This window comes from Ruegeria sp. C6 (assembly GCF_056537625.1).
In genome coordinates, this window is record NZ_JBQFRW010000001.1 from 1 (window position 1) to 57,671 (window position 57,671).

49 protein-coding genes and 1 tRNA gene (1 of these 50 running past the window's edge) are annotated in these 57,671 nt (G+C 57.8%); 24 read left to right on the forward strand and 26 right to left on the reverse strand.

Going from position 1 to position 57,671, the window contains the following annotated elements; genetic code table 11:
- Window positions 1-840: 840 nt before the first annotated feature.
- Genes pcaF through ACR0MJ_RS00035 form a run of 7 tightly spaced genes read left to right on the forward strand, consistent with a single transcriptional unit; the run spans window position 841 to window position 6,450 of the window.
- Window positions 841-2,043 carry a 3-oxoadipyl-CoA thiolase gene (gene pcaF / locus ACR0MJ_RS00005; protein WP_480758248.1) on the forward strand — a complete coding sequence of 401 codons (1,203 nt, stop codon included), beginning with the start codon at window positions 841-843 and terminating at the stop codon, window positions 2,041-2,043.
- Window positions 2,044-2,058: 15 nt separating this feature from the next.
- Complete coding sequence (gene paaA, locus ACR0MJ_RS00010; RefSeq protein ID WP_170397736.1) at window positions 2,059-3,051, forward strand: 1,2-phenylacetyl-CoA epoxidase subunit PaaA; 993 nt, start codon at window positions 2,059-2,061, stop codon at window positions 3,049-3,051.
- Window positions 3,052-3,074: 23 nt separating this feature from the next.
- The gene (gene paaB / locus ACR0MJ_RS00015) at window positions 3,075-3,359 is read left to right on the forward strand and encodes a 1,2-phenylacetyl-CoA epoxidase subunit PaaB (RefSeq protein ID WP_170404692.1); all 285 of its coding nucleotides are present in this window, start codon (window positions 3,075-3,077) and stop codon (window positions 3,357-3,359) included.
- Window positions 3,359-4,126: a 1,2-phenylacetyl-CoA epoxidase subunit PaaC gene (paaC, locus tag ACR0MJ_RS00020; protein WP_170397730.1), complete on the forward strand. Its 768-nt coding sequence runs from the start codon at window positions 3,359-3,361 to the stop codon at window positions 4,124-4,126. Before paaB ends, paaC begins: the two co-directional genes overlap by 1 nt.
- A gap of 6 nt (window positions 4,127-4,132) precedes the next feature.
- Window positions 4,133-4,591: a 1,2-phenylacetyl-CoA epoxidase subunit PaaD gene (gene paaD / locus ACR0MJ_RS00025; RefSeq protein WP_480758250.1), complete on the forward strand. Its 459-nt coding sequence runs from the start codon at window positions 4,133-4,135 to the stop codon at window positions 4,589-4,591.
- A gap of 14 nt (window positions 4,592-4,605) precedes the next feature.
- Window positions 4,606-5,679 carry a 2Fe-2S iron-sulfur cluster-binding protein gene (locus ACR0MJ_RS00030; RefSeq protein WP_170397725.1) on the forward strand — a complete coding sequence of 358 codons (1,074 nt, stop codon included), beginning with the start codon at window positions 4,606-4,608 and terminating at the stop codon, window positions 5,677-5,679.
- Between the two features lie 12 nt (window positions 5,680-5,691).
- Window positions 5,692-6,450 (forward strand): Phenylacetic acid catabolic protein, encoded by a 759-nt coding sequence (locus ACR0MJ_RS00035; RefSeq protein ID WP_170511232.1) that lies wholly within the window; start codon window positions 5,692-5,694, stop codon window positions 6,448-6,450.
- A gap of 3 nt (window positions 6,451-6,453) precedes the next feature.
- Here the strand turns inward: ACR0MJ_RS00035 and ACR0MJ_RS00040 are convergent, their stop codons facing one another.
- The 5 genes from ACR0MJ_RS00040 to paaG all read right to left on the reverse strand — a co-directional run bounded on the left by ACR0MJ_RS00040 (window position 6,454) and on the right by paaG (window position 9,896).
- Window positions 6,454-6,669, reverse strand: a complete 216-nt coding sequence (locus ACR0MJ_RS00040) for a hypothetical protein (RefSeq protein WP_170404676.1) — start codon at window positions 6,667-6,669, stop codon at window positions 6,454-6,456.
- Window positions 6,670-6,738: 69 nt separating this feature from the next.
- Entirely contained in the window at window positions 6,739-7,335 is a 597-nt protein-coding gene (locus ACR0MJ_RS00045) for a TetR/AcrR family transcriptional regulator (protein WP_170404673.1), read from the reverse strand.
- A gap of 22 nt (window positions 7,336-7,357) precedes the next feature.
- Window positions 7,358-8,665: a phenylacetate--CoA ligase PaaK gene (gene paaK, locus ACR0MJ_RS00050; protein WP_480758257.1), complete on the reverse strand. Its 1,308-nt coding sequence runs from the start codon at window positions 8,663-8,665 to the stop codon at window positions 7,358-7,360.
- Window positions 8,666-8,680: 15 nt separating this feature from the next.
- On the reverse strand, window positions 8,681-9,109 hold the full coding sequence (paaI, locus tag ACR0MJ_RS00055; protein WP_480758261.1) for a hydroxyphenylacetyl-CoA thioesterase PaaI: 429 nt from the start codon (window positions 9,107-9,109) through the stop codon (window positions 8,681-8,683).
- Between the two features lies 1 nt (window position 9,110).
- The gene (gene paaG, locus ACR0MJ_RS00060; RefSeq protein WP_480758264.1) at window positions 9,111-9,896 is read right to left on the reverse strand and encodes a 2-(1,2-epoxy-1,2-dihydrophenyl)acetyl-CoA isomerase PaaG; all 786 of its coding nucleotides are present in this window, start codon (window positions 9,894-9,896) and stop codon (window positions 9,111-9,113) included.
- Window positions 9,897-10,096: 200 nt separating this feature from the next.
- Between paaG and ACR0MJ_RS00065 the strand changes: the two genes are divergently transcribed.
- The 8 genes from ACR0MJ_RS00065 (at window position 10,097) to ACR0MJ_RS00100 (ending at window position 19,693) form a co-directional block, all read left to right on the forward strand.
- Window positions 10,097-11,116 carry a TRAP transporter substrate-binding protein gene (locus tag ACR0MJ_RS00065; RefSeq protein WP_480758268.1) on the forward strand — a complete coding sequence of 340 codons (1,020 nt, stop codon included), beginning with the start codon at window positions 10,097-10,099 and terminating at the stop codon, window positions 11,114-11,116.
- A 54-nt stretch (window positions 11,117-11,170) separates the two neighbouring features.
- Window positions 11,171-11,674: a TRAP transporter small permease gene (locus tag ACR0MJ_RS00070; protein ID WP_170397701.1), complete on the forward strand. Its 504-nt coding sequence runs from the start codon at window positions 11,171-11,173 to the stop codon at window positions 11,672-11,674.
- Complete coding sequence (locus ACR0MJ_RS00075) at window positions 11,674-13,026, forward strand: TRAP transporter large permease (protein ID WP_170397698.1); 1,353 nt, start codon at window positions 11,674-11,676, stop codon at window positions 13,024-13,026. Before ACR0MJ_RS00070 ends, ACR0MJ_RS00075 begins: the two co-directional genes overlap by 1 nt.
- Window positions 13,027-13,053: 27 nt before the next feature.
- Window positions 13,054-15,078: a phenylacetic acid degradation bifunctional protein PaaZ gene (gene paaZ / locus ACR0MJ_RS00080; RefSeq protein ID WP_480758272.1), complete on the forward strand. Its 2,025-nt coding sequence runs from the start codon at window positions 13,054-13,056 to the stop codon at window positions 15,076-15,078.
- Window positions 15,079-15,130: 52 nt separating this feature from the next.
- Entirely contained in the window at window positions 15,131-15,934 is an 804-nt protein-coding gene (locus tag ACR0MJ_RS00085) for a PaaX family transcriptional regulator C-terminal domain-containing protein (protein WP_480758274.1), read from the forward strand.
- A 202-nt stretch (window positions 15,935-16,136) separates the two neighbouring features.
- Window positions 16,137-17,108: an alpha/beta fold hydrolase gene (locus ACR0MJ_RS00090; protein ID WP_480758277.1), complete on the forward strand. Its 972-nt coding sequence runs from the start codon at window positions 16,137-16,139 to the stop codon at window positions 17,106-17,108.
- Between the two features lie 82 nt (window positions 17,109-17,190).
- Window positions 17,191-17,267, forward strand: a tRNA-Met gene (locus tag ACR0MJ_RS00095).
- A 332-nt stretch (window positions 17,268-17,599) separates the two neighbouring features.
- Window positions 17,600-19,693 carry a 3-hydroxyacyl-CoA dehydrogenase NAD-binding domain-containing protein gene (locus tag ACR0MJ_RS00100; protein ID WP_480758280.1) on the forward strand — a complete coding sequence of 698 codons (2,094 nt, stop codon included), beginning with the start codon at window positions 17,600-17,602 and terminating at the stop codon, window positions 19,691-19,693.
- Between the two features lie 153 nt (window positions 19,694-19,846).
- Here the strand turns inward: ACR0MJ_RS00100 and rpe are convergent, their stop codons facing one another.
- From rpe to ACR0MJ_RS00140, 8 genes are all read right to left on the reverse strand, one after another.
- Complete coding sequence (gene rpe / locus ACR0MJ_RS00105) at window positions 19,847-20,536, reverse strand: ribulose-phosphate 3-epimerase (protein WP_480758285.1); 690 nt, start codon at window positions 20,534-20,536, stop codon at window positions 19,847-19,849.
- A gap of 125 nt (window positions 20,537-20,661) precedes the next feature.
- Complete coding sequence (locus ACR0MJ_RS00110; protein ID WP_170397683.1) at window positions 20,662-21,138, reverse strand: class I SAM-dependent methyltransferase; 477 nt, start codon at window positions 21,136-21,138, stop codon at window positions 20,662-20,664.
- An 18-nt stretch (window positions 21,139-21,156) separates the two neighbouring features.
- On the reverse strand, window positions 21,157-21,909 hold the full coding sequence (locus ACR0MJ_RS00115; protein ID WP_170596921.1) for a polysaccharide deacetylase family protein: 753 nt from the start codon (window positions 21,907-21,909) through the stop codon (window positions 21,157-21,159).
- Window positions 21,906-23,048 carry a glycosyltransferase family protein gene (locus ACR0MJ_RS00120; protein ID WP_480758289.1) on the reverse strand — a complete coding sequence of 381 codons (1,143 nt, stop codon included), beginning with the start codon at window positions 23,046-23,048 and terminating at the stop codon, window positions 21,906-21,908. The genes ACR0MJ_RS00115 and ACR0MJ_RS00120 overlap by 4 nt, the downstream gene beginning before the upstream one ends.
- A 2-nt stretch (window positions 23,049-23,050) precedes the next feature.
- Window positions 23,051-23,629, reverse strand: a complete 579-nt coding sequence (locus ACR0MJ_RS00125) for a histidine phosphatase family protein (RefSeq protein ID WP_480737149.1) — start codon at window positions 23,627-23,629, stop codon at window positions 23,051-23,053.
- Entirely contained in the window at window positions 23,629-24,702 is a 1,074-nt protein-coding gene (locus ACR0MJ_RS00130; RefSeq protein ID WP_480758292.1) for a glycosyltransferase family 4 protein, read from the reverse strand. The genes ACR0MJ_RS00125 and ACR0MJ_RS00130 overlap by 1 nt, the downstream gene beginning before the upstream one ends.
- Complete coding sequence (locus tag ACR0MJ_RS00135) at window positions 24,702-25,949, reverse strand: glycosyltransferase family 4 protein (RefSeq protein ID WP_480758295.1); 1,248 nt, start codon at window positions 25,947-25,949, stop codon at window positions 24,702-24,704. The genes ACR0MJ_RS00130 and ACR0MJ_RS00135 overlap by 1 nt, the downstream gene beginning before the upstream one ends.
- Window positions 25,946-27,160, reverse strand: coding sequence for a hypothetical protein (locus ACR0MJ_RS00140; protein WP_170424455.1), 1,215 nt, complete (start codon window positions 27,158-27,160; stop codon window positions 25,946-25,948). Before ACR0MJ_RS00140 ends, ACR0MJ_RS00135 begins: the two co-directional genes overlap by 4 nt.
- A gap of 382 nt (window positions 27,161-27,542) precedes the next feature.
- Between ACR0MJ_RS00140 and ACR0MJ_RS00145 the strand changes: the two genes are divergently transcribed.
- Entirely contained in the window at window positions 27,543-29,939 is a 2,397-nt protein-coding gene (locus ACR0MJ_RS00145; RefSeq protein ID WP_170424453.1) for a mechanosensitive ion channel family protein, read from the forward strand.
- Window positions 29,940-30,026: 87 nt separating this feature from the next.
- Here ACR0MJ_RS00145 and ACR0MJ_RS00150 read toward each other — a convergent pair whose 3' ends face one another.
- From ACR0MJ_RS00150 to ACR0MJ_RS00170, 5 genes are read right to left on the reverse strand one after another with little or no spacing between them, the layout of a single operon-like run.
- Window positions 30,027-31,382, reverse strand: a complete 1,356-nt coding sequence (locus ACR0MJ_RS00150) for a CoA transferase (protein ID WP_480758300.1) — start codon at window positions 31,380-31,382, stop codon at window positions 30,027-30,029.
- The gene (locus tag ACR0MJ_RS00155; protein WP_170424449.1) at window positions 31,379-32,533 is read right to left on the reverse strand and encodes an ABC transporter permease; all 1,155 of its coding nucleotides are present in this window, start codon (window positions 32,531-32,533) and stop codon (window positions 31,379-31,381) included. Before ACR0MJ_RS00155 ends, ACR0MJ_RS00150 begins: the two co-directional genes overlap by 4 nt.
- A complete protein-coding gene (locus ACR0MJ_RS00160; RefSeq protein WP_170397654.1) occupies window positions 32,530-33,558 on the reverse strand; it encodes an ABC transporter permease in 1,029 nt (342 codons plus the stop codon). The genes ACR0MJ_RS00155 and ACR0MJ_RS00160 overlap by 4 nt, the downstream gene beginning before the upstream one ends.
- A gap of 15 nt (window positions 33,559-33,573) precedes the next feature.
- Window positions 33,574-35,487, reverse strand: coding sequence for an ABC transporter substrate-binding protein (locus ACR0MJ_RS00165; RefSeq protein ID WP_170647404.1), 1,914 nt, complete (start codon window positions 35,485-35,487; stop codon window positions 33,574-33,576).
- Window positions 35,480-37,252, reverse strand: coding sequence for an ABC transporter ATP-binding protein (locus ACR0MJ_RS00170; RefSeq protein ID WP_170404616.1), 1,773 nt, complete (start codon window positions 37,250-37,252; stop codon window positions 35,480-35,482). The genes ACR0MJ_RS00165 and ACR0MJ_RS00170 overlap by 8 nt, the downstream gene beginning before the upstream one ends.
- Before the next feature lie 228 nt (window positions 37,253-37,480).
- Here ACR0MJ_RS00170 and ACR0MJ_RS00175 point away from each other — a divergent pair, with 228 nt between their 5' ends.
- The 6 genes from ACR0MJ_RS00175 (at window position 37,481) to ACR0MJ_RS00200 (ending at window position 44,724) form a co-directional block, all read left to right on the forward strand.
- Window positions 37,481-37,978, forward strand: coding sequence for a class I SAM-dependent methyltransferase (locus ACR0MJ_RS00175; protein WP_170397645.1), 498 nt, complete (start codon window positions 37,481-37,483; stop codon window positions 37,976-37,978).
- 93 nt (window positions 37,979-38,071) lie between these two features.
- Window positions 38,072-38,701: a glutathione S-transferase family protein gene (locus ACR0MJ_RS00180; protein ID WP_480758306.1), complete on the forward strand. Its 630-nt coding sequence runs from the start codon at window positions 38,072-38,074 to the stop codon at window positions 38,699-38,701.
- Window positions 38,702-38,799: 98 nt separating this feature from the next.
- Window positions 38,800-41,202: a GcvT family protein gene (locus tag ACR0MJ_RS00185; protein ID WP_480758309.1), complete on the forward strand. Its 2,403-nt coding sequence runs from the start codon at window positions 38,800-38,802 to the stop codon at window positions 41,200-41,202.
- Between the two features lie 2 nt (window positions 41,203-41,204).
- Window positions 41,205-42,749 (forward strand): trimethylamine methyltransferase family protein, encoded by a 1,545-nt coding sequence (locus ACR0MJ_RS00190; RefSeq protein ID WP_480758312.1) that lies wholly within the window; start codon window positions 41,205-41,207, stop codon window positions 42,747-42,749.
- On the forward strand, window positions 42,750-43,433 hold the full coding sequence (locus ACR0MJ_RS00195; protein WP_170397633.1) for a TetR/AcrR family transcriptional regulator: 684 nt from the start codon (window positions 42,750-42,752) through the stop codon (window positions 43,431-43,433).
- Complete coding sequence (locus ACR0MJ_RS00200) at window positions 43,420-44,724, forward strand: NAD(P)/FAD-dependent oxidoreductase (protein WP_480758316.1); 1,305 nt, start codon at window positions 43,420-43,422, stop codon at window positions 44,722-44,724. The genes ACR0MJ_RS00195 and ACR0MJ_RS00200 overlap by 14 nt, the downstream gene beginning before the upstream one ends.
- Here ACR0MJ_RS00200 and ACR0MJ_RS00205 read toward each other — a convergent pair.
- Window positions 44,721-48,116 carry an indolepyruvate ferredoxin oxidoreductase family protein gene (locus ACR0MJ_RS00205; RefSeq protein WP_480758320.1) on the reverse strand — a complete coding sequence of 1,132 codons (3,396 nt, stop codon included), beginning with the start codon at window positions 48,114-48,116 and terminating at the stop codon, window positions 44,721-44,723. The genes ACR0MJ_RS00200 and ACR0MJ_RS00205 overlap by 4 nt on opposite strands.
- A gap of 146 nt (window positions 48,117-48,262) precedes the next feature.
- Between ACR0MJ_RS00205 and ACR0MJ_RS00210 the strand changes: the two genes are divergently transcribed.
- Window positions 48,263-48,724: an Lrp/AsnC family transcriptional regulator gene (locus tag ACR0MJ_RS00210; protein WP_170564520.1), complete on the forward strand. Its 462-nt coding sequence runs from the start codon at window positions 48,263-48,265 to the stop codon at window positions 48,722-48,724.
- Window positions 48,725-48,727: 3 nt separating this feature from the next.
- On the opposite strand, the gene ACR0MJ_RS00215 is transcribed toward ACR0MJ_RS00210, so the two are convergent.
- Complete coding sequence (locus ACR0MJ_RS00215; protein WP_170397621.1) at window positions 48,728-49,117, reverse strand: DUF3307 domain-containing protein; 390 nt, start codon at window positions 49,115-49,117, stop codon at window positions 48,728-48,730.
- 169 nt (window positions 49,118-49,286) lie between these two features.
- On the opposite strand from ACR0MJ_RS00215, the gene ACR0MJ_RS00220 reads away from it, so the two are divergent.
- The gene (locus ACR0MJ_RS00220; protein WP_170511501.1) at window positions 49,287-52,328 is read left to right on the forward strand and encodes an ABC transporter transmembrane domain-containing protein; all 3,042 of its coding nucleotides are present in this window, start codon (window positions 49,287-49,289) and stop codon (window positions 52,326-52,328) included.
- A 23-nt stretch (window positions 52,329-52,351) separates the two neighbouring features.
- On the opposite strand, the gene ACR0MJ_RS00225 is transcribed toward ACR0MJ_RS00220, so the two are convergent.
- The 6 genes from ACR0MJ_RS00225 to ACR0MJ_RS00250 form a co-directional block, all read right to left on the reverse strand.
- Window positions 52,352-53,584: a mandelate racemase/muconate lactonizing enzyme family protein gene (locus tag ACR0MJ_RS00225; RefSeq protein ID WP_480758323.1), complete on the reverse strand. Its 1,233-nt coding sequence runs from the start codon at window positions 53,582-53,584 to the stop codon at window positions 52,352-52,354.
- A 21-nt stretch (window positions 53,585-53,605) separates the two neighbouring features.
- Window positions 53,606-54,700: a Zn-dependent alcohol dehydrogenase gene (locus ACR0MJ_RS00230; protein ID WP_170733305.1), complete on the reverse strand. Its 1,095-nt coding sequence runs from the start codon at window positions 54,698-54,700 to the stop codon at window positions 53,606-53,608.
- Between the two features lie 214 nt (window positions 54,701-54,914).
- Entirely contained in the window at window positions 54,915-55,628 is a 714-nt protein-coding gene (locus ACR0MJ_RS00235; RefSeq protein WP_480758326.1) for an alpha/beta fold hydrolase, read from the reverse strand.
- 11 nt (window positions 55,629-55,639) lie between these two features.
- The gene (gene pcaD, locus ACR0MJ_RS00240; protein WP_480758328.1) at window positions 55,640-56,428 is read right to left on the reverse strand and encodes a 3-oxoadipate enol-lactonase; all 789 of its coding nucleotides are present in this window, start codon (window positions 56,426-56,428) and stop codon (window positions 55,640-55,642) included.
- Window positions 56,429-56,503: 75 nt separating this feature from the next.
- Entirely contained in the window at window positions 56,504-57,478 is a 975-nt protein-coding gene (locus ACR0MJ_RS00245) for a threonine ammonia-lyase (protein ID WP_480758330.1), read from the reverse strand.
- On the reverse strand, window positions 57,475-57,671 hold the 3' end of the coding sequence (locus ACR0MJ_RS00250) for an alpha/beta fold hydrolase (protein ID WP_480758333.1). 631 nt of this gene lie beyond the right edge of the window; the window shows 197 of its 828 coding nt (coding positions 632-828); its start codon lies beyond the right edge, outside the window; the stop codon is at window positions 57,475-57,477. The genes ACR0MJ_RS00245 and ACR0MJ_RS00250 overlap by 4 nt, the downstream gene beginning before the upstream one ends.

A 57,671-nucleotide genomic window follows, 5' to 3' on the forward strand; every position in this document is an offset into this window, starting at 1 on the left:
AGCCCGGTAGCTCGTCAGGCTCATAACCTGAAGGTCGCAGGTTCAAATCCTGCTCCCGCAACCAACTTTAGAAAATCTCAGAGCAGCCCGTGCAGACTACAATTGATCACCCCGATCAATTGCTTAACGTCTTCAGCTCGTCAGGCTCATAACATGAAGGCAGTAGGTTCAATTCCTAATGCTGAAAAAAACACCGTGCAACATCAGATATTTACGCGCCGCCCTAGGGCGGTTTTGTTCATTCTGGGACGCCCCCAAAGTAAGCAAATCCGCAAGTTCCCCAACAAGTTTAATCGCATACTTCCGTTCTTTGGGGACCTACTGGGTCTCCGACAGAAGGCAGCGGATGATCGCCATCACCTCGGCTTTTGTGTATAGATCATTCAACGCTTCTTTTCAAAGTTAACTTGATGATTGGCGATGACTGGAGGCAGCTGTTGGGACGAAAGCGGTTAAGTGTCATTCATTAAACGCTATAGGTCAAAACCAGCCAATCCGGTGCGATGTCTGCCTCAGATACAAACGTTTACCGGAACTCCAATCTCAGAATGGCAACATTTCAAACTGCCTATTCGAAGCGGTCTAAGTACGTTTTCGATTTGTCAAATTTTGTGTTGAAGGAACCCTTGTCAAAGGTCTGAGACGGCATCGGCGCAGATGGAAAGCCGGCAAAGACTACGTTTCACACGACCAAGTTACTCGCAGCAAGCCAAAGCGTTACGGAAAAAGCAAGAAAACGTAGATGAAGTAACATAAAGCTTGCTGCGAATCGATGAGAGGCTTATTAACCGACCTACCGGTCACTTAATGATGTGAATTCAAATTCGGAGTAATCGACCTATGGACGCCTTTATCTGCGACGCCCAGCGCACCCCGATCGGACGATATGGTGGTGGACTAAGCCAGGTGCGCACAGATGATCTTGCCGCCCTGCCAATCGCTTCGCTTGTCGCGCGTAACCCACAGGTGGATTGGTCCAGTCTGGACGACGTGATTTATGGCGATGCGAACCAAGCCGGTGAAAGCAACCGCAATGTGGCGCGGATGGCGGCATTGCTGGCAGGGCTGCCGGTGGATGTACCGGGAACGACAATCAATCGGCTCTGCGCGTCTGGCATGGATGCGGTGGGCATGGCTGCGCGCGCCATCAAGGCTGGGGATTATGACATGGCGATCGCGGGTGGGGTCGAAAGCATGTCGCGTGCGCCATTTGTGATGCCCAAGGCAACATCCGCCTTTACTCGTACCAATGCCGTTTACGACACCACGATCGGCTGGCGTTTTGTGAACCCGAAAATGGAAAAGGAATTTGGTATCGACTCGATGCCCGAAACAGCGGATAACGTAGCGGAAGCTTATGGTATCAGTCGCTCCGATCAGGACGCGTTTGCCGAACGCAGCCAGGCCCGCTGGGCCGCGGCGCACCAGACCGGGGTGTTTCAGGAGGAGATCACCCCGGTCACAATCCCCCAGCGCAAAGGTGACCCGGTAGTGGTCGACACCGACGAGCATCCACGTCCGGGGACTACAGCAGAGAAACTGTCTGGCCTAAAGGGCATCAACGGGGTGGACAAGACTGTGACCGCTGGAAACGCCTCGGGTGTTAACGACGGCGCGGCGGCGATCCTGATGGCAAATGAATCTGCTGCGGCAAAGAACGACCTGACCCCGATTGCCCGTGTGGTTGGCATGTCCGTTGCTGGAGTGGAGCCGCGCGTGATGGGCATCGGCCCGGTTCCAGCCAGCCGTAAGGTGCTTGCACGGACTGGGCTCAGCATCGATCAGATGGATGTGATAGAATTGAACGAGGCGTTTGCCTCGCAGGGCCTAGCCACGCTGCGCGAACTCGGGGTGCCTGATGATGCGCCGCATGTGAACCCAAATGGCGGGGCAATCGCAATTGGCCACCCGCTTGGAATGAGCGGTGCGCGGCTAGTGATGACTGCTGCCTATCAACTGCGCCGCACCGGAGGCCGCTACGCGCTCTGTACCATGTGTGTCGGGGTAGGGCAGGGTGCCGCACTTATTCTTGAACGTGTGTAAGGGAGGAGACCTCACATGTACGCTCAGATGATTAAAACAGCCGGATCCGGCGTGAAATCCCGCGAGGAGATGACCGAGCAGGAGCGCGCGTTTCAGGACAAGATCGACGCCGATATCAAGATCGAGCCCAAGGATTGGATGCCCGACGACTATCGCGCGACACTGATCCGTCAAATTGGCCAGCACGCACATTCTGAAATCGTAGGCCAGCTGCCCGAAGGAAACTGGATCACCCGAGCGCCAACGCTGGAGCGCAAGGCGATCCTGCTGGCCAAGGTGCAGGATGAGGCCGGGCATGGGCTGTATCTCTATTGCGCGGCAGAAACGCTGGGTGTCAGCCGGGATGAGATCACCGAGATGCTGCTGGACGGGCGCATGAAATACTCGTCGATCTTCAACTACCCGACCCTGAACTGGGCCGATATCGGCGCGGTCGGATGGTTGGTCGATGGTGCCGCGATCATGAACCAGGTTCCGCTGCAGCGGACGTCCTTCGGACCATACTCGCGCGCAATGATCCGCATCTGCAAAGAAGAGAGCTTTCACCAGCGCCAGGGCTATGATGCGATCCGCAAGATGGCAGAGGGTACGCCAGAACAGCGTAAGATGGCGCAGGATGCAATAAATCGACTGTGGTACCCGTCGCTGATGATGTTCGGGCCGTCGGACAAGGAAAGCGTGCATTCGGCGCAATCCATGGCGTGGAAGATCAAGATCAACACCAATGACGAGCTGCGCCAGAAATTCGTGGATCAGACCGTGCCTCAGGCCGAATATCTGGGTCTGAGTATCCCTGACCCGGACCTGAAATGGAACGAAGAACGGGGCCATTATGATTACACCGACCCGGACTGGTCCGAGTTTTTCGATGTGATCAAGGGCAACGGCCCCTGCAATGTCGACCGGCTGGCCGCGCGTAACAAGGCGTGGGACGACGGTAAATGGGTTCGCGACGGGCTGCTGGCTCATGCCCGCAAGAAACGCGCCGCAAATCTGGCTGCAGAATAAGACTGCCCTGAGGAGGATACCAAATGAACAACGAATGGCCCCTGTGGGAAATCTTCATCCGCGGACAACATGGCATGAGTCACCGCCATGTTGGATCGTTACACGCCCCGGACGCGGAAATGGCGATCAAGAACGCGCGCGATGTCTACACGCGCCGCAACGAAGGCGTTTCGATCTGGGTGGTTGAGGCCAACAACATCTCGGCCTCATCACCCAGCGACAAAGGTCCGCTGTACGAGCCCAGCGAAAGCAAAGTGTACCGCCATCCAACCTTCTTCGATATTCCCGAAGAAGTGGGGGCGATGTAATGAGTGTTCCGGTTTCCAATGACGCTTTGCTGCAGTTTCTGCTTCGGATGGGGGACAATACCTTGATCCTCGGCCATCGCGTCAGCGAATGGTGCGGTCATGCGCCTGTACTGGAGGAAGACATCGCGCTGGCCAATACCGCGCTGGACCTGATCGGTCAGACTCAGATGTGGCTGGGTCTTGCGGGTGAGATCGACGGCGGCAAATCCGCCGATGATCTGGCCTTTCTGCGAGATGCCTGGGATTTCCGCAATGTGCTGCTGGTCGAAGTGCCGAACGGCGATTTCGGCCGCACGCTGATGCGTCAGTTCCTGTTCGATGCGTGGCATTCGATCATGCTGGGGCGTCTGATGACATCCTCTGACGACCGGGTCGCTGCGATTGCCGCCAAGGCCAGCAAAGAGGTCACCTACCACCTCGAACGCTCGGGCGACACGGTTGTGGGCCTCGGCGACGGGACCGAGGAAAGTCATGCCCGCATGCAAGAGGCGCTGGACTATCTCTGGCCATATGTCGGCGAGATGTTTGCCAGTGACGATGTTGATGCAGAAATGGTTGCGGCGAGGATTGCCCCGAACCCGGCAGATCTGCGCGCAGAATATGACGCTCTGATCGAGCGTGTGCTGTCCGAGGCGACACTAACCATTCCCGAAAGCCGCTTTGCCCATAAGGGCGGGCGCGACGGTCGCATGCATACCGAGCATCTGGGCCATCTTCTGACACAGATGCAGTGGCTGCAGCGCGCCTATCCCGGCGCGAAGTGGTAAGGATCAATGCGGGCTTCAACGGATCAGGTGTGGGAATGGCTGGACGCTGTACCAGACCCTGAGATTCCGGTGATCTCGGTCGTCGATCTGGGCATTGTACGCGATGTGCGATGGGATGATGACACTCTGACGGTTACCGTCACGCCGACCTATTCAGGCTGCCCGGCGACCTCGGTCATCAGCATGGATATCGAAACTGCACTGCGTGATCATGGAATCGACGATCTGCGGATCGAGACAAGTATCGCACCGGCTTGGACCACCGATTGGCTCAGCGACAAGGGCCGTGCTCGGCTCAAGGATTACGGCATCGCCCCGCCGCAGCCTGCAGGTGGACCTGAACGCTGCCCACATTGCGGTAGCAAGGCGGTTGAAAAGGTCAGCCAGTTTGGCTCGACCCCTTGCAAGGCCCATTGGCGCTGCACCGACTGCCTGGAACCTTTTGACTATTTCAAGTGCATCTGAGGGAGGATCACCGGATGGCACGCTTTCATGATCTGGAAGTTACCGATGTTCACAAAACCATCCGCGATGCGGTGGTCGTGACGTTGAAACCTGTAAACGGTTCAGCCGATGAATTCGACTTTACCCAAGGCCAGTACCTGACCTTCCGCCGCGATTTCGACGGGGAAGAACTGCGCCGGTCCTATTCGATCTGCGCGGGCAAGGATGAGGGCATTCTGCAGGTGGGGATCAAGCGTGTGGATGGCGGCGCATTCTCGACCTGGGCCAACTCCGATCTAAAGGTGGGCGATACGGTGCAGGCGATGCCGCCGATGGGCAGCTTTTACACCGCAATCGATCCCTCCGCCGAAAAACATTATCTGGGCTTTGCGGGTGGGTCGGGCATCACGCCGGTTCTCTCGATCCTGAAGACGACGCTCGCCCGAGAACCACATTCGCGGTTCACATTGGTTTATGCCAACAAGGGCGTGAACACGATCATGTTCCGAGAGGAGCTTGAGGACCTCAAGAACCTCTATATGGGGCGTCTGAACGTGATCCATATTCTGGAAACAGACGCGCAGGAAATCGAGCTTTTTACAGGTCTGGTCACGCAAGACAAATGTGCCGAACTTTTTGAACACTGGATCGATATTCAGAACGTCGACACGGCTTTTATCTGCGGCCCCGAGCCGATGATGCTGGGTATTGCCTCAGCCCTGCGGGCGCATGGGCTGAACGACGGGCAGATCAAGTTTGAACTCTTCGCCAGCGCTCAACCCGGTCGGGTCAAGCGCAAAGTGAGCGGGGCGGACACGGCATCTCAGGACAACCAGACCAAAACATCAATCACCATGGACGGGGCAACGCAAACGATCACCATGCCGAAGGATCAATCGATTCTCGATGCCGCGTTGGAGAATGCGATGGACGCGCCTTACGCCTGTAAGGCCGGGGTCTGTTCAACCTGCCGCTGCCGAGTGCTTGAAGGCGAGGTCGAGATGGTCGCCAATCACGCATTGGAAGACTACGAAGTCGAGAAAGGATACGTCCTGAGCTGTCAGGCCTATCCGATGACCGACACCGTTGTCGTGGACTACGATCAGTAGACGGAGGGAATGATGGCTGAAGACATGACAATCGAGAGCTATTTGGCAGCGGGTGGTGTCCTGAGTAATCCAACCAACGTGCCTCCGCGCTATCGTGCAGAGCTCATGAAACTGATGGCGACCTTCGTGGACAGCGAACTGGCCGGCGCAGCGGGCTTTGCCGACATCATAAATCTGGGCCCGGGCATCAAGGAACGCATCGCGGCGGCCAAGATTGTGCTGGAAAAGACCGACAACGCAGATCGTGTCCTGAAAATCATGGGCGAGTTCGGAGCCAACACTGACCGCTATGCAAATCATCATCCCTGGACCACACGTCTGGATCGTGATGCGGATATCGGGGCTACGCGGTCCGAACACGACATGCGCCTTGCTGTATTCAACTATCCGATCGAAGGATGGGAAGATGCCGTGGTTATGAACCTGCTGATGAGCCAGGCGGTTGACGTCCAACTGGCTCAGTTTTCGCAGATATCCTATCAGCCTCTGGCCGAGGCCTTCCGCGAGATTTCCCCAATCGAGGCGCGCCATGGGGAGCTTGCGCTTGAGGGTGCGGGCAAGCTGATAGAACAGGGAAAGGCTGCAGAAATGCAAGCGTCGGTCGACTATTGGTGGCCCCGGGTCGCGGCAAGTTTTGGGGCGGGCACAGCCGAGAAAACCGAAACGCTCCGCAAGCTGGGGCTGCGGCAATTAACCGGGATTGAGATGAAAGATCAGTGGACAGTAAAAGCGACCGAACAGATCGAAAAGCTGGGACTTAAAGTACCCTAGCTTTCAAAGTTGGCGTTTACGGCTCAGCAACCCATACTTCACGGCCAATCCGCGAAGCGTGCGACGCTTTCGCCGATCTTTCTTCAATGACTGCTGGGCTTTAGCACCACATTTCCGATTGAACTCAAAAACGTCAATCACCCGCTCGGCGCAGCCACAGGCTTCGCCCAGACCTACATTGGCGAAATAGAATTTATCGAAACGATCAGGGCGTTGCATGGGTGACCTCCGCCCATATTGAACCTCATCCTGACCGCAGAGCCAAATCAACTCTGTGCCAACAAGGGTTCAAAGGCCATCAACACCTGATAATGTCAGATTGCTTACCAACGCGGCGTAATCGCTGCGCGCGTCGGCATCCGCCCCGGCATTCCACATGTAGAACCAGTTCAACATTCCGAAAACGGACATGGTCGTGGCCCGAAGCTTGGCCGCATCATCCTTGAAAGTTGCAGGCGAGATGCTGGCGATGATGTCACTGACGAACACCACCAGATCCCGCTGATAGCCACGCAGCAGATACTGCTGCTCTTCGGGCAATGCGGACATGCCGCTGGTTTGCACGCGATGCTCATCATCCACGCCTTGATAGGCCAGTAGGATTTCCCGCACCACCCGTTTCAAGCGATCCGCGGGTTCCATCCCGTCAAGGTCCAAGCCGCAAACCTGGTCACGCAATTGCAGCAGGTAACTGTCGAGAATATCGAACAGAATGGCGTCCTTGCTGTCGTAGTAGTGATAGATATTGGCCTTGGATATCCCGCACTCCCGCGCCAGCTGAGACATTGACGCCCGATCAAATCCTTCCTGCGCGAAGACGCGGGCGGCGCATTTTAGGATGCGAGTTCGTTTATGGTCGTGGTCTTTTGCTATCGTGCGCGCCAAATCCTGACCCTCCGTCTGTCGCTTAGCTGTCCCGATTGTCAATCACGCGCCGGGCCTTGCCTTGTGAGCGTTCAACCTCGCCCGGCTCGCCTATATCGATCTCGGTCGAGATGCCAACCACCTCTTTAATCCGGCGAGATAGCATCCGAGCAGCGGCGGTTTTGCTCAGCTCATCGGCTGCATCCGGCGTTGCTTCGACATGCACGCGCATCGCGTCCATCCGGCCAGCTTTGTAAAGTTCGATCTGGTAGTAGGGCGCCAGACCGCCGGTTGCCAGAACCTGCTCCTCGATCTGACTGGGGAAGACGTTGACACCCCGCAGAATGATCATGTCATCCGAGCGGCCCGTGATCTTTTCCATCCGACGCATCGACCGCGCCGTGCCGGGCAAAAGCCGCGTCAGGTCACGGGTGCGATAGCGGATCATCGGAAGACCTTCTTTGGTCAGCGTGGTAAAGACCAGTTCACCAATCTCACCATCAGGCATGACCTCGCCGGTCTGCGGGTCGATGATTTCGGGGTAGAAGTGGTCTTCCCAGATCACGGGCCCGTCTTTGGTTTCGACGCACTCATTGGCGACGCCCGGTCCCATGATCTCGGACAGGCCGTAGATATCGACGGCATGCATATCGAAAGCCTGTTCAACCTCGGAGCGCATCGAATCCGTCCAAGGTTCAGCGCCAAAGACGCCGACAGCCAAGGAACTTTCGCGCGGATCGAGTCCAATCTTGTGATACTGCTCAAGAATGTTCAGCATATAGGATGGTGTTACCATAATCCCGTCTGGTTTGAAGTCATTGATCAGGTCGACCTGCTTGCCGGTCTGCCCACCGCTCATCGGGACGACCGTGGCCCCCAGACGTTCGATTCCATAATGCGCGCCCAGACCGCCGGTGAACAGGCCATAGCCATAGGCGTTGTGCACCATGTCGCCCCGGCGCAAACCGCTGGCACGCAATGACCGCGCCACCAGATCCGCCCAGTTGTCTATGTCGCCTTGCGTATACCCCACGACGGTTGGCTTACCCGTGGTTCCCGACGAGGCATGCACACGAATGATCTGCTCACGCGGGACCGCAAACAGACCAAAAGGATAGTTTTCCCTCAGATCGTTTTTGTAGGTAAACGGAAACCGCGCCAGATCACTGAGGGATTGCAGGTCATCAGGATGCACACCGGCCTCATCAAACCGCTGCCGGTACATAGGCACGTTGTCATAAGCATGGCGCAGCGACCATTTCAGCCGATCCAACTGTAGGCTGCGGATTTCATCAATCGAGGCGATCTCGATCGGATCAAGATCCGCCTTGTTCGGAGTAAGATCCTTCATGCCATCCCCCTCATCTCAGGTCTCGTCAAACACCGGGCCTTTGACCGCGCGGGAAAAGCCCCGAAATTCTGCGATCTTTTGTCCGGCTTGGTTGGTTATGGATACGTCATAGATGCCGCTGCGCCCTATCAGGTTCAGTTCCGTTGCGCGGGCCGTCAGCAGATCACCGGATCGCGCGGGCGCGACGTAGCTGATCACATTGTGCTGGGCGACCGTGGACTGGTTGCGACTATTGCAGGCAAAGGCAAAGGCGCTGTCGGCCAACATGAATGTCACGCCGCCATGGCAGATCCCGTGCCCGTTGCAGTGATGGTCAGCCACCTGCAACGCCAGCGTCGCAGCGCCTTCATCCATCTCGACCAGTTCCATGCCTGCCCATTTCGAGGCATTGTCCCGCCCCCACATGGCAGCAGCGGCTTTCTGGGCGCGTTCCTTCGGCGTCATCTCATTCTCCCCGAAATACTGGCGCGCGCTTTTCCAGAAACGCAGTAACGCCCTCGGCATAGTCGACGCTTTCGCCGCAGGTTTTCATTGCGTCCGCCTCAATCTCGAGATGATCGGTCAGGGTATTCGTGGCAGCCGCCTGTATCGTCTGTTTCGTCAGGCCAAGTCCCAGCGTTGGACCATTGGCGAACTGTTCCGTTAGTGCGCGCGCCTCGGTCATTAGTTCAGCGTCTGGTATTGCTTTCCAGATCAGCCCCCAATCCGCAGCCTGCTTTGCTGGCAGGGGTTGCCCAGTCAGGGCCAGCCCTTTGGCTCGGGCTTCACCCAGTAAACGTGGCAGATGCCAACTGCCGCCGGTATCAGGTATCAGGCCCACTTTGGAAAATGATTGGATAAACTTGGCAGAGTCAGCGGCAAGTACCACATCACAAGCCAAGGCGATATTCGCACCCGCCCCGGCGGCAACGCCATTGACGGCGCAGACAACAGGCAATTCCAAAGACCTGATCAGGCGGACCAAAGGTGCGTAGAACGTGCGAACCGTATAGCCCAAATCCGGCGGACCCTCCATCGTGGCAGGGTTTCGATCGCCCAAATCCTGCCCTGCGCAGAACCCGCGCCCCGCGCCGGTTAACAGCACCGCTCGTGCACCTCCGTCACGCGCGGCCTCAAGTGCAGCGCGCAGGGCATGGTGCATCTCATCCGTGAAACTGTTCAGGCGATCAGGGCGATTGAGTGTAATTTCAACCCATTGACCCATATTCTGCGAAATAATCGTGTCGGACATGCCCGGTTCGCTTTTCATAAGTTACAACAAACTTCTTGCATAAACCGAACGGTTGGTCAATAAATTCTATAGCCGTTTGTGACTCGGCGATCGGAAATGCCATTTGGCCAGCGGGCGGAACAGCATTTCTCGTCGTTGATAGTTACAAAACGTACCATTAACACATTCACGACTTGCGATTTTGAGGAGGAGACCCGGTCATGAAATTCACCAAGCTCACCACATTGTTGGCGTCTGCAACCTTGGCGGTGTCCGGCACCATTGCTTTTGCGGCTGACTACACCCTGACAATTTCCAGCTGGGCCCCACCCACCCACGGCATCAACGCAAAGATGTGGCCCAAATTCGTCGAAATGGTAGAGGAGGCCACTGACGGGCAGGTCACCGCAGAGCTTAAGCTGGGTATCGCTCCACCGCCTGCGCAGATGGACCTGATTATGGATGGCGCGGCCGATGCCTCGATTATCTTTCACGGCTATCAACCGGGACGCTTCGTCACCACCAAGCTGATCGAACTGCCTGGTTACGAAGGCTCGGCCGAGGACGCTTCGGTTGCCTACTGGCGCGCCTACGACAAGTACTTGAAAGCTGCTGACGAGCATCGTGGTGTCAAAGTCATCGCCTTGCACACGCATGGACCCGCGCAGCTGCATTCCAGCGCGCCAGTAACCACTCTGGATGAGGTTTCGGGCCTGAAAGTACGTATCCCGGGTGGCGTTGGCGGAGACGTTGGTGCGGCGCTTGGTGCGACCGGCATTCAGGTACCTGCTCCGAAAGTCTATGAAACACTGGCGTCGAAAGCGGCGGACGGTGTCGTCATGCCGCTGGAATCGCGCAAGGGTTTCAAGCTGACAGAGGTTGCGCAGAATGTTTATGAGATGCCCGGTGGTCTTTATCGCGGTTCGTTTGCCTTCATCATGAACGAAGACACCTTCGCAGATCTGCCACCCGAGCTGCAGATGGCGCTGGAAGAAAACGTGTTCGGCGAACCGCTGAGCCGTGAGATCGGCAAAATCTGGGATGAGATCGACGCCACTGGACGTGAGGCAACCGAGGCGGCAGAAGGCAATGCCATCAACGCTGCCACAGATGCGGATATGGAGAAGTTCTCGGCCATCGCCGAAGACATCCGCGGCAAGGTCATCGCCGAGGTTGACGCAACAGGAGTCGACGCACAGGCCGCATATGACATGATCAAATCGGAAATGTCCTCGAACTGATCCGACTGCAGGGCGGCTCTTGCGCCGCCCTGACTTACCCTGCGCGAGTTTCCCATGACCCCTATTATTCAGCTTGTGCGCCGTGCCAGCGCCCTTCCCGTGATCGTGGCCTGCATTGCACTGTTTATCCTGATGGTAATGACCTTTTGCGACGTGATCCTGCGTTCGGTCTTCAATGCGCCCATTGAGGCCGCCACCGAGCTGACGCGCATTCTGATGGCAATTCTGGTGTTTTCTGTCCTCCCGATCGTCTCCACCACCAATGGCCATATCGCGGTCGATCTGACAGACGGGTTCTTCCACCGTCTGCATCTGTCGCGTGCGCGGGACGTTGTGATCTATGTGGTCAGCGGCATCATGCTGTTCTGGCCGGTCCAGCGCGTTTGGGTCCTGGCCGAGCGAGCGCGGGATTATGGGGATGTAACCGAATATCTTTCAATCCCCACCTACCTGATCGGCTGGTTCATTACCCTGTCTGTTGCCATCACTGCACTCGTGATGATCGCCACTGGGCTGCTAAAGGCCTTCGCCCCAAATACACTGTCGGAGCCTATGTAATGACCGCAGCGCTAATCGGATTTGCGATTGTATTGATCTTGGTGCTGGTGCGCCTTCCTATCGTCTTTGCCATGGGTCTGGTCGGCACATTGGGATTTGCCTATGAGCGTGGCGGCTCAATCTTTGATGAGCGCGGGATGAAGGCTGCCATGTCCATGGTGGGCCGACAGATCACCGACACTGCGCAGGACTATGGTCTGTCGGTTGTGCCGCTGTTCATCCTGATGGGCCTGTTCGTGAACAAGGGCGGCATGGCGCGCGAGCTTTATGCGGTGTCCAACGCCTTTCTTGGCCACATGCGCGGTGGTATTGCCATGGCAACGGTTGCGGCCTGTGGCGGATTTTCGGCTATCTGCGGATCGTCGCTGGCAACCGCCGCCACGATGTCAAAGGTCGCGATGCCGCAGATGCGGCGTTACGGCTATTCCGATGAACTCTCGACCGCCTCGATTGCCGCCGGTGGTACATTGGGCATTCTGATCCCACCATCGGTCATTCTGGTCATCTACGGGTTGCTGACCGAGACCTCGATCGGGAAACTGTTCATGGCGGGCATCATCCCCGGCATCCTCGGCATTCTGTTCTACCTCTTCGCCGTGCGCTGGACCGTCTGGCGCAACCCCGAGGCCGGCCCAGCCGGAGAGCGTGCCACATGGTCCGAACGCATCCGTGCGCTGGGTTCGGTTTGGGCGGTGCTGTTGTTGTTCTTCCTAGTGATTGGCGGGCTTTATGGAGCCTTCGATTTTGAGCCCCTAAACCTGACATTCTCACCCACCGAGGCCGCAGGTATGGGGGCCGCTGGGGCCTTTCTGATTGCACTCTTTCGTGGGGGTCTCACGGTTGGCTCGACATTCGAGGTGCTGAAAGAGACCTGCTTTACCGCGTCTGCCTTGTTCGCGGTGTTGATTGGTGCGCAGATATTCTCAAATTTCATCAATCTGGCCGGTTTGCCCGAAGCCCTGATCGCGATGGTGACCGCCTATGATGTGGCTCCGTTTGTCGTGATCCTGATGATCCTTGGTATCTACATCATTCTGGGTTGCGTCTTCGAATCTCTCTCGATGCTGTTGCTGACGGTTCCGATCTTCTTCCCGTTGGTCACGTCTCTGGGCTATGACCCAATCTGGTTTGGCATCGTCGTCGTGGTTGTCACCGAAATCTCGCTGATCACTCCACCCGTAGGCCTGAACGTCTTCATCCTGAAAGGCGTAGTGGGCGACGTCTCAACCGGCACCATATTTCGCGGCGTCACTCCGTTCTGGATCGCCGATATTTTCCGCCTCGCGCTGATCGTGCTGGTGCCCATCGTGGTGCTGTATCTGCCGCAGCAAATGGGCGCTTTGGGACACTAGTCCCACCGCATCAAACAGGAGAACACCATGTCCCTGCATCAGATTTCCAGCTTCGCCGCTGGTACTTGGGTCGCGCCTGGAGAAGGCGCACGCACCATCGCATCCGCCATCACCGGCGCACCATTTGCCAGCGCTGGCAATGTCGCGCTCGACGTACAGGCGATGCTTGACTATGCGCGCAATACCGGTGGCCCCGCGCTGCGCAAGTTAACGTTCCACGATCGTGCTCGGATGCTCAAGGCGCTGGCGCAAGAGCTTTCGGCGCATAAACAAGCCCTTTACGACCTGAGTTTCGAAACCGGAGCTACGCAGAAGGACCACCTGATCGATATCGATGGTGGCATCGGCACGATGTTTGTCTTTGCCTCTAAGGGTAGACGCGAGATGCCGGATGCGCAGGTTTATCTGGACGGCGAAATCGAGCAGTTGTCACGCAATGGCACCTTTTTGGGGCAGCATATCTGCACGCCCCTGCAAGGGGTCGCGGTTCATATCAACGCCTTCAACTTCCCGGTCTGGGGGATGCTGGAAAAGCTGGCCCCGACGCTGCTGGCTGGCGTGCCTGCAATCGTCAAGCCGGCCACCAACAGTTGCTACGTCACCGAACTGGCAGTGCGGATCATGCTGGATAGCGGCATCCTGCCTGCCGGTGCGCTACAGCTGGTCTCGGGCGGGTTGGGCGACATGCTCGATCACTTGGATTGTCAGGATGTGGTCAGCTTCACAGGCTCGGCGAACACCGCGTTGAAGCTGCGGCAGACGCCTGCGATCTTGCAGAACTCGGTCCGGTTTGTGGCCGAGCAGGACAGCTTGAACGCTTCCATCCTCGGGCCCGATGCCACGCCCGGCACGCCCGAATTTGACCTGTTCGTCAAGGAAGTCTCGCGCGAGATGACCACAAAGGCGGGCCAGAAATGCACTGCCATCCGACGCATCATCGCGCCCCAGCCGCAGGTCGACGCCATAATTGCCGCGCTGTCTGACCGATTGGCAAGGATCACCATCGGCGACCCCCGTTCCGACACCACTCGCATGGGCGCGCTGGTGTCGAACGGGCAGAAAGCCGACGTTCTGGAAAAGGCAGCTCTGATCGGGCAAGAGGCTGAACGGGTTTATGGCAACCCCGACGCGTTCGACCTGCACGGCCCTGAAACCGGCGCATTCGTTCCCCCGATGCTGTTTTACTGTGCTAACCCCGACAAAGCGCAGCGCGTGCACGATACCGAGGCCTTCGGCCCAGTTTCGACCCTCATGGGCTACCGCGATCTGGATCATGCGGTGGCACTTGCCAATCGCGGGCAGGGATCTCTGGTCACGTCGCTGATCACTCACGACACAAACGTCGCGCACAACGTAGTGATGGGGACCGCAGCCTATAACGGGCGGATTTACATCAACGACCGCGACTCGATGGCTGAATCGACCGGCCACGGATCTCCGCTGCCCCATATGGTGCATGGTGGGCCGGGCCGTGCGGGCGGCGGTGAGGAAATGGGCGGCGTGCGCGGAGTGAAACACTATATGCAGCGCACGGCCATTCAGGGCTCCCCGCGCATGCTTAGTGGTATCAGCACCAAATGGGTGCCAGGAGCGCCCGAAATCCAAGGTCCGGCACATCCGTTCACCCGTAAATTTGGTGAGTTGCAGGTCGGAGAGACGCTGCACACAGCCTCGCGAACCATCACGCTGGAGGATATCGAACACTTCGCCAATTTCACCGGCGATACCTTTTATGCGCATATGGACGAGGACGCGGCGGCGCGGAACCCGTTCTTCCCCGGTCGTGTGGCGCATGGTTATTTGTTGCTCAGCTTTGCGGCGGGCCTGTTTGTCGAGCCGAACGAGGGGCCGGTGCTGGCCAATACCGGGCTGGACGGGCTGCGGTTCATGAAGCCCGTTGTTGCTGGCGACAGCATCAAGGTGCGCCTGACGGTAAAGCAGAAAACCCCACGCAATGACGATTATGGCGAGGTTCGCTGGCACGTGTCCCTGACCAATCAAGATGACGAACCGGTCGCAGAATACGAGCTTCTGACCATGAACGCCCGCTGACCCGCTGTACTACCTGTTTTTCTTATTGGGCCTAATGGGTTAAACTGGGTCCATGACCGAAAAGACCTCGTGGTTCGAAACGGCTGTGGCCGAACTGGCGGACCCGCAAGACCAGCGGGTCTGGTCGATTATCGTCTCGCTGTTTGGTGACATGGCACAAGAGCCCGGCGCGCAAATCTCGGGCGGTGTTCTGACCCGGATAATTGAGCCGATGGGCATCAAACCCGAAGCGATCCGCGTCGCTCTGCACCGGCTGCGCAAGGATGGTTGGATCGAGAGTGACCGGATTGGCCGCGTCTCGCGCCATGTCCTCTCGGAATTCGGCCGGACGCAATCCGCTGCCGTCACGCCGCGCATATATGCGCGCGGTCCTTCGCCCATTGAAAATTGGCATCTTCTGATCGCCGAAGACGGGTCGGGCACTCAGGTGCTTGAGGACGTGATGCTCAGCGATGACTACATCCCCATTGGGCGCAACGTAGCGATGGGTGCGGGTCCCGTTCCAGATCAGTCGGACGGTTTGCTGGCCTTGGACATCTCTCCGCACGCAGCCCCCAAGTGGGTGCAGGATCGGTTGTGTCCACCCGAATTGCGCGCCTCTTGCAAGGCTCTTCTGGGCGCGGTCGAACGCGCCGCGAAGTCCCGTCCCGAAGGCTGGGCGCCTACACCCTTGCAGAGCGCAACACTGCGCACCCTGCTGGTGCATCGGTGGCGGCGCGTTGTGCTGCGTCAGCCGGACTTGCCTCCGGCTTTTTATCCTGTGGATTGGGCTGGTCCGGCTTGTCGCGATAGCGTGTTCGGGCTGCTTGATCTGCTGCCACGCCCCTCGGCTGACGTACTGAGCGGTAGTAGTTGACCGCTGAGCGGTCTGTTCAACCATATTATCAGTGCGGCGCACATACCGGGTGCTGGGAGCTTTTCTGACCAAGTCATACCAATTTACACACCAATAATTAGGTTGCGGTTATCTGCCTGCCAATTCAGCCGTTCAGAAAACGCATGGTGCAATCGGGCCCCGGGCAATACCATCGCCTGAGCAAACCTACCGGAGATCCGTGATGTCGATTTTGCTAACGATTGTCTTGTTGCTGATGTCCCTTTTGCTGGGGATGCACATCTGGACTCGTCGCCTAACGCGGCAGGGCACCGAAATGGTGCCGCAACTGGGGCGGATCGTGCCCGTTCACGGTGGCAGCATTCACTATGTCGAAAAAGGCGACCCTTCCAACCCGACAATTGTCATGATCCATGGCCTATCAGGCCAATCGCAACATTTTACGTATGCATTGGTGGGTGATCTTGCTCAGGATTATCACGTTCTCGCGGTTGACCGTCCGGGCTGTGGCTATTCCACGCGCGATGCTGCCCAGTTGGCGGAATTGCCCGAACAAGCCCGCATGATCCACGAGTTTCTGGAAATAAAGAACGTCGATCAAGCCACACTGGTCGGTCATTCTCTAGGTGGCGCCGTGTCTCTTGCGATGGCACTGGATTATCCCGACAACACGGCGGCGTTGGCGCTTCTGGCCCCCTTGACGCAACAAATGCCGGAACCGCCCGCCGTTTTCAAACCACTTGAAATCCGTACCGAGTGGCTGCGCAACCTTATTGGCAATACAATCGCCGTCCCGATGGCCCGAAAAACCGCGCCCCTCGTGCTGAAAGACGTCTTCGCACCCGAGCCCGCGCCCTCAGACTTCCTGAACCGTGCTGGGGGTGCCCTTGGTCTTCGCCCCTCGGCCTTTATCACCGCCTCACAGGATGTTGTTGGGGTAGAGGCCAGCATGGGTGCCCTGACTTCACGCTATAACGATCTGCGCGTGCCCGGAGGCATTCTGTTCGGGACAGAGGACCCGATCCTGTCCGCCGAGCTACACGGTGCCACAATGACGAAATTCGGCCTGACCTTTGAGGTCATGGAACACCGGGGTCACATGATACTCATCACAGAACCCGAAGTCTGCGCGCGTTTCATCCGCCAGATCGCCGAGAATTCCCGCACCCGGCTGGCAGAGCAGGACGCGCATTGAATAACGCAATAAAGAATCTCGGCAGGCACGCTTTTCCCTCTTGACCCTCCCCGGCCCCTCGCTTAAATCGCCTCTCACTCGTGGCGGAGTAGCTCAGTTGGTTAGAGCAGCGGAATCATAATCCGCGTGTCGGGGGTTCAAGTCCCTCCTCCGCTACCAGAACTTCCCAAACAAATACTGCGGCCCTGTTAGCTGGGTTTCCATTTGGATCGCGCCCTCGGGTTCCGTGCGAGTTCAGACCAAACGCTGCAGTTCTTTGCGCTTCGTCGGTCTGAGGCCGCGAAGCGAGTTCTACCGCAACGTAAAAGGTTGGTTCCGGGCATGAACCGCGTGATTATGGTACTAAATCCGAGAAAATCAAATAAACCGAACGATCGGTCGAAAATATAGTTGAATACGAACGCAGACCGGGCCAGTCTTTGATCGCGCCGTGTCCGGGGATTCCCTGATTTACTACTGGCATCGCATTTCGTCTGAGGAGGCACGATCATATGACCCAAGTCATCGGGTATGAGAAAGTGGGCGATATCGCCGTTTTGTCGGCTGAGAACCCACCCGTTAACGCGCTGGGCGTGGATGTGCGCCGGGGTTTGTTGTCGGCGATCGAACGTGCCGAAACAGAGGGCGCGCGCGCGGTTTTGATCTATGGTGAGGGTCGGACTTATTTTGCAGGCGCAGACATTCGCGAGTTTGGCAAGCCGCCACAGGACCCGTGGCTGCCCGCACTCTGTGATCGGATTGAGGCGTCGCCCTTGCTGGTGGTTTCTGCGTTGCATGGAACCGCGCTTGGTGGTGGGCTTGAGGTTGCCTTATCCTGTCATTATCGCGTTGCCGTGCCGTCTGCGAAGGTGGGGTTGCCCGAGGTTAATCTTGGTATCATTCCTGGCGCTGGCGGCACCCAGCGCTTGCCGCGTGTTGCCGGAGTCGAGGCTGCATTGGACATGATCACGACGGGGCGGCACGTCCGAGCTCCAGAAGCGCTTGAGATGGGTGTGCTGGACGAAGTTCAGGATGGTGATCCGCGCGAGATCGGCCTGGCCTATGTCAGAGAGCTGCTTGCAACTGATGCACCTCGGCGTCCTGTTTGCGATATGGCCCGGCCCGCCCCAATCGATTTTGATGCGGCCTATAACGCGGTGCTGAAGAAGGGCCGGGGCCAACTGTCGCCTGCGATTGCAGTGCGGGCAATACAAGCCAGTTGCGAGGCCGAGGATTTTGCATCCGGTTTGGCTCGCGAACGGGAATTGTTCATGGACCTGATGGCCTCGGATCAGCGCAAAGGGTTGATCCACGCATTCTTTGCGGAACGTGCGGTTGCAAAATTGCCCGAGTTGAATGGGGTCGAGCCGCGGGACCTGCAACAGGTCGGCGTCATCGGCGGCGGCACGATGGGCGCTGGGATTGCCACCTCAGTTCTGCTGGCGGGGCTTCCTGTCGTGCTGCTTGAGATGTCACACGAGGCAGCGCGGTCCGCTAAAGATCGTATCGCGGCAAATCTGGCTGGCGCCGTGAGGCGCGGAAAGCTGAGCCAGGACAAACATGATGATATTCTGCAGAACCGGCTGACCCTGGCCACGGACTATGACGCACTGAGTGGCGTCGATCTGGTGATCGAAGCCGTGTTCGAGGACATGGCAGTGAAGAAAAAGGTTTTTGCGCAACTGGATGCGGTCTGCAAAAGCGGTGCGGTATTGGCGACCAATACCTCATACCTTGATATCAACGAAATTGCCGGATCGACCGAAAGGTCACGGGATGTCATCGGTCTGCATTTCTTCTCCCCAGCACATGTGATGAAACTGCTTGAGATCGTGGTGGCGGATCACACCGCGCCCGAAGTTGTGGCAACGGGTTTCGCGTTGGGCAAGAGGTTGGGCAAGGTGGCCGTTCGGGCAGGTGTGTGCGACGGGTTCATAGGTAATCGGATTTTGGGCACATATCGGAACTGTGCTGATCACATGGTGCTGGATGGGGCGAGCCCATTCCAGATCGATGCTGCGCTGACCGGGTTTGGATTTGCGATGGGCCCCTATGCAGTGTCAGACTTGGCCGGATTGGACATTGGCTGGGCGGCGCGCAAGCGGAAACGGGCGGCAGGCCAGGATCCGCGCGTTCGCGACAGTTTCTATGCCGACAAGCTGTGCGAGGCCGGACATTTCGGCCAAAAAACCGGCAAGGGCTATTACATATATGAAAATGGCAAGCGGGGTGGAGAGCCGAACCCCGAGCTGACATCATTAATCGAAGCCGAGCGTGCGGCCCAGAACATAACTCCACGCGCGTTTACGGATGAGGAGATCATACGTCGCTATATGGTCGCGATGGTGAATGAGGCGGCGAAGGTGGTAGGCGACGGCATCGCGCGTAGACCGCTGGATGTGGACGTTACGCTGCTCTATGGCTACGGTTTTCCGCGCTACTGGGGTGGGCCGCTGAAATGGGCAGATTTGCAGGGTTTGCCGGGCGTATTCAACGATATTCGCAAGTGGGCTGAAGAAGATGCCTTTTTCTGGCAACCTGCACCCCTGCTTGAACAACTGGTGGCCGAGAACCGCTGCTTTGATGATCTCAACAAAGATGCCTGAAGTCTCGGGGCAAAGGCTCCCGCGCCTGCGCAACATTGGCTGCGCCAATATTGCTAGCCGCCTTGGGCCCGGCATCGCGCAAAGCGCGATGCCGGGCCCAACAGGAGGAGGCGTTTCGTAAGAAACGTCGACGACTGGCGGGAGGGTTTGTTGTTAACCCAGTGCACCTTCGGCAGCAGTCCGCACAGCGCGAATATTGTCGCCATAGACCGACGGGTTTGAAACTGACCCGCCTTTAAAAACTGCTGATCCGGCGACCAACACGTCAGCGCCTGCAGCGGCCACCAGAGGCGCTGTTTTGGGATCAACACCGCCGTCGATTTCGATATGCACCGGTCGGTCGCCGATCATCTCGCGCAAACGTTGCACTTTTGCGGTCATGTCGATGAATTTCTGCCCCCCGAAGCCAGGGTTGACGGTCATGACGCACACCAGATCAGTCAGGTCCAACAGATGTTCGACGGCCTCGGCGGGCGTCCCGGGATTCAACGCGATCCCTGCTTTCATTCCCGCAGCGCGTATCGCCTGCAGCGTGCGGTGCGAATGCGGCCCCGCTTCGACGTGCGCGGTCAGCACATCAGCGCCCGCATCGGCATAGGCTTGAATATAAGGATCGACCGGAGTGATCATCAAATGCACATCCATGACGGTCTTAACATGTGGGCGAAACGCTTTGACCGCTGGGGGACCAAAAGTGAGGTTTGGGACAAAGTGGCCGTCCATCACGTCCACATGAACCCAATCCGCCCCTTGCGCTTCGATGGCCTGAATCTCCTGTCCGAAATTTGCGAAATCGGCTGACAGGATCGAGGGAGCGATCTTGATGGAACGGACAAAGCTCATGACTGGCCTCATGTGGGTGTGCTGTTGCGGTGGCGTATACCCTCGACTCGCGTCAATGCATAGGCCTGACTGCGGTGAAGCTGATCGATAGATTCAATATACAAACCCGCCAGTTCAAAGCCTGCTCAGGCGCGATAGAAAAGATATCGATCGGGCGCGATGGTCTCGGGGCCTTCAATCTGCGCAAAACCCGTCAACGGTTGCCCTGAAATCAACAACCCACCGGGTCGCATGACCTGTTTGATCAGAGGGCTGAGGCGCGCCGCTTCGGCAACATCTTCTGACTTGATCCCGCGGCCGAAATCGTAGTGCGCCAGCGCGATTGTTTGGCCTGCGTCCGCCAGTTTACGCAACATCGGCTCGGCCTCACCCTGCAGGAAATCCTGTGCCGGTGGCGTGCTGTCGGGATGACACTGCAAGACGCGATCCATCACCCATATACGCCGAGAGGGCAGGATCTCACGCAGATGATCATAGGTACGTCCGTTACCTAGCCCCAGGTCCAGAACGTCCCCTTCCATGGTGCCGATCTGTGCGGCGGCCCAGTTTAGCCCATCGCGTTGCGCCGTCAGGCGGCGCAGCATGGAATCCAGTCGGCTCATTCGGGCTCTCCTTGCGGTTTAGTTGCGTGGTGCGGTCCAGGGTGTGCCCGGTCCATCAAGCAGCCTGTGCAACAGATCCTGTGTAAACGTCCAGATGTCCTGATCATGGACCAGATGATGCGTCAACACCCCAAATGCTTCGGCATTGTCTGCGCGACCGGTGCGTCGGTCATGCAGCAGCTCAACTGTCTGTGCGATCAGTCTGTCAGGGTCGATTAAACCGCGCGTCCCGCGCCAGTCGATTGGATCGAGATGTGTGTTTATCTGCGCGAGGCCGGGCGCCGCGAGCGGTATCTTCCGGGGGGTCGCCGTCGACAGTATCCGATAGCCCAGCCCGTGAAGCTGCATGGCGACTTTGGAGTCGATCCGATTCCACGGGGGCACAAACATCGGACGCAAGTTGTCACCGAACAAACCTCGCAGCCGGGACAATCCAGCCTCGGCATCTGCAACTACCGCTTCAAGGGGCCGGTGCAGGCGAAATTCGGCTTTCTTCTCGTCTGCAGGCGCGTGGTTCTGATGCGCCCAGCCATGCACAACCGGGATCAAAACAGACTGATCTGACACATACTCTGCAAGTACCGTCTGCGCCTCACGCGGGATTACCGCCAGATGGACTGGCAGGCCGAGCTCGTCTGACATGGCCGATAGCTTTTCTATCTGTGGTGTCACTGCAACTGCATCGTCATCACGCCACCACAAGGGCAGGGTCAATCCTGCATCCTGCCAGCGCCGCAACTCTGACTGCAAGGGGCGCCAATCAGGCCTCATCGGCTGGCCTCGTACAAGCTCACTGCAATATCCACTGACCGGCGCGCGCCATCAAACCCTTCGGTCATCGGGGGGCGTTCAACACTCGAAATGACATGCTCCAGCGCATTGGCCAGCGAGCCGGCGGTCAGGTCAGAACTGTTAAGCACCTCGATCCCGTTCAACTGCGAAAGAGATCGCGCGCGCAAAGATTGCTCAACCTCTTTGCCATCATCGAAGGGGATCAGAACCGCCGGGGTACCGCTTTGCAGCAGGTCCATGGCGGTGTTGTAACCGCACATGCTGACCGAGGCGGCGGCAAGCGGCAGCATTTGGCGAAAATCAGGGCGGACGGTTTCAAGAAGAACCGATGAACCCTCGGCCATTTGCGAAAGCTCGGCGATCCGCGCATTGGCATCCTGCCCGCCCACCAACAGGCGCCAGTGCCTGTTGGGCATCTTTCGGGCGGCCTCGATGGCCGCTTGAAAGATCGGCTGGCCGACCGACCCGCCACCCGCGCTGACCAATATCTCGCCCTGGCCTATGCCATCCGGATGACTTGGCGCAGCACTTGGGGCCACGAAACCGGTGTAATGCAGGCGCGATGCCAGTTGATCCGAGACAGGCCAACTGACTTCAAGTTCGGTGATCTTGGGGTCGGAATGGACCAGAACGCCGTCGTAAAACTCTGCGATAACCTCATCCGTTTGGGTTACCTTTGCGGGCTTCGATGGCGGCGCAAGAATGTCACGGATCGAACCAAGGATGACGGGTGGCCGAGGTAGGTCTCGTGCGGCTTTCAATGCAGATTTGAACTCCGCGGCCAAAGAGCGCCGCCCGAACGGATAAAGCTCGGTGATCAGAACCTGCGGCCCGAAGCTGCTTACCGCCTGCGTCAGGGCGTTTGTGCGCGCAGCGAAGTAGGCCAAGTCGGCCACAGCGCCATTCTGATCAAGCAGGCGGGTGAAATCGGTGCCATCAGACCGCAGCGGCGGTAAATTCAGTAATGATAATCCACGTGTGCCAAGCTGAGGCGCAGGCATGCCACCCGAGACCACAAACACCTCGTGGTCCTGTTCGGCGAACGCGCGCCCCAATGTAAGGGCCCGGCTAAGGTGTCCGGTCCCTAACAGATGGGTAACAACGATCATCACCTTCATGGTCAAACCTCACGCGCAATCAATCGAACGGGTTCGGGTTCAGGCCGCATTTCGTCCAAGTCTACGATAAACAGTCTGTTGCGCTTGATCTTGAACGGCGCAGGGCCGGCAAAATTCCAGCCCCACGCCTTGGCCAAGATCACCCTCATGATGCCGATATGGCAGACCGCGAGATTGTCGCCGTCCAAGCCCGCCAGCCACGGCGCGATACGCGCCCATAATTCGGCTGGGCTTTCGCCGCCCGGAGGCCGATAATCCCAGCCCCAGTCTTCGATGTGGCGGTAACCGCTATCGGGTGTCTCGATCAGCTCAGCACCGCGCTGTCCCTCCCATTCGCCCCAATTCATCTCGGTCAGGGCCTGAGATGTTTTGGGCGCTTTACCCGATACCAACTGCGCTGTTTCAGACGCGCGGCTTAGCGGGCTGGACCAGATTGATGCCGCGTTCCATGGCGACGGCAGGCAATACCTCGCAAGTTCAGCCCGAGCGTCGGCATCCAACGGAATGTCGCTGCGCCCCTGAATGCGACCCGCGCGATTCCAATCCGTGTGTCCATGGCGCAGAAGGGCGAGACGGGTCATCAACTTTTCTCCAACAAGGGGCGCACAGTGGTCCAGAACCGCACGGTGGCGGATGGCATCAGATGGCGGTGCGCGACATACGCGCGGGCGCGATTGCCCTCAGACTGGCTCAGGTCGGGATGGTCCAGAAACCTCTGTATACGCGCGGCCAACCCTTTGGCACCCGATCCGGTATCGGGATGATCGGAAGGTATCAGCACATCACGAACACCGGGGCGATCTTGTGCTGCGACGGGAACGCCGCAGGCCTGGGCTTCAAGATAGACCATTCCATAGGCTTCGTTGACCCCAGGCCAAACGAACAAGGACGCTTGGCTGTACCGGGCCCGCAACGCGTCCCGATCCAGTTGTCCGAGAAACCGGACACGAGGTCTGAACCGCGCCATCAGCGCCTCGACTTCCAATCGGGCCGGGCCATCGCCTACCACGTCCAACGCCCAATCCCCTGTCAGATGTTCCAACGTGTTGGCCAGAATGGCGTACGAGGCCAGCTTGTCCCCCGGCCGCATCATGCCCACGGTCAGCATCGGCCCATCACGGGTCGAAACAGGGGGTAACTCCGTGATGGGAAGAAACGGAGGCAGCTCGACGAGCGCCTGCGTACCGAACCTTTCCCGTTCTAACGTGATCAAATCGTTGGCAGTGTGGTAAAAAATCACCTGCGCAGAATCGCACGCGTCGTGCGCCGCTTGCGCAAAATCAGCCCATGGGCCTGCAAGCCGGCTGTTGGCGCGGGTACTTTCCAGCTGCACATACGGGATGTCTCTTGCGCGGCTCACGGCCGGGCCGAGCAGGTCGGGGGCCTTGTAGTAGTTGTGATAAGTCACCCACAGGTTCGTGTCAGAGGGCAGTTCCTCAGCCAGTCGTGCAGCCTCGGCAGTTGCCTTGCGGCGGAATTCGTCCTGAAGCGCGCGGTCGCCTGCTTTGTCGTAAATCCGCAAATGCGAGGCCAAGTCGACAATGTCTCCCTCAGCGCCGAGGGCCTGCATCAGGTTGCGGGCCATTTCGCGATCACCCGAGGGCTTGGGACTGTCGGGGGACTTCATCGGTGCATAGAAAGCCACCCGCGACATCAGGGTCCGTCCGCGCACAAGGCGCTGAGCCGCTCGGACAAGCGACGTATGCCCGGGTCCATCCGGAAGTCGGCGATCAACCGGTCATACGCGGCCTCAGCCATCTCGGCCGTTCTGGTCGGGTTCCTGGCGAGATCCGCAATAGCCGAGGCAAGAGAGGTCGGGTCATCTGCTGACAACTGACCGTGAACACCGGAATCAATGAACTCCGGGATGGCTGACACCGGCGTTGACAGGATCGGGAGGCGCTGGGACGCGGCTTCCATCAAAACATTGGGTAAACCATCGCGGTCGCCGTCGGCAGCAATTCTGCTGGGCAGGACAAACAGATCAGAGCGGCGCATCTCGGCAATGACTTCCGGTTGATCGCAAGCCCCCATCCACGTGATCCGATCGGAAATCTCTGCGGCATCGGCTTGTGCGCTCAACTCATCGCCCAGATTTCCGCCGCCGATATGGGTCCAATGCCAATTCAGCGATCTGGGGAGTAGCGCGAAAGCTTGGAGAAGCCGGTCAAAGCCCTTCTTTTCGACAAGACGCCCGACCGACAGCATGTGAAAGGGTGCATCCTCTGCACGCGAACACTGCTGGGGAGGTGCAGGAAACCGCGACAGGTCCAGCCCATGATAGATCAGTTCTACCCGCGCAGGATCATCAGCCAGTTCGCGCAGATGTGCGGCACCAATGGCAGTACAGGTTGCCCCGAAGATGGCGCCGTGAGAGGCCAGTTGCAGCTTTTCCCGCTTTTCCCAGTCTGGTGAGGTCCAGATATCTTTGGCATGCGCCGAAAAACTCCAGGGCAGGCTGCGCATGATAGACGCATAGCGGGCGACCGAAGACGGAGTGTGCATGAAATGCGCATACAGCGCCCGCGTTTGATCGGGCAGCTCAGCGGCCAATACGCAGGCCTGACCAAACCGGCGAATTCGGTTGTGAGTCGGGTCTCGGCGAAGGTCTTGCCGCCAGACCTGGTAAGCTTGCGCGTATCCGGGCAGACGAGCTGCAATGTCTCGCGCAGTCGCCAGCCGCTCAGGCTCTTCATAAAGGTATTCCGGCAGGTAATGCACCTGCCCCTTGAGGCGATCGTGCAGAGGATGGCGCTTGGTATCGGTCGGGTGGCGCAACGACCAGATATCGAAGCTGTGCCCTGCCTCCTGCAAGGCCACCAATTCTTGCGCGATGAACGTCTCGGACAGGCGCGGCCAGCCTTTGACCAGCACCGCCAGCTTGGGGGGTTCGCGCGTCATCCGGTGGCGCGCTCTTGTTCCGCGCCTAGCAGCGCGTTTATGCGATGAGTGACGTAGCTTAGCCCGTCCAACAACCCTGCGCGAATGGCCTGCGAAGGCAGCGGCTGATGGGGCAAGGCGCGGATCGCGCGGATCATTGCATCCGCTGTCAGACCGTCACGGTTTTCATCCAGCATGCGTACCAGACCCAGATCCTCGGCGCGCGAGGCACGAATCCATTGCTCCAGCCGCGGCGTCGTGCGCGGAACAATGACGGCGCGTTTGTCGAAGGACAAAACCTCGCAGAAGGTATTGTACCCGCCCATGCAGACCACACCGGCAGCGCCCGCGAACAGCGTTTCGATCTGCGATTCAAAGCCAACGGCGGTCACACGGCCATTTAGGGCGGCGACACGGGTTTCAAAATCTTCGCGTAGTTCGCCTGACAGGAAGGGCCCATAGACCAGCACAGCGCGGGGTGACAGATCCGGGTCTTTTTCATATGCGGACAGCACCAAATTGACCATCGCCTTGCCATCGCCGCCACCACCAGGGGTGATCAGGATATACGGTTGTTCTGGTGGCTCACCAACCGGCCCAAGATCGCGACGTAGATACCCTGTCCAATGAATGCGCTGTTGCGTCGCCGGGCTGAGGGGAAGGCCTTGTGTAGGATCGTAGACCGATCGCAACCCATATACCCAGATCTCATCATAGAATCGTTCAGTCGCCGAGATCGCGTCCTTACGCTCCCATTCGGCGGCCAGTACTTCGGGCTCATCCAGAACGTCGCGCAGGCCCAGAACCAATTTGGTTGAGCAGGAGTTTTCAAGATACTCAAGCGTCGGCAGCAGCTCACCGCGAAAACCGGTAGGCTCTTTGTCGACGATCAGCACATCGGGGTCGAACTGTTCGACAGATGTCTGGATCAGGCTTGCGCGCAACTCGGTCACATCATCGATGCCCATGCCGATGGTCTGCGAAGCATACGAGCCGTCGGCGCGTTTGGTGACTCCGGGTAGGCGGACATGGTCAACCCGACGCGGAAAAGTAAACCGTCCGGCAATGGGTGAACCGGTCAATATGAGGGCCGAAGCGCGTTGATCGGCTTGTGTTATGGCCGCAGCCAGCGCGCGTGACCGGCGCAGGTGACCCAGGCCGAACGTGTCGTGACTATATAGCAGGATGCGCGGTGCGCGGCCGTGATTTTCGTTTTTGATCCCTAGGCTCATGCCTTCGCCTGTTTCGGTTCCAGTGCAACTCCGCGCGTCTGCACCTGATTATCGTAATTCTGCCAGACCTTCTTGCCAAAGGCACAGATTCCGCCGTCCAAATGCGCCAAACATTGCGAATTGGCAACAGCATAATGCCACCGCCGGCAACAGGCGCACCTTGCGATATGCAGGCCGATGGTTCTTCATGCACAAGCCAATTCGGAGGCTGGACGCCTCAGGCGGTCATATTCAATTTTTGTTGTCTTGGAAACACTTTATCCCATCCATTGCGTCAGGAACACGGGCTCTCACGTTGTTGACACCGCGTGTGCGGATGATTTGAACAGCCTTCTGAGGTTCTATAGTCTTGGACGCAGCTACGAATTGGATGCGATATACGATGAAAACGAATGTTCTGGCCGGGCTGATTTTGGTGATTTGGGCGGCAATGCTGGCCAGTGCAACCGACGCGGTTGCGCAAACTTCGCTTATTCCAGGATACCCAATAGGATCAAGCGAGGAAACCGGTTCTTCAAGCTCTGCCGCTGACAGCGATCTGGCGGCGGCCATTCGATCCGCTTCCGAGGCGGGCGCAAGCGTAATCGTAATCGACAGCGCCGGGCAGGTTGTATCGGCAGCGGGCAATAGCGCCGACGCGACGCCAGAGGCAGATAGCATTGATCACATGGCTGAGGGTTCTCAGCTGATGAAGGCGCAAGAGCGGTTCTCAAAGTTCCGGGATTCCGTACGCTCGCGGATGGAGGCGCTGCCCTATTCGGTCTTTGAGGTCCAATACATCCTCAGACAGACCAGTCCGGACGGGCGGATTCAGACCTATGTCGAGGTGTTGGTCCTGAACGTGTTGTTCCTTTTGCTGGGGCGTTGGTTGTCGATCGAAATCTACGGCAAGCGCATCGCGAAGCGTTTGGTGGTTGCGCGCATCAAGGAAAACCCGGTTGGCTATCGTGAAAAGATGCCTTTCCTTGTGTATCGTTTCGTGATGGGCATTGGCGGAACGATCTTTGCCATGCTCATGGCGCTGATCGTTGGCTATCTGTTCTTTGGTGAAGCGGAAGACATATCAATCCAGTTTACTGTTACGGCAATCTTTACCGCATTCTTCCTCTCTCGCACCGTCTCGGACTTGTGGCGGATGGTTCTGTCGCCTTACCTCAGCCAGTATCGCCTGCCGCCTTTTTCAGACCGGGACGCCAAGCGCCTGTATGTTTGGGCGTCAGCACTGGCGACCTATGACATCTCGGTTGTTCTGTTCTCGACATGGGTCGCGGATTTTGGGCTGAACTATAACGTCTATGCCATGGTCTATGGTAGCCTGACGCTGATCGGGGCGCTGGGCAACATACTGATGATCCTGTTCAATGCACGCGCGATCTCGAACGCTATTCGTGGCGGGCGTGCTCCGGATCAGGTGTCTTGGATACTGAAGTTCATCTCTTTCGCCTGGGCGCCGGTTCTGGTGCTTTATATGGTGTTCAGCTGGTTCAAACTGGCCGTTGATCTGGTGCTCGAGGTTCAGGATTCGATCCCGATCGTGGCCAGCAGCTATGCCATCTTTATGTCCGTCGTCGTGGCCTACGGCGCGATGAACTATCTGCTTGAAAGGTATTTTGATCGCAATCGCAGAATTGAGGTGATGAATGCCGACGCAGAAGCGGCTGAGCAGATCGAGGATGAGCTGGTGGCTGATACGCCGCAGGCCGAAAAGCGCAAACACGCCATTCTGACGTACGAAGACCTTGCCCGTCGTGTGGCAGGCATTCTGGCCTTTGTGGTGGGGCTCTATGCGCTGGTAGTGATATGGAACCCGCAGGCCAATTGGTCGGATGACTTGCCTATCGAGCGGGCGCTGGATGTGATGGTGATCCTGTTTATGGGTTACATTCTGTTTCACTTCTTCCGCGTCTGGATAGATAGCAAGATCGCGGAAGAGACGGATGACGGCGGTGCTGAAGCCGAGCTGGGCGACGAAGGAGGCGAAGGCGGGCAGAGCCGTCTTGCAACTTTGTTGCCTCTGTTCCGCGGGGCCATTCTGGCTGTGGTCGTTGTGACCATCGCGCTGATTGTATTGATGGAACTGGGGATCAATGTCAGCCCGCTGTTTGCCGGTGCAGGTGTTGTGGGTCTGGCCGTTGGTTTCGGGTCGCAAACCTTGGTCCGCGACATCTTCTCGGGTGCGTTCTTCCTGATGGATGATGCTTTCCGAAAGGGTGAATACATCGACATTGGTGATGTGAAAGGGACGGTCGAAAAGATATCGGTCCGGTCCTTCCAACTGCGCCACCACCTTGGTGCGCTCAACACGATCCCATTTGGAGAGATCAAGGTTCTGACAAACTATTCCCGCGACTGGGTAATCATGAAGCTGCCGTTGCGGGTGACCTATGACACCGATGTCGAAAAGGTGCGGAAGCTGATCAAGAAGCTGGGTCAGGAGCTGCTGAGCGATCCGGTGATTGGTGATAACTTCATTCAGCCGCTGAAATCGCAGGGTGTGATCGAGATGCAGGATTCGGCGATGATTATCCGGGTCAAGTTCATGACCAAACCGGGTGATCAGTGGCTGGTGCGCAAGAAAGTCTATCAGGATATTCGTGAGCTGTTTGCCCGTGAAGGCATCCGGTTTGCGCATCGGGAAGTCACCGTGCGACTGGCGGATGACAAAGAGGCCGAGGACCTGACTCCCAAACAACGCGAGGCTGTCACAGGGGCCGTTCAGGCCGCGATTGACGAAGACTATCTGGACGATATCGGCCCCGGCGGTGGCGATGATCGCTAGGAGGGCTCCCGCCCCTTTGGTTTGCGTCTCTGGCGAGACGTCAACCAAAGCGTTGGGCCGGGCCGCGCGTCCCGCGCGGCGGCAGCTTTAAGCGGTAAGTGACGGCCAAGTGGGCTGCGAAGTTCCCAGTTTGGACGCAGGCAAAGCCCAGTGCATCTTTGCGGATCCAACGGTTAGCGCCGGCTTCAATCGATAGCCGGGCCCCCACCCGGAAGGTTCGAGCGCATCCGCATAATCGACAGGCAGCGACTCGGTAATTTCGTCACCGGGCTCGCTCTTGGCGAGGGTGGCCAGCAATTCGGCGGTGCGCGCCAGCGAGAGCCGGGCATCCATGACGGCCTGACCGGATGCGGCTTCGGCGAGCGCCGAGAGCAGGGCGGCTGCCATCAAGTAGCCAGTTGCGTGATCCAGTGCCTGAACAGGCAACGGAGTTGGCTTGTCGGCCCCCGCCCAACCCATCCCTGCATGTGCGATTCCGGAACTCATCTGTACAAGGCTGTCAAAACCGCGGCGCGCTGCCCAAGGTCCTTGCCAGCCATAGGCGTCTAGCGTGACTTCAACCCTGTTGGGGGCGAGCTGATCCCGCGTGTTTTTACCCAGACCGAGTGCGTCCAAAGCGCCGGGCCGATACCCGTGGACAAGTATGTCCGCTTGGGCCAGCAGCTCTTGCAGTTTTGCTTTTCCATCGGGTGATTTCAGGTTCAGATAGGCGCAGTGCTTGCCGAGAGAAATGTCAGGAATGACGCCAGGTTCATCCCAGCCGGGTGGATCGATCCTCAGGACCTCGGCGCCAAAACCCGCAAGTGTTCGTGTCGAGACTGGCCCGGCCAGAATGCGGGTCAGATCGAGCACACGCAGCCCAGAAAGAGGTCGCGCGGCAGTCGCCTGAGGCCGATCACGTAGTTGAATATTGCGTGGCCCCTGCCATCCGATCAACGGCTCGCGGGCCAATATGCGTCCTTGCGGATGGTCATGCCACTCAGAGCGGCTGCGCATTGCGGCAGCGACGCCGCCCTCGGCGACAATCGCGGCTTCCAGTTCAGAGATGCTCCAATCCCGAACTGCGCGCGATACCAGCGCACGGTCCGGCGCGACTTGCAAAACGTTCAGGGCGGCGGCGCGATGACTGGGCAGGTTGGTGTGCAGCCTGATCCACCCATCAGAGGCCTGATAGTCGCCAGCAATCGCGTCCCAAAGGCTGGGCATATCCCACCCTTCGGGTTTGAAGGAAAAGCCGTACCACAAGGAGGCCAGTCGATGATCGACGGTCACCTCCGGAGGTGTAGGCGCCAGGTTCAAGGCTGTCACAAGGCGCGACAGCTCCTGCCCGACTGCCGCAAAACTGGCCGTCGCCAGTTCCGAGACCGCAAAGGCGCTGGGCCGCGCACCCGCCCCATTGACCCTGTAGGTGTCAGTTGAGGGGAGGGCGGACAGCAAGCTCATTGCTGATAGGGATCAAGGCTGTCGCGCAACCCGTCGCCAAGGAAGTTGAAGGCCAGCACGACGACGATGATTGGCAGCATCGGGATCGCGGTCCATGGATAGATTTCGATTGAGGCGAGGTTCTGCGCATCGTTCAGCATCACGCCCCAACTGACCGCCGGGGCCCGCAGTCCAAGGCCAAGGAAGCTGAGGGCGGTTTCGCCCAGGATCATCGCAGGGATTGAAAGCGTGGCCGAGGCAATCAAATGCGACATGAAATTGGGTAGCAGGTGCTTCCGGATCACACGACCCGAACTTGCGCCCATCATCTCGGCCGCGCGTACGTATTCCTCTTCTCTGAGAGACAGGAATTTTGCGCGGACAGATCGGGCAAGGCCTGGCCAATCGAGAATACCGAGGATGATCGAGATGATGAAGAATACCGCGACCGGGCTCCAATTTGATGGCACCGCGGCGGATAAGGCCAGCCAGAGGGGAAGTTCCGGCAGCGAGCGCAGGATTTCGATCACACGGTTGATGGTCCAGTCGATGCGCCCTCCGAAATACCCGGCCATTGATCCGAACAGGATGCCGAGGAAGAAGGATACCGAAATGCCGATCAGGCCCACTGTCAGCGACAGTTGCGCGCCATATAGGATGCGGCTGAATACATCGCGGCCCAGACGGTCCGAGCCCCACAGAAACAGCGTGGCCCCTTCGGGTGCGCAAAACAGGTGCGTATCGGATTTGATCAAGCCTGCGAGTTTGTATTCTGACCCTTCGCAGAAGAACTGGATTGGGCGCGGGTCTTCCGTGTCAGCGACGAATTTCCACTGGAAAGTTTCAAGGTCTGCCTCTGCAACTATTGGATAAACGTAGGGGCCGATGAACTTCCCCTCATGAAACCAGTTGACCGACTGGGGTGGAGCATACAGGTGCTCTCCGTTCCGGTCATTGGGGCCGTAGGGGGCAATAAAGCCCGCAAAAGGCAGCATCAAGTAACAGAGCAGCAAGAAGAGGCCAGAAATCAGACCCAGCTTGTGGGTCCTGAACTTGCGCCAGACCAGCACCCAATTAGGGGCATCGAGATCTGCGCGCTCAAGCTGCTGAATAGAGGCCTGCGGGTCAAATGGTGCGTCGTCGACATAGCGACCATCGGGTTTGTCGGTCATGCTTCGCGCCCCTCATAACGAATGCGCGGATCAAGCATGACCAGCAGGATATCGGAAATCATGGTGCCGATCAGCGTCAGCAGAGCCACGAACATAAGAATGAAGGCCGACAGGAACTGGTCCTGCGTTTTCAAGGCAGTCAGCAGGGTCGGGCCGATTGTTTGCAGACCCAGAACCACCGAGACCAAAACCGACCCGGAAACCATCGAGGGCAGCAGGTTTCCAATGTCGGCGACAAACGGGTTGAAGGCCACGCGCAATGGGTATTTCGTCAGCATCCGCGATGGGGACATGCCCTTGGCGATTGCTGTTTCGACATAAGGTTTCCCTAGTTCATCCAGCATATTGGCGCGCAGGCGCTGCATCATGGCCGAAGCACCCGAGGTTCCGATGACGAAGGTCGGAACGATCAGGTGGACAAGGATGGATTTCAACTTGTCCCAACTCATCGGTTGTCCCTCAAAGGAAGGGTCCATCAGTCCGCCGATGGGCAGGTTGAAATAGCGATGGCCATAGTAGAACAGGATCAGCGCCAACAGGAAGTTCGGGGTCGCAAGACCCAGATAGCCTACAAAGGCCGAGGTATAGTCAATCCACGTCCGTGATCTGGCCGCAGCGATGACCCCCAATGGCAGAGCAACGGCATAGACGAATAGAATGGCGGCCAGATTGACCACAACCGTCAACCACAGCGTATCGCCCACGATCTCGCGCACGGGGCGGTCGAATTCGAAGGACCAGCCATAATTGCCCTGTAACAGGCCCTCGAACCCATGCGGTCCGGGCCAGAAGCCCATCCAGATCAGGTACTGCTCGGGCAACGACCGGTCCAATGAGTATTCCTTGCGCAGAAACTCGGCCTTGGCGACACCGGCGGACTGTCCTGAAGCCTGCAGTTCGGCGATCTGGTTGCTGAGATAGTCGCCGGGGGGCAGGTTGATGATCACGAAAATCAGAACCGACACCACCAGCAATGTCAGCAGCATCGTGAAAAAGCGATACACCGCGTAGCGCAGCATGACCATTTAGCTGCTCCTGAATTAGTCGGCGAAGAAGAACTCGTCGGGACGGTGAATGCCGAAATGTGCGCCGGGTTCCCATGCCCACATGGCCTGCTCAGGCACATTGCGCAGGCGGTTCGACACGACAATAGGCTGCGGTGCGCCGTTCAGGATACCGATCGCATAAAGCTGGTCGGCGTGAATTTTCAGCATCTCAGACCAGACTGCGCCGCGTTCTTCATCCGTGGAGGCGATTTCCCAATCGTGGGCAAGCTTCATGAGAAGTTCGGCCTCGGGCATGTCTGGTGGTTCGCCCGACCCTCCATTTGTCTGATAGTATTGGCCCCATTTAGGCCATGCCAGAAAGACCTGATCGGTCGGGGCGAGATAGGCCGGCGATGTGTGGCTTTGCGGAATGCCGTCATCCCAGCCGAACCAGACCGACGCCATTGTATTGCCCGAGAAGACCCGGTTGCGCAGAATGTCTCGATCCAATGGTCGCATGACCAGTTCGACTCCGATCTCACGCCAGGTATCCGTGACGATCTGCAGGGCGTTTTCAACCTCTTGCCGCTCACCTGCGGTTTCGATGATCAGCTCCATCGGACGCCCGTCGGGCAACAGTCGGATACCATCTTTGTCACGCTCGGTCAGCCCAGCCTCATCAAGCAGAGCATTCGCCTTGTCGACGTCATACTGTGCCCAAGCCTGCGCATTCGCTTCGTCGTAGAAGGGCGATGCGGGCAGAACCGACATCGCGCCGGGTTGGGCCAGCTTGAAATAGAGCGCCTGATTGATCGTCTTGCGATCAATGGCGAGCGACAGTGCCCTGCGTACACGTACATCGCGCAGAACCTCGCGCCACGCATCGTCAGTGTAGTTCAAATTGGGATAAATCGCGATCTGCGACGCGACGCCTGTTTTCCACAAAAGCGTCTTGTATCCACCTTCAGCCTCGCCCTTTTTCAAGATCGAGGCATCGCGGAATGCCAATCCGCGACCTTGCAAGTCAGTTTCACCCGCATTTGCTTTGGCCGCAACCAAACCCGGTGCGACGATTTCCATTTCGACTACGTCGATATAGGGCAGCTGAACCCCATTTGAATCCACCCGATGGTAATACGGGTTACGGACAAAGTTGTGCCGGATTTTCTTGCCCGAACTTGCGTTGAGCCATGGCTGCAACGTCGGCAGTTCATGATTGTCGTACTTATATAGATTGTCCAACTTGTTATGCAGCGCCGCCCAGCTTTTTACCCGCGCATCTTCGACCTTGAATGCCAGTTCTTCGGGGTCTGCAAACTTCTCGTGATACTGCTTAAGGAACTCAGACGGTCGATAGATAAAGGGCGGCCGCGCCTGAGCAAGTGATTGCAGGAAATTCGGGTTGGGGTCATCCCATTCGAATACAACCGTTGTTTCGTCGGGGAAGGTGACGGTGGGTGTTTTGCCTTCAACCAGCAGGAAATCTGGTGGGCCTGAGGGGCTGAGCAATTCGTTGTTGGCCACATCCTCCCACCAGTACCGGAAGTCTTCGGATGTGAACGCGGATCCGTTCGACCATTTGTGGCCGGGTCGCAGGTTTAAAGTAAATTTGCGATTGTCTTCATTTTCGAATGAAGCCAGCAAATCCGGGACGATGTTGTAATCCTGATCGAAGCCCACAAGCCTTGCGTAGCCATAGACCACCATTTGCCGAATGTCTTTGGACCGGGTGACCATCGTGCGCAGTGTACCGCCGGGTACACCGAATTCGCGACCTTTGGCGGCTAAGTCCACGATCAGCGGATCTTGCGGAATACGTTCAGCAACCGGTGGCAGGTCGCCGCTTTCAACCTCGGTTTGCCAGAACGCGTTTTCCTGAAGATTAGACGGAATTTCTGCCGCAGCGGGCAGCATTCCTGCGAAGGCCAGCGTCGCGGCCAAAATCAATCGGTGAGTGGTCTTAAACATGGCAACGTACCTTATGGCCGGGCTCCAACTCTATCAAAGAAGGTATCACGGAGTCGGAAAATCGAAAGGCGTCATCCCAACTGTCGGGTGAACCGGCACCAAGCGCAACCAGTTTCAGATCAATCGGGCGATTGATATCCGGTTCGGGCTGGGCGGCAATCAGTGCCTTGGTATAGGGATGACGTGGATTGTAGAACAGGGTTTCGGGTGGGGCTTGTTCCACCACAAGACCCCGGCGCATGACGGCGACTTCGTCGGCAATGCGCGCGACGACGGCCAGATCATGTGAGATGAACAGGTATGACAGGTTCAGACTGTCCTGCAGTTCTTCGAGCAGGGTCAAAATTTGCTCTTGAACGGATACATCCAGTGCCGAGGTTGGCTCGTCACAAACAATCAACGCCGGGTCCAGCATCATCGCGCGGGCGATAGACAGGCGCTGTCGTTGTCCACCAGAAAACGCATGCGGATAGCGTTTGAGCATATCGGCATTCAGCCCGACCCGCTGCAACATCGCGGCCGCTTTGTCGCGCTGCTCTGCCACGGTGCCGAGGCGGTGTATCTCCAACGGCTCGGTCATGGCATCCTGAATGCGCATACGGGGGCTAAGAGAGCTATAGGGATCCTGAAACACCATTTGCGCCTTGCGCTGAAACGCGGTGCGTTCGGTCCGTGTCATACTGTGAACCGTTATCGGTTCGGAATCCCTTGTTGTTCTGAACAGAACTTCGCCGCCCGGGTCGGGCAGTTCAGCGCCCAGAGCGATTCTGGCGGCGGTTGTCTTGCCAGACCCGCTTTCGCCAACGATTGCAAGCGTCTTGCCGCGCGCCAGCTTCATATCTACGCCCCGGCAGGCATGGATCAGTTTGTCGGCTTTCCAACCTTTGCTCGATCGCATCGTGTAGGTCTTTGAGACCCCGGTCATCTGCAGAATTAGGTCCTCGTCGGGCATCGGTATGCCGACGGCATCCTGATCGGGTATCTCAGGCGCAGCGTCGAACAGCTGCTGCGTATAGGGGTGCGCCGGATCATTCAGAATTGGTGCTGCCGGGCCAGCTTCCATCACGCGGCCTTTGTGCATGACGACCACCCGCTCGGCCATGTTAGCAACTACACCCAGGTCATGGGTGACAAGGATCAGCGCCATACCGGTTTCGCGCTGCAGCTCTTTGATCAGCCCAAGAACCTGCGCTTGGGTGGTAACATCCAGCGCTGTTGTCGGCTCGTCCGCGATGAGCAATTCAGGCTTGGACACCATGGCCATGGCAATCATGGCGCGCTGGCGCATGCCGCCAGACAGCTCGAACGGATAGCTGTCGTAGGCGCGGGCAGGGTCGGGGAAACCAACCCTCTCAAACTGGGTCAGAACTTCTTTGCGGGCCTGTGCATCGGATGCGCCGCGATGCAACCAAAGAACTTCGCTGACCTGATTTCCGATTTTGTGAAGCGGTGACAGAGATCGCATCGGTTCCTGAAAAATCATAGAAACCCGATTGCCGCGAATACCACGCATCTGTCTTTCACTCAGCTCGATCAGATTAGCGGTGCCTTTGGAATCGTTCAGCGTGATCGTTCCGCTACGGATCTGGGCGGTACGCGGCAGAATACGCAGTGCAGCGCGACAGGAAATCGTTTTGCCCGAACCGGATTCTCCAACCAATGCAAGTGTCTGCCCGGGTTCGACCTCGAAGCTGACATCTTGGACAACGGATGGACCCGTGCCAAAGCCGATGCTGAGATCCCGAACGGACAACAACGCACTCATGCGGGTTTTCCACCCGTCTGGCCGCTAGAAAACATCGGCTTTGTGAACTCCCTGTCTTTTTTGAGCAGTTTCGCGCGGTTGGGGCGGCGTAGTCAAACACCTTCTTCACCCGAATTGTCGCGGAATCGTGAAACTCGGGCCGTATGGCTACACAAAGTCTTGAGTTTTTGCCATCAAAGGCGCAATCGCCCCCCGACTGGTGTCGAATGATTTTGAAAGAGGTGCCCCGTGTCCGAGCAACAAAGCCGATTGGATCTGTTCATTGACCGAATGGTCTCGCAACGTGCTTGTCTGGACTTTGCCATCGCGCAGACCACGGGGCAGCCCGGTCCGGTTTTTGAGCTGGGATTGGGAAATGGGCGCACATATCACCACATGGTTAAGCACATTCAGGACCGTCCTGTTTATGTTTTTGAACGGGCCGTTGCGTCTCATCCCGATTCGACACCGCCCGATGATCTGGTGATTCTCGGTGATGTGCGCGAAACATTGCCTGCTTCGGTTACGCGATTTGGCGCGTCAGCCAGTCTGATCCATGCCGATCTTGGGGGACACAACCGGCAAAAGAATGATGCTTTTGCCCGCCTCGTCTCACCTTTGATCGAACCGCTTCTGGCGCGGGATGGACTGATGGTTTCCAGCGATCGTATGTATTTCGAAACACTGACCGAAGTGCCGCTGCCTGCAGGCGCGGTGGAGGGACGTTGTTTCATCTACCGGCGTTGATCTGCCGTAGGGTCACTGTGTGATCCGACTCGCGCTGTAGTACCGGGCCGGTCTAACGTCTGAGGCGTGAAGCTTTGGAGGGGACCGTCAAAAATGCTGTTCTACGATTGTTCAACCGCGCCAAGCCCGCGCCGTGCCCGGATGTTTATTGCGGAAAAGGGGCTGGAGATTGAAACCCGCCATATCTCAATCGCCAAGGGTGAACAGTTTAGTGATGCCTTCCGGACCGTGAACCCCGGTGCAACGATTCCTGTGCTTGTTACGGATGAAGGTACCACGCTCACAGAAAATCTTGGCATCGCCGCCTATCTCGAGGCGCGCTTTCCGGAACCTGCCTTGATGGGGCAAACGCCGGATGAAAAAGGCGAAATTCAGATGTGGAATGCCATCGCCGAACAACAATGTGGCGCACCAATCGCGGAAACTTTGCGAAACACCCATCCTTCGTTCAAAGACCGCGCGATCACCGGGCCTGCAAACCACGCGCAAATCCCTGAACTAGCGCAGCGGGGGGCTGAGCGGGTGCGTGCCTTCTTCGATTTTCTTGAGGCCCGTCTGCAAGTGAGCGGTTTCGTTGCGGGTGAAATGTTTTCACTGGCCGATATCACCACATTTGTGTTTGTCGATTTCGCACGTGTCATCAAGATGCGTATCCCAGAAGAGAACACGGCTACACGCGCCTGGTTTGATGCCGTTCAGACACGCCCGAGCGCCCGGCTTTAAGCTGATCCGGGTGCTGTCCCTCGAACTGTACAGAAATGTCTAGACAGAGGTGAACAGTGCCTCTAGCGTCCTTTGCGAGTCATGCAGGGGAGCGCAGGATGAAATCTCAGTATCGTGTCGTAGTCATCGGTGGCGGCGTTGTCGGCGCCTCGGTTCTGTACCATCTCGCCAAGTTTGGCTGGTCAGATGTGGTCATGCTGGAGAGGCGGCGTTTGGCCTCGGGGTCTTCGTGGCACGCGGCGGGAGGCATCCATGCGCTGAACGCAGATCCGAACATGGCGTCGCTGCAGGCCTATACGATTGATCTACTCAGCGAGATCGAAAAAGAGTCGGGCCAGAATATCGGCCTGCACATGACCGGTGGACTGACGCTGGCGGGCACACCCGAACGGTGGGAGTGGCTGCAGGCCAACTACCGCATTTTCCAGTCTATCGGCATCGACGACTGTGAGCTTTTGTCGCCAGAGGAGGCGCAGAAACGCTGCCCGATCATGTCCACCGACGGCGTGCTGGGCGCGATGTGGGCGGATCGCGAAGGTTACATCGATACAACCGGTACGGTTCAGGCTTATGCAACAGCGGCCAAGAAACGCGGCGCGGAATACTACGAAGAAACCAAGGTCGAAAGCCTGACGCAGACTGCGGATGGTTGGGAAGTTGTGACCGACAAAGGCACTATCACTTGTGAACATGTGGTCAACGCAGCTGGCCTCTGGGCCAAACAGGTGGGGCGGATGGCCGGAGTGGAGCTGCCGGTTTCGCCGCTGAAACACCATTATCTGATCACTGACACGGTGCCAGAGGTGGCTGAGACAGATTTCGAGATGCCGATGACCGTGGATCTCGAAGGTTTCACCTATATGCGGCAGGACCAGAAGGGCGTTTTGGTTGGTATTTACGAGGTCGATCACGAGCACTGGGCCATGGACGGCGCGCCATGGAACTATGGCGAAGAGCTGTTTCAGGAACAGCTGGACCGGATCGAGAACGAGCTGACGCTGGGCTTTGAACGGTACCCGTCGATCCAGAATGTTGGCATCAAAACATGGGTGAACGGCGCGTTCACCTTCTCACCCGATGGTAACCCGCTGGTCGGTCCGGTCCCAGGCAAGCGTGGCTATTGGTCAGCCTGTGCGGTGATGGCCGGATTCCTGCAGGGTGGCGGCGTTGGTAAGACGCTGGCCGAATGGATGATCCATGGCGAGCCTGAGGCCGACGCATGGCCTATGGACGTGGCGCGCTATGGCGATTTCGCTCAGAACAAACGCTACATCCGCGAAACAACCGGTCAGTTCTATTCCCGTCGTTTCGTGATGACTTACCCGAACGAGCAACTGCCCGCAGGTCGCCCGCTGAAGATGGCCCCAGCCCATGATGCAATGACCGAGGCGGGGTGCAAATGGGGCGTCAGTTGGGATCTGGAAGTACCGCTTTACTTTGCGCCCAAGGGCTTTGAAGAGACGCCGACGCTGAAACGCTCGAATGCGCACGACATCGTGTCTGAGGAGTGCAAAACCATCCGCGAAGGCGTGGGACTACTGGATATCTCGGGCTTTTCGCGCTTCGAGGTCACAGGCCCAAATGCCGAGGCTTGGCTGGACAGGATCATGGCGTCGAAACTGCCTGCACCGGGGCGTGCCAAACTGGCTCCAATGCTGGGTGAAAACGGTCGCCTCAAGGGTGATCTGACCGTGCTGAACTGGGGCGACGGGACCTGGTGGATCATGGGCAGCTACTATCTGCGCGCATGGCATATGCGCTGGTTCGATGATCACATGATGGACGCTGTGAACATCCGCGATCTGGGCGAGGAATATTGCGGCTTTGCCGTGGTTGGGCCGAAATCGCAGGCTGTGGTCGAGAAACTGGCAGAACAAGATATCTCGGGCCTGAAATTCATGGGCTGCGGCGACTTTGATATCGGTCTGGTGCGTGCCCGTGTGGCGCGTATGTCTGTGACGGGCGAAAAAGGGTATGAGATAAACTGCCGCTATGGCGACCACATCAAACTGCGCCGGATGCTGCTAGAGGCCGGGGCCGGGGACGGTATCCGCGAATGCGGATTCAACGCGATGCTGTCGACGCGGCTTGAGAAGAGCTTTGGTATCTGGTCTGCAGAATTCACTCAGCTTTACACGCCAGGCATGACCGGAATGGACCGCTGGATCGACTGGAACAAGGATTTCGTTGGCAAAGAGGCTGCGCTGGCTGAACGCGATGGCAACGGTCCGGCGCAAGTTCAAGTGACGCTTGAGGTTGACGCGCTGGATGCCGATGCCAGCGGGTATGAACCGATTTGGGCCGGGGAAGAGCGAGTGGGTTTTGTGACTTCGGGTGGCTATGGCCACTACACGGGCAAGTCGCTGGCCATGGCTTTGGTCAACCGCGACAAGGCTGAACCGGGCACCGAGTTGTCGGTGCATGTGGTCGGTGTCGAACGCCCGGCCCGCGTGATTGCGCCGTCGCCCTATGACCCGCTGGGCAAAGCGATGCGAGGTTGACCATGTCGGACTTGGGTCAAAGACGCCGACGGCGTGGGCGCGGAACAGAGGCAGCCCCGCAACCCACTCGCGAGGTGAATTATCGCCAATTGCGCAATCCGTTTCCGCAGATGGAAGTGTTCCCCGCAGATCAAATCGCAGAAATGCACAACACCGCTTTGCGCACGCTGGAAGAGTTGGGCGTGAAAGTTCTGTTGCCCGAAGCGCGGCGGATCTTTGCGCAGGGTGGCGCACGCGTGGATGAAGACAGCGAAATGGTCTTTATCGGGCGGGATATGGTTGAGGCCGCCGTTGCCTCGGCCCCGAAATCCATAGCCTGCCGCGCAGGCGCTCGGCACCGGGATTTCACTTTGGAGCTGGGCTCTTTGGTGTTCCAACCCGGCGCTGGCGCTCCAAACGCGACCGATCTGGAACGCGGTCGGCGGCCAGCGAGTGGGCAGGATTATCTGGAGTTCCTAAAGCTCACTCATCACTTTGATGTCTTCCAGATGATCTCACCGCAGGTCGAACCGCAGGACGTGCCAACCAATGTGCGGCACTATTTCACCACACAAGCGCAGATGGAGCTGACGGATAAGTTCCCGTTCTTCTTCTCGCGAGGCACGCCGCAAGTGATGGACTGCTTCGAGATGCTCTCGACGGCGCGAGGTCTGTCTGACAAGGAGTTCCGCGCTAACGCCCATTGTTACACGATTATCAACACCAACAGCCCGCGGACGCTGGATATTCCAATGGCTCAGGGGCTGATCGACTTTGCGCGCCATGGTCAGATGTCGATCATCACACCCTTTACCCTGATGGGCGCAATGGCTCCGATCACGGTGGCCGGGGCCATCACGCTGTCCCATGCAGAGGCACTTGCGGCCTTGACGCTGACCCAGCTTACCAACCCCGGTGCGCCGGTGTGCTATGGGACCTTTACCAGCAATGTCGACATGAAATCAGGGGCGCCTGCATTCGGGACACCCTCGCATTTTCAAGCGTCTTTGGCGGCGGGCCAGTTGGCCCGGTATCTAGGCCTGCCCTGGCGGTCTGCGGCGGGGTCTGCGGCAAATATCAACGACGTTCAGGCCGCCAATGAAAACCAGTTCGGCCTGTGGGGCTGCCTGATGGCCGGGGCGACGGTGATCATTCATTCGGCCGGATGGCTCGAAGGTGGCCTGACCGTATCTTTCGAGAAGATGATCTGCGATGCCGAAGTGTTGAACATGGTGGCCGAGCTTTGTGCAGGGGCACAGGCCAATGGTGCAGAGATCGGGTTTGATACTGCGCTGAGCGAGGTTGAACCCAGCGGACATTTCTTCGCCACGAGCCAGACAATGGAGCGCTATAATACCGCATTTTATGAGCCGCACCTGCATGATTACGCAAATTTTGGCACCTGGACCGAGCGTGGCGCGATCGACGCCAACCATCGCGCGACCGGTGTATGGAAGGAAATCCTGGCAAATTTCAAAGCACCGGCATCAGATACGGATCGCCTTGGTGCGTTGAAGGATTTCATAGCGCGCCGTACAGAAGAGGGCGGCGCACCGCCGGAGAGTTGAATGAACACCAAACCCATCCTGCACCGGGACGATCCCGAAGCTGAGCCACTGATTGGTAACGTCAAGGTCACGCGCGATGATTGGCTAAACGTGGCCATGGACGTCTTGATTTCGGACGGGGTCGAGCAGGTGAAAGTCATGAACCTTGCCGAGCGGATGGCGGTCTCGCGCTCATCATTCTACTGGTACTTCAAGTCGCGGCAGGAATTACTGGATGCGCTGCTGGCGCGATGGCAGGCGACAAATACGGCGGCCTTGATCGCGCAATCCGAATTGCCTGCTGAAACGATCACGGCTGCGGTGTGCAATGTTCAGCGCTGCGTTGTGAATACCGAACTATTTGATACGGCTCTTGATTTTGCTGTGCGGGATTGGGCACGAAGATCGGGAAAGGTGCGGCGTATGCTGGACCAGTCCGATGCCCGTCGCCTGGCCGCGCTGCGCGCGATGTTCATCCGGTTTAACTATGATGAGACCGAGGCAGAGACGCGGGCGCGGGTGCTATATTATATGCAGATCGGATATGATCTGGCGCAGTTAAACGAACCATTGGCGATCAGGCTGTCGATGGTTCCACACTACCTTTATGTTTTTACAGGGGTCGAACCGCGACCCGAGGAAATCACCGAATTCAGCGCGTATGCGAAACGTTTCTGGGAAGGGGCAGGACATGAACCAACCTGACGCAATCATCATTGGCACCGGTGTGATCGGAGCCGCCATCGCGTTCGAGATGTCCAAGGCCGGTTGGAAAACTCTGTCGTTGGATCGCAATGCGCAGGTTGGGCATGGCTCGACCGGAGGCTCTTGCGCGATAATTCGGATGCATTATTCGACCCTCGATGGAACCGCATTCGCTTGGGAAGGCTATCACTATTGGCGTGATTGGGCGAACTATCTGGGCTTGCCCGACACAGCCGATTTGGCGCAGTTTCGTGAGACCGGTTGTTTGGTCGTCAAGACCGAGGCCAATGGGTTTCTTGAGAAACATAAGAAATACAGCGCCGAACTGGATTGTCCGTTTGAAGAATGGACACCTGAGCGGATTACCGAACGTCTGCCGATCTATTCTCTGGACAGCTTTGCCCCGGCGCGGCGCATGGATGATCCGGAGTTCGGCCAACCGAACGGAGATCGGATTCAGGGCGCAGTGTTCTGGCCGAAAGCAGGTTATGTGACCGATCCGGCGTTGTCGGCGCAAAACCTGATGGATGCCGCCAAGCTGCATGGTGCCGAAGTGCGAACGGGCGCAGACGTGCGCGAAATCCTGTCGCAGCAGGGGCGCGTCGCAGGTGTCAGACTTGCCTCTGGTGAAGAAATCCACGCCAAAGTGGTGGTGAATGTTGCCGGTCCCGGGTCAGCGTTTGTCAACGAAATGGCCGGGGTTCTGGGTGACATGACCATTCAAACCCGCCCGCTGCGGCAGGAGGTGGTGCATGTACCCGCGCCCGAAGGATTTGATTTCGAAACGCAAGGAACAATTGTCTCGGATAGTGATATCGCGCTGTATTGCCGTCCAGAACATGGCAATCATATTCTGATCGGTTCCGAGGATCCGGCTTGTGATCCGCATCAATGGTGCGAAGATGATGTAAGCTATAACCACGATTTTACGGATCAATGGACCACGCAGGCCATGCGTTATGCCCAACGGGTCCCTAGCTTGGGGATACCCTCCAGAACCCGTGGGGTGGTGGATTTGTATGATGCCTCGACTGACTGGATTCCGATCTATGACAAGTCCAGCCTGCCGGGGTTTTACATGGCCTGCGGCACCAGCGGTAACCAATACAAGAACGCGCCGATTGCGGGCAAAATGATGGCTGCGCTGATCGACTACGTCGAAGGCGGCGCGGATCATGACGACAAGCCGATGCAGTTTGAACTGCCTTACATCGGGCGCACAATCGACACCGGTTTTTATTCCCGCAAGCGACCGGTCAATACCGATAGCAGTTTCTCGGTGCTTGGTTAACGCGCCCTCGCGCGCGCGTTCTCATAGCTTTCTTCCCGTACTGGACCGAAACCGCGTATCTGGTCCGCAGCTGACAGCACGTCCAGCCACTCGGTCTCGGAATGGGTGGAGGGGTTTGTCAGATACATGTCCAACAGCGATTGGTACCAGTTTAGGATATCTCGATGCAGTCGCGCTTCGGAGTGATAGCCGAAGGGGTTCAGGACCGAGCCACGCAAACCACGTAGACGGGACAGTCCCCGCAGAACCGGGCGCATCCATGGACCCAGTGCAAACTTGAGGGGGCGGCCCCGTTCGTCCTTGCGCCAGCTGAGCATTGGCGGGGCGAAGTGGTAACTGGTTTTGAAATCTCCCTCGAACTGTTGCTTCAGTTCGTTGTCGAAGTTTTGGGACGTTTGCAGCCGGGCCACTTCGAACTCGTCCTTATAGGCCATGAAGCGGAACAGGTTACGGGCTACGGATTCTAGAAGATCGTCGGATATTTTCGGGTTCGACGCGCGGATTGCTTCAATCTGTTGCGCATAGCGATCCGCATATGCGGCATCCTGATAATCTGTCAAAAACGCCACCCGACGCGCAATCACCTGATCCAAGGTGCCGTTTGCCTCTTCGGGTAGTGCCAGCCCGTGAATGCGGTCGGGGTCAGCCGCCAGACAACGCCCAAGAGCAAAGGCCAGCCGGTTTTTTTCGACGGCAACACCGTTCAGCAAGATGGCCTGAGCCAATGCAAGGTGCGATACCGGAACCAGCTCGTTTTGCCATGCATAACCCAGCAAAATGACGTTGGCGAAGACGGAATCCCCCAGTAGCGCCTCAGCTATTGCATTTGCGTCAAGGCTGGCGAGATTGTCCACCCCAACCACATCTGCGATCGCCTGTTCCCGCTTATCGACCCGCAATTGGGCATCGCGACGCAGGACAAGATCGCCGGTGGGCATCTCAGCCCTGTTCAGCACAACGCGTGTGCCGCGGGCATAATGAGTTGAGGCTTTAGGGGCCGAACTCACCACCACATCACAGCCAATCACCGCATCCGCAGCGCCTTGATCTATGCGTACTTGGTTAAGCGCATCCGGAGCTGCGCCAAGGCGGATGTAACTGAGTACCGTGCCGAATTTCTGCGCAAATCCGGTGAAATCCAGGACCGAGGCACCTTTGCCTTCCAGATGCGCGGCCATAGTGATCAGGGCCCCAACCGTGACAACCCCAGTGCCACCCACGCCTGTCACAAGCAGATCAAACGGTGTGTCCAAAGATGGAAGCTTTGGGTCCGGCAGGCCTGTTTCAAGCGCATTGAAGTCCATTTCGATGGCGCGCTTTCGTCGGGTTGCGCCCTCAACGGTCACAAAACTCGGACAGAACCCGTTCAAGCACGAAAAATCCTTGTTGCACGAACTTAGATTGATCTTGCGCTTGCGCCCTAGCGGGGTTTCTCGCGGCTCAACGCTCAGGCAATTCGATGCGACCGAACAATCGCCGCAACCTTCGCAGACCAGATCGTTGATCCAGACGAAGGTCGAGGGGTCCTCCATCGTACCGCGCTTGCGGCGGCGGCGTTTCTCGGTGGCGCAGGTCTGTTCGTAGATCAGGACCGTAACACCGGGAATGTCGCGCAATTCGCGTTGCAGGCTGTCCATCTTTGCCCGGTCGTGGAATGTGGTGCCAGCCGGGAAATCGGATCGGTGAAACTTGGCAATGTTGTCCGAGACCAGCGCGATCCGCGCAACGCCTTCAGCCCGGCAGGTTTGGGCGATGCCTGCAACGCTGACGGGTCCATCCACTGGTTGCCCTCCGGTCATTGCGACCGCATCATTGTAGAGTATTTTATACGTGATATTTGTCCCGGCCGCGACCGCCTGACGGATTGCGAGTGATCCAGAATGGTACCACGTCCCTTCGCCAAGGTTCTGGAAGATATGCTTGCCGCCATTGAATTGTGAGGCCACCACATGGGGTACGCCTTCGCCTCCCATCTGTGCATAGCCGACCGTCTCGCGATCCATCCAAGATGCCATTACATGACAACCAATGCCGCTGGCAGCGGTAGAGCCTTCTGGAACTTTGGTTGATGTATTGTGCGGGCAGCCCGAGCAGAAATAGGGTGTCCGTGTTGCGCCCGGGACATTGATCACGGGCGGTTCTGTCTCAGTCAGTGCACGCGCTTTGGCAGGCAGGTTTTCTTCAGGGAAGAACGTGTTAAGTCGGGCGGCAACAATAGGGGCCAGCATCAAAGGGCTGAGTTCCCCGGTCCATGGGATCAGCGGTTCGCCATGGCTGTCATATTTACCTACCATCTTATGGGGTTTGTCGCCGGGCCAGTCATAGAAGTATTCTTTGAACTGGCTTTCGATGATGCCGCGCTTTTCCTCGACGACCAGAACCTCGGCCTTGCCTTTCACAAAGCGCAACGCGTTGCGACGGGCCAGCGGCCAGACCATGCCAACCTTGTAGATGTCGATCCCCAAGCGGCGACAGGCGGCTTCATCAAGGTCCAGCAAACGCAGCGCCTCCATGAGATCGAGGTGCCCCTTGCCGGTGGTCACGAAGCCGAACTTCGCACTGTCGATGTCATAAATACGCCGGTCGATGGGGTTTTCTTCGGCAAAGGCCCGAACGGCGCGCAACTTGTGCTGGATGCGGGTCTCGATCTCGGGCGAGGGCAAATCGGCAGTGCGGACGTGCAAGCCGCGTTCGGGCAAGTCGATCTGCGGCAGGGAAAAGCTGCGATCCGGGTGCAGATCGACGGACCGCGCGCTTTCGACCGTTTCCGAGACCGCCTTGAACCCGACCCACGTGCCTGAGAAACGGGACAGAGCGAACCCGTACTCGCCGAATTCCAAATATTCCTCGACCGAGGCTGGGTTCAATGTCGGCATGAACCACGACATGAAGGCCACATCCGACTGATGCGGCATCGAAGAACTGACGCAACCATGATCATCGCCTGCCACGACCAGCACGCCACCTTTTGGCGCAGACCCATATGCATTTCCATGTTTCAATGCATCGCCTGATCGGTCGACACCAGGGCCTTTACCGTACCACATCGAAAAGATGCCCTCGACCTCGCAATGCGGGTCCAAAATGGCCTGTTGCGCACCCAGAACCGCCGTTGCGCCGAGGTCTTCGTTCACGGCGGGCATAAACGTGATGCGATCCGTCTTCAGTCGGTCCTTTGCGCGCCATAACTCAAGATCCAGCCCGCCCAGTGGCGATCCGCGATAGCCCGAGACAAACCCCGCCGTGTTCAGCCCGGCCTGACGATCGCGTCGGGCCTGGTCCATCATAATCCGCGCCAAGGCTTGCGTGCCTGTTAGAAAAACCCGGCCCTGCGTCAGGGTATAGCGGTCTTCAAGCCGATAGGTGCGAGGGGAGGGTTCGTGGTGGCTCATTGCTGCGCGTCCATGGGTTTTTGTCTTTGGTGTTCGGTTATTTTAACCCCCCGCAGGTGAATTTATGTTTCAGAGTTTGTGCGAGTTCTGCAAATTATGATAGAATTCACCAGATTTAGTTAAAATTACGGATTAATCTTTCTAAGATGGCCATACTTGATGATCGGGACCGCCGCATTCTGACGCTGCTTCAAAATGACAGCCGGGTTTCAAACGCCGAATTGGCAGATGCTGTCGGCATGTCAGCCTCAGCCCTGTGGCGCAGGGTGCGCGCGCTGGAAGAGGCTGGGGTGATCGAACGGTACGGCGCTTTGGTGAACCCTGCCGAGATGGGGTTGACGTTCGAAGCAATCGTGCATGTTCACCTGACCCGGCATGACCCGGACAAGATTGTCGACTTCATCCGGGCCGTCGAGATCAGCCCCGAAGTGCAGGAATGCTACGCCACGACTGGTCAGGCCGATTATCATCTGCGTGTCTTGTGCAGGAATCTGTCTGCTTACAACACGTTTCTGGAAGATTTCTTGTTTCGATTGCCCGCCGTCGCCAGCGCGCAAACGAATGTCGTGCTGCGGACGATCAAGCGGAACCGACCGGTGGTACCCTGAAGCTTAAGCCGCGAAAGCCACCCAAGCCCAGGCCATGCCAATATAAGTAAGGTTGTGAAACAACTGATCCAGACCAGCGGCACGCCAAAAAGCGGCCTGATTGGGTTGCAACTGTTTGCGGTCAGAATAGTTGGCTTTGGCAAAGTCGATGTGGAAATGCACGATCCATTCCAACGCAGCGATGATCAGTATGAATTCAATCGGGGCGCGAAAGAGCGCGAAAATCACGACCGAACCCACAACATGCACAGCAGCATGTTGCGCGCGCCCCATGTGGAAATACGTGCCTCGCCCGGAAAGCATCTTGGGCGTCTGTAAATAATAGTCGGCGAACATGTGTTTGATCTGAAGCAGGCACAGCAACAGAAACACAGCGCCAAAGCTGGCAGGCAAATGAATCCTCCCGATATCGTCCTGAATCAGGAGATTAGGGGGTAAACGCGAAACGCGCAAATGAACTTGTTCACACAACGCAAATTAGGCGCAAATCGGAAATTCATTTGCTTCCGAGGATACGATTGCGGTAAATTCGGCCCGTTGTATTCACGCCAAAATCAGTGATTTGAGCGGCGGATCGTTAGTAGGGGCGGGTTCAATAGAACGATCGATCTTTCAGTTCATCTGGAAATACTCGAAGCGCGACCAGTTGATTTTGCTGGCCGTGACGTCGACCTTGTTTCCTTTGCTTTACCTGACGTTGGAGCTGCCCAAGCGCATCATCAATGACGCAATCGGCGCGACAAGTCAGATTGTCGATGTCTGGGGTTATAGCCTGACGCAGACCACTTTTCTGATGATCCTGTGCTTTGCCTTTCTGGCTGCGGTGCTGGCGCACGGGCTGATGAAGATGCGTATCAACACCATGAAGGGTGTTCTGAGCGAGCGTATGCTGCGTCGCTTTCGCTATCAGTTGATCAACCGCGCGCTTCGCTTCCCACAACCATATTTTGAGCGGGTCAGTCAGGGCGAAATGGTCTCGATGATAACCGCTGAAAGCGAACCGATGGGTGGGCTGATGGGGGATGCGATCAGTCAGCCCGTGCTGCAGGCGGGACAAATGATCACGATCCTGTCCTTTCTGTTCCTCCAAAGCGTTTGGTTCGGACTGGCCGCGGTGGCGTTGATCCCGCTGCAGGCCTGGCTGATCCCGCGATTGCAACGCCAGATCAATCTTCTGAACAAGAAGCGCATTCAAGAGGTCCGCGTTTTGGCTGCCCAGATCGGCGAGAACGCTGCCGGTGCTTCGACCCTGCGCGCCAATGGCGGTTGGCGATATCGGCGGGCGATGATCTCGGATCAGCTGGGGCGGCTGTTCGCCATCCGCTTTGAGATCTATCAGAAGAAGTTCTTTATGAAGTTCATCAACAACTTCATATCGCAGCTGACGCCATTCATGTTCTACCTTGTCGGTGGCCTGCTGGTGTTGCAGGGATCTGTTTCGCTGGGTGCTCTGGTGGCTGCGCTGGCGGCTTACAAAGACTTGAGCTCACCCTGGAAAGAACTGCTGACCTATTATAATCAAACGCAGGACATGTCGCTGCGATGGGATGTTGTGATTGATCGTTTCGCACCGGATGGAATGATTGATGAGGCCCTGTTTGACGGAGAGCCAGCGGATCGTCCGCATCTGAATGGCGATATCGTACTGAATCAGGTCTCGGTTCGTGATATCGACGGCAATCAGGTTTTGGATGATCTGGACCTGACGTTCCCAGCAGGTAAAACGGTCGGCATTTCGGCCACCAGCGAGGAAGATCGCCATGCGCTGACCGAGTTGCTGACCCGCGAGATTCTGCCAACCTCTGGCCGTATTGAAATCGGCGGCATCAATATGGCTGGCCTGCATCAAAGCGTTGTTGCCCAACGAATAGGTCTAGCAACCTCGCGCCCCATAATGTTTCAGGGCACGTTGGGTGAAAATGTGATGATGCCGATGCGGTCACATCCACTGTCCAAATCCACCGAGGATCCGGATTTCCCCGAGACGCTGAGGGCAGGCAATAGTGCTGATCCATTCAACGCCGAATGGCTTGACCCCGGAATGGCGGGTTTTGACGATACGGCGCGGCTGCGCGATTGGTGGCTGAAACTGATCGATGGCATGGGCTCGGGCGCTGCGTTGTTTCAGCGCGGTGCCGAGCAGGTGTTTGATGCGAATGAGCGCCCGGAACTGGCAGCAAAGCTGGTCGAATTGCGCCCTCGGGTGCAGAAGGCGGTGCGCGAGGCCGGGCTTGATCAGCAGGCGCTGATTTTCGATCGCTGCGCGTATAACCCTGCGCTACCCGTTGCTGAGAACCTGTTGTTTGCCACCCCTTGTGTTCCAGTGACACGGCAATTGCTGGCACAGCAGACCGTGTTTCTGGGCCAGTTGCGCGAGTTGGGGTTGGATGAAACCCTGATCAGCCTGACACGCGACGTAATTGAGATGCTGCGCCAGATATTTGGGCTTGATGGAACAGATCATCCTTTGTTTCGCAAGCTGGGGCTTGAGGCCCAGACCTACGAGGCCGCGGTTGAATTGGTCGAGCAAACCCGCAAAGAAGGCGCAAACGGGCTGGATGACGAACAATTGGCTAGCTTGCTTTCGGTGCCATTTGTGATCTCGGCCGAGCAGATTGGCCCGGCGTTTTCGGATGAGCTGAAGAACCGCATTCTTGAGCTTCGCCACAGCCACTCGGCCAAATTGCTGGAACCGTTGCACGATGTATTCGTCCCGTTGGATGAAGATGCCTTTGCACCCGGTTTGACGGTCATGGAAAACGCACTGTTTGGCAAGGTCAGCCAGATCGGCGGTGCGCGGACCGACGAGGCGCGCAAACTGATCGTCGATGTTCTGGCCGAGAACGGGGCGCGACCGATGGTGGTGGAACTGATCTATGATGTTCCGGTCTCGATTGGCGGCCAGAACTTGCCTGCGGTATTTGCCGAACCGCTGGCCTTTACCCGCGCTGCGATCAAAAAGCCGGATATTCTGATCCTGGAAACCGCGCTTGCCAGCTATGATATGGAGACACAGGTCGCAGTTTATAAAAATCTGCGTGAATTGCTGCCCGAAACTACTGTAATCTATCTGAATGATGCGTTCGAAAATCCAGATGTTTTCGACATGTATGTTGAAATCCGTCAGGGCCGGGTCGTGACGGGTGAAGGCCCAACCGACGTCGACGGCGACGGTGCGGCGTCTGCCGATCTGGTACGCAAATTGCGTGCGCTTGAGCAGACCCCGTTGTTCTCTGGGCTCGACCGTCGCCAGCTTCGACTGCTGGCCTTTGGTGCGCGCTGGTTCGAAGCGAAACCTGGCCAGGTGGTGTTTCTGAAGGATGATCAGCCAACCGATGGCGCCTATGTCATCCTTGAGGGCGAGGCAGGATTGTACCTGCCGCGTTCGGGCGAGGCCGATCAACTGATCACAACGGTTGGTGCGGGCGCGTTGGTGGGAGAGCTGGGGTTGATCCGAAAAGAGCCTCGGGCGTTGAGCATGGTGGCTGAAACGGAACTGTCCTGCCTACGGATCGGTGAGGAGGAATTTCTGGCGGTCGTCGAGAACGATGCAGCCACAGCCTTTAAACTGTTGCAGGTCATCGCGGGGTATGTCTCGAACTGATCGGCTTGCTCGCCTGTCGATTGTTACCCTTCGGTTGCGGGTGCACCGCCTTGAAACGCATTCCCATTTGCATAGTCACATGGGGTTTCCTGCATCTGTAGGTGCAGCCCGTCACCTTTGTAGGGATGGGCTCGGGCAAGGCCTTCATCGACCTCGATACCAAGGCCGGGCTCGGTCGGAGGAGTGACGAAGCCCTTCTCGACGCGGATGCTTCCCTTTATCAGTTGATCGTGGAATGGGGTCTCGATGCTTTCAAGCAGCAGCAGGTTCGGGATCGACGCCGCCAGATTAATATTCGCCGCCCACTCGATCGGTCCCGCATACAGATGGGGTGCCATCTGGGCGTTGAAAACCTCGGCCATCGCGGCGACTTTCTTCATCTCCCAGATACCACCAGCGCGTCCCAACGCAGGCTGAAGGATTTCGGCGGCCCCGGCGCGCAGGACCGCGCCAAATTCCGCTTTGGTTGTCATCCGTTCACCGGTCGCGACAGGGATACGGACATTGCGCGCCACACGGGCCATATCCTCGATCATGTCGGGGGGTGTGGGTTCTTCGAACCACAGCGGCGAACAGGGTTCGAGCGCTTGGCCCAGACGTATAGCTCCGGCTGTGTTGAACTGACCATGAGTGCCGAACAGCAGATCGGCCTTGTCTCCAACTGCCTCACGGATCGCTTTGCAAAACGCTATCGACATTGAGATATCGGACATAGCGGGCATGTGCCCACCGCGGATCGTATAAGGCCCGGCGGGATCAAACTTGACGGCGGTATAGCCGCGCCGGACCATTTCAGCAGCACTTTCTCCGGCCTGCTCAGGTGAAGTCCAGAAGTCCGTCAGGTTATGCTGAGGAAGTGGGTAGAGATAGGTGTACGCCCGGATACGGTCGTTCATCCGCCCACCCAGCAGCGCATAGACCGGACGATCACGATCCTTGCCCAAAATGTCCCAGCAGGCGATTTCGAGCCCCGAGAACGCACCCATGACGGTCAGGTCTGGTCGCTGAGTGAAGCCGCTGGAATAGGCGCGGCGGAACATCAACTCGATATTCTCGGGGTTTTCGCCCTGCATGTGCCGTTCGAATACATCGCGAATGACATGGGTCATGGCTTCGGGACCAACCGAGGACGCGTAGCATTCCCCCCAACCGATCACGCCCGTATCCGTGGTGACCTTGACCAAAATCCAATAGCGCCCACCCCAACCCGGTGCCGGAGGCGCAGTGACAATGACATCGAGATCTTGCAGTTTCATCGGGTGTTCCTTTTGCGGGGTTCAGTCGCGATCAAACAAGATTACATTGCGTTTGGCCGCACCGGACTTGGTGTCTTCGATGGCCTCATTGATCTGCGACAGGGTCCAGCGACCCGAGATCAACTCGTCCAGTTTCAGCCGCCCCTGTTCATACAGATCGATCATCCACGGGATGTCGCGCTGGATCACTACATCGCCCATTTTTGAGCCCACCATGCCCTGGCCAAGCGCGGCCAGCACGACGGGTTCGTAGCTGGACATGTCACCAGAATGGGGCATCCCGATCATGATCGCCTTGCCGCCCCGACCAAGGTAACGCGGGGCCTGATCATAGGCCGGGATTGCACCAACAGTAATCAAGACGGCGTCTGCGCCACGTCCGCCCAGCGCCTTGTAGGCGCTTTTCCACGGCTCTTTCTGGCTGGCCAAAACACCATGGGTCGCGCCGAACTCCATTGCGATATCCAGCTTATCCTGTGTCATATCGACCGCAACGATACGGCGAGCTCCGGCAATACGTGCGCCTTGGATTGCGTTCAAGCCGACGCCCCCGGCGCCGATGACAACCACGTCCTGCCCGGGGCGAAGCTGGGCGGCGTTGACTGCTGCACCAACACCGGTGATCACCCCGCAGGACAGCAGGCTGGCAAGGTCCTTGGGCAGCGTTTCGGGAATGCGGACGATTTGTCGGTGGCTGACAACTACCTTTTCGGCAAAGGCCCCGCATGCCATGGCCTGTTCCAGCGCATCACCGTCGGCAGTCTGCAGCGGACCTTTCACCGTGTCATAAGGTGTTTCACAAATGGTGGGCATGCCACCGGCACAGGACGGGCAGGACCCGCAGGCGCGGATCAAGGTTACCACAACGGGATCACCAAGTTTGAAATCCCCTGCGCCTTCGCCAACAGCAGAAACGATGCCAGCCGCTTCGTGCCCGTAAACCGCGGGCAAGTGGCCGCCCCATGCGCCGCTTGCAAAGGAAATGTCCGAATGGCAAATCGCCACTGCATCCAGCGTTACCTCGACCTCGCCCATGCCGGGTGGTGCGATCAGGATGTCTTCGATGACCAGAGGTTCGCCGAAGGCCCGGCATACGGCTGCTTTGATGGTTTGCATGTGTTTTCCCGCTCCCTAACGGGATCACGGTGACCCGTCCCGGCGGGACCTGCAAGGTGGAAACCGTCACGGATGTGTCGTTGTTCTGCCAAAGTGGGGTAGACGCAAAAGAATCCACCTATTGATAAGCATTGTGTGGGTCATCGGTTCAGTGTGCGACAACCAAACAGATCGGCGCACGGCGTATCGGGGTCGGGACATCGACGGTGGCTCGCTACATTCGTTGCGAGATCTGGTGCATCAACCCGGCAAGATGCTCAGGATGCGAAAAAAACGGCGAGTGAGAGCTGTCTATCGTAAGGTGCATATCAGGGTCCGCGCAGCCCGCCATCTCGGCCTGATATTCGGTCGGAACGATTCTGTCATCGGTAGTTCTGATGTACCCTTTTGGAACGCGCGCGAAGTTATCGCCGACGTCTAGGGGGGTAGTCTGCGGTGCAATCGCCTGGGGGCACAGGCGCGCGAATGCATAGGCAACCACCTCGCGCGCGCAGTCGTGATAAAGCAGGTCGTGCACCTGATCCGGTACCACCGAATACGACAACCCGTCGCCGGATACTTCGACGGCATTTCCGATCAGTTGGCGTGGGGCTCGTTTGCGCATTTCGACCATAGATAGCCCGGATTTCGGAACATAGGCACTTAGATAAATCACACCTCGCATGGCGTTCGGGTCGGTCTCGGCAGCCGCACTTACGGGATATCCACCCCACGAGTGCCCTAAGATGATGGTCTTTGGTGTCGAAGCCTTCAGCACGGCATCTCTGCACGTTCCAAGGGTGACATCGCGGATAGGCGTCGGGTCCGAGCCATGGCTTGGCATATCGATGGCGCGGGCGGTATGTCCGAAAGTGGTCAGTTCCGGGATCAGATCGCGCCAGCACCAGGAACCGTGCCATGAGCCATGTACAAGCAAGAAATCTGCCAACAATCCCTCCTTCAAATATGTCCGATCTCGGTCAGAAAATCACCAATCAATTGGGCAAAGTCCTGAGGTCGCTCGACGCAGGGCAGGTGGCCTGCCTTTCGGATCAGCGCAAAGCGTGAACCAGGGATCAGATCGACCGTTTCGCGCACCAGATCGGGCGGGGTTGAGCCGTCTTCGCTGCCCGCAATCCCCAAGGTCGGCAGGCGCAATCCGCTGGTTGGCGTATAGAAATCGGTGCCCGAGATTGCAGCGCAGCAGCCCAGATAGCCTTCGACCGGTTGTCGGACCATCATGTTGCGCCAAAGCGTCATCTCGGCGCTGGCGCGAAATGATTTCGAGAACCACCGATCCATGGTGGCATCCGCCAGTGCCTCGATCCCGCCGGTACGGACAGCATCCATACGCTGCTGCCACATCTTGGGAGTGCCGATCTTGGCGGCCGTATTCGACAGCACCAGCGCGCGGATCTGATCCATACGCTTGACCGCCAGGCCCTGCGCAATCATGCCACCGACGGACAGACCCACGAATACGCAATCCTTGACCTCTAGATAATCCAGCAATTGCTCGGCGTCGCGCACCAGATTTCCCATGGAATAGGGCGCTGAGGGTGCTGTTGACAATCCGTGCCCGCGTTTGTCGTACCTAATGATGCGCAGGCCTTTGGGCAGTAGCGGCAATATCGGGTCCCACAGCCGCATATCCGTACCCAGTGAATTAGCAAACACGATGGGGGCGCCAGCGGCGTCGCCATCAATTCGGTAGTGTATCCGAACATCTTTGAGGTCAGCGATATGCATGTTTAGCGTCCCCGTCTGCTCAGGGTGTCGGTTAAAACGACTACGACCGGATTTTGCACCGGCTGTAAGCGATTGTCAGGTAAGGAATTCCAACGCCCGTTCAAAGATCTGCGGATCCACGTTGCCGCCCGAGGCGACTACGATCACCGCATCCCCATCAATCTGATCCTTGCGAAACAGGGCAGAGGCCAGCGAAACAGCTCCGCCCGGTTCCAGCACGATCTTCAGACGCAGAAACGCAAGGGCCATGGCGCGTAGTGATTCCTGTTCAGATACCGACAGACCAGGGCCGCAAAGCCGCTGTAGGATGGGAAAGGTAATCTGCCCCGGCTGTGGCGTCAGGATTGCGTCGCAGATATTTCCGGAAGTAGCGTCGTTGCTTTGGATCGTCCCGCTTGCCAGCGAGCGTTTCACGTCTTCGAACCCTTCAGGCTCGCATGGACGAGGGCGCAGACCGGGCGCGTGACGCTCTAATGCCAGCGCTATACCAGATGTCAGCCCGCCGCCGCCACAGCAGATCAGCACGTCACCTTCGGTCACGCCCAGCGCCCGTGCCTGACGCGCCAGCTCCAGTCCCGTTGTTCCCTGGCCAGCGATCACTTGCGGTTCGTCATAAGGCCGGATCAAGGTCAAACCGCGCTCGGCAGCCAATGCCTCGCCGATGTCTTCGCGGCTTTCGCTGGCGCGGTTATAAAGGACGACCTCACCGCCCAGCGCGCGGGTGTTTTCAATCTTCAGCTTCGGCGCATCCGAGGGCATGACGATGACGGACGAGACTCCATGTTGAGCCGCTGCATAGGCAACACCTTGTGCGTGATTGCCCGAGGAATAGGCGATGACGCCCCGGTTGCGCGCCGCTTCATCCAATGCCGAAATAGCTGACCACGCGCCGCGAAATTTGAAACTGCCGGTGTGTTGCAGGCATTCGGGTTTGATCAGCACGCGGCGACCCGCGATTTCATCCAGGAAAGGCGATGACAGAAGCGGCGTCTCGCGCACGTGACCTTTCAGCCGCTCGGCGGCGGCTTCGATCATGTCTATGTTGCTCATTTGGCGTCCAATATCTTGCGGATCAGGTCTAGGGATTGAGGCTCGTTCAGGAACGGGACATGTCCTCGGTCCGGCACTTCGGTCGAGATCAATTCGGGGTGGTGTGCGTGCATCTTCTGCACCGTGGCTTTGCTCAACAAGTCGGAATTTGCACCGCGGATCACGCCGGTGTGGATCGTGCTCAGGGCGTCGA

Coding starts and splice junctions, on each gene's coding strand:
- ACR0MJ_RS00030 (WP_170397725.1), top strand. CDS start 4,606: ATGGCACGCTTTCATGATCTGGAAGTTACCGATGTTCACAAAACCATC.
- ACR0MJ_RS00140 (WP_170424455.1), bottom strand. CDS start 27,160: ATGAGCCTAGGGATCAAAAACGAAAATCACGGCCGCGCACCGCGCATC.
- ACR0MJ_RS00110 (WP_170397683.1), bottom strand. CDS start 21,138: ATGAGCCGACTGGATTCCATGCTGCGCCGCCTGACGGCGCAACGCGAT.
- ACR0MJ_RS00130 (WP_480758292.1), bottom strand. CDS start 24,702: ATGTCGCGGGTGGCTTTCTATGCACCGATGAAGTCCCCCGACAGTCCC.
- ACR0MJ_RS00115 (WP_170596921.1), bottom strand. CDS start 21,909: ATGAGGCCTGATTGGCGCCCCTTGCAGTCAGAGTTGCGGCGCTGGCAG.
- ACR0MJ_RS00035 (WP_170511232.1), top strand. CDS start 5,692: ATGGCTGAAGACATGACAATCGAGAGCTATTTGGCAGCGGGTGGTGTC.
- ACR0MJ_RS00070 (WP_170397701.1), top strand. CDS start 11,171: ATGACCCCTATTATTCAGCTTGTGCGCCGTGCCAGCGCCCTTCCCGTG.
- ACR0MJ_RS00195 (WP_170397633.1), top strand. CDS start 42,750: ATGAACACCAAACCCATCCTGCACCGGGACGATCCCGAAGCTGAGCCA.
- pcaD (WP_480758328.1), bottom strand. CDS start 56,428: ATGCATATCGCTGACCTCAAAGATGTTCGGATACACTACCGAATTGAT.
- ACR0MJ_RS00065 (WP_480758268.1), top strand. CDS start 10,097: ATGAAATTCACCAAGCTCACCACATTGTTGGCGTCTGCAACCTTGGCG.
- ACR0MJ_RS00190 (WP_480758312.1), top strand. CDS start 41,205: ATGTCGGACTTGGGTCAAAGACGCCGACGGCGTGGGCGCGGAACAGAG.
- ACR0MJ_RS00210 (WP_170564520.1), top strand. CDS start 48,263: ATGGCCATACTTGATGATCGGGACCGCCGCATTCTGACGCTGCTTCAA.
- paaB (WP_170404692.1), top strand. CDS start 3,075: ATGAACAACGAATGGCCCCTGTGGGAAATCTTCATCCGCGGACAACAT.
- ACR0MJ_RS00090 (WP_480758277.1), top strand. CDS start 16,137: ATGTCGATTTTGCTAACGATTGTCTTGTTGCTGATGTCCCTTTTGCTG.
- ACR0MJ_RS00185 (WP_480758309.1), top strand. CDS start 38,800: ATGAAATCTCAGTATCGTGTCGTAGTCATCGGTGGCGGCGTTGTCGGC.
- paaC (WP_170397730.1), top strand. CDS start 3,359: ATGAGTGTTCCGGTTTCCAATGACGCTTTGCTGCAGTTTCTGCTTCGG.
- ACR0MJ_RS00125 (WP_480737149.1), bottom strand. CDS start 23,629: ATGACCCGTCTCGCCCTTCTGCGCCATGGACACACGGATTGGAATCGC.
- ACR0MJ_RS00150 (WP_480758300.1), bottom strand. CDS start 31,382: ATGAGCTTGCTGTCCGCCCTCCCCTCAACTGACACCTACAGGGTCAAT.
- ACR0MJ_RS00135 (WP_480758295.1), bottom strand. CDS start 25,949: ATGACGCGCGAACCCCCCAAGCTGGCGGTGCTGGTCAAAGGCTGGCCG.
- paaZ (WP_480758272.1), top strand. CDS start 13,054: ATGTCCCTGCATCAGATTTCCAGCTTCGCCGCTGGTACTTGGGTCGCG.
- ACR0MJ_RS00180 (WP_480758306.1), top strand. CDS start 38,072: ATGCTGTTCTACGATTGTTCAACCGCGCCAAGCCCGCGCCGTGCCCGG.
- ACR0MJ_RS00075 (WP_170397698.1), top strand. CDS start 11,674: ATGACCGCAGCGCTAATCGGATTTGCGATTGTATTGATCTTGGTGCTG.
- ACR0MJ_RS00200 (WP_480758316.1), top strand. CDS start 43,420: ATGAACCAACCTGACGCAATCATCATTGGCACCGGTGTGATCGGAGCC.
- ACR0MJ_RS00230 (WP_170733305.1), bottom strand. CDS start 54,700: ATGCAAACCATCAAAGCAGCCGTATGCCGGGCCTTCGGCGAACCTCTG.
- ACR0MJ_RS00040 (WP_170404676.1), bottom strand. CDS start 6,669: ATGCAACGCCCTGATCGTTTCGATAAATTCTATTTCGCCAATGTAGGT.
- ACR0MJ_RS00205 (WP_480758320.1), bottom strand. CDS start 48,116: ATGAGCCACCACGAACCCTCCCCTCGCACCTATCGGCTTGAAGACCGC.
- ACR0MJ_RS00165 (WP_170647404.1), bottom strand. CDS start 35,487: ATGTTTAAGACCACTCACCGATTGATTTTGGCCGCGACGCTGGCCTTC.
- pcaF (WP_480758248.1), top strand. CDS start 841: ATGGACGCCTTTATCTGCGACGCCCAGCGCACCCCGATCGGACGATAT.
- paaA (WP_170397736.1), top strand. CDS start 2,059: ATGTACGCTCAGATGATTAAAACAGCCGGATCCGGCGTGAAATCCCGC.
- ACR0MJ_RS00245 (WP_480758330.1), bottom strand. CDS start 57,478: ATGAGCAACATAGACATGATCGAAGCCGCCGCCGAGCGGCTGAAAGGT.
- ACR0MJ_RS00160 (WP_170397654.1), bottom strand. CDS start 33,558: ATGGTCATGCTGCGCTACGCGGTGTATCGCTTTTTCACGATGCTGCTG.
- ACR0MJ_RS00170 (WP_170404616.1), bottom strand. CDS start 37,252: ATGAGTGCGTTGTTGTCCGTTCGGGATCTCAGCATCGGCTTTGGCACG.
- ACR0MJ_RS00120 (WP_480758289.1), bottom strand. CDS start 23,048: ATGAAGGTGATGATCGTTGTTACCCATCTGTTAGGGACCGGACACCTT.
- paaI (WP_480758261.1), bottom strand. CDS start 9,109: ATGACGCCGAAGGAACGCGCCCAGAAAGCCGCTGCTGCCATGTGGGGG.
- ACR0MJ_RS00100 (WP_480758280.1), top strand. CDS start 17,600: ATGACCCAAGTCATCGGGTATGAGAAAGTGGGCGATATCGCCGTTTTG.
- ACR0MJ_RS00085 (WP_480758274.1), top strand. CDS start 15,131: ATGACCGAAAAGACCTCGTGGTTCGAAACGGCTGTGGCCGAACTGGCG.
- ACR0MJ_RS00225 (WP_480758323.1), bottom strand. CDS start 53,584: ATGAAACTGCAAGATCTCGATGTCATTGTCACTGCGCCTCCGGCACCG.
- paaG (WP_480758264.1), bottom strand. CDS start 9,896: ATGTCCGACACGATTATTTCGCAGAATATGGGTCAATGGGTTGAAATT.
- paaK (WP_480758257.1), bottom strand. CDS start 8,665: ATGAAGGATCTTACTCCGAACAAGGCGGATCTTGATCCGATCGAGATC.
- paaD (WP_480758250.1), top strand. CDS start 4,133: ATGCGGGCTTCAACGGATCAGGTGTGGGAATGGCTGGACGCTGTACCA.
- ACR0MJ_RS00145 (WP_170424453.1), top strand. CDS start 27,543: ATGAAAACGAATGTTCTGGCCGGGCTGATTTTGGTGATTTGGGCGGCA.
- rpe (WP_480758285.1), bottom strand. CDS start 20,536: ATGAGCTTTGTCCGTTCCATCAAGATCGCTCCCTCGATCCTGTCAGCC.
- ACR0MJ_RS00155 (WP_170424449.1), bottom strand. CDS start 32,533: ATGACCGACAAACCCGATGGTCGCTATGTCGACGACGCACCATTTGAC.